Annotated in this window: 53 protein-coding genes and 2 pseudogenes (1 of these 55 running past the window's edge); 28 read left to right on the forward strand and 27 right to left on the reverse strand. The window is 71.5% G+C overall.

The window, feature by feature from the left end:
- Positions 1–33: 33 nt before the first annotated feature.
- Complete coding sequence (locus ABZ848_RS42895) at positions 34–774, reverse strand: hypothetical protein (RefSeq protein WP_360840900.1); 741 nt, start codon at positions 772–774, stop codon at positions 34–36.
- Positions 775–1,004: 230 nt separating this feature from the next.
- Here ABZ848_RS42895 and ABZ848_RS42900 point away from each other — a divergent pair, with 230 nt between their 5' ends.
- Entirely contained in the window at positions 1,005–1,424 is a 420-nt protein-coding gene (locus tag ABZ848_RS42900; RefSeq protein ID WP_360840902.1) for a LuxR C-terminal-related transcriptional regulator, read from the forward strand.
- A gap of 4 nt (positions 1,425–1,428) precedes the next feature.
- Entirely contained in the window at positions 1,429–2,181 is a 753-nt protein-coding gene (locus tag ABZ848_RS42905) for a hypothetical protein (protein ID WP_360840904.1), read from the forward strand.
- A 20-nt stretch (positions 2,182–2,201) separates the two neighbouring features.
- On the opposite strand, the gene ABZ848_RS42910 is transcribed toward ABZ848_RS42905, so the two are convergent.
- Complete coding sequence (locus ABZ848_RS42910; RefSeq protein WP_360840905.1) at positions 2,202–2,903, reverse strand: FadR/GntR family transcriptional regulator; 702 nt, start codon at positions 2,901–2,903, stop codon at positions 2,202–2,204.
- Positions 2,904–3,045: 142 nt separating this feature from the next.
- On the opposite strand from ABZ848_RS42910, the gene ABZ848_RS42915 reads away from it, so the two are divergent.
- The 5 genes from ABZ848_RS42915 to ABZ848_RS42935 all read left to right on the forward strand — a co-directional run bounded on the left by ABZ848_RS42915 (position 3,046) and on the right by ABZ848_RS42935 (position 7,989).
- Positions 3,046–3,564, forward strand: coding sequence for a gluconokinase (locus ABZ848_RS42915; protein WP_360840906.1), 519 nt, complete (start codon positions 3,046–3,048; stop codon positions 3,562–3,564).
- A 45-nt stretch (positions 3,565–3,609) separates the two neighbouring features.
- Positions 3,610–5,007: a gluconate:H+ symporter gene (locus ABZ848_RS42920; RefSeq protein WP_360840908.1), complete on the forward strand. Its 1,398-nt coding sequence runs from the start codon at positions 3,610–3,612 to the stop codon at positions 5,005–5,007.
- 10 nt (positions 5,008–5,017) lie between these two features.
- The gene (locus tag ABZ848_RS42925; RefSeq protein WP_360840910.1) at positions 5,018–5,776 is read left to right on the forward strand and encodes an SDR family oxidoreductase; all 759 of its coding nucleotides are present in this window, start codon (positions 5,018–5,020) and stop codon (positions 5,774–5,776) included.
- Positions 5,776–6,804: an L-idonate 5-dehydrogenase gene (locus tag ABZ848_RS42930; RefSeq protein WP_360840912.1), complete on the forward strand. Its 1,029-nt coding sequence runs from the start codon at positions 5,776–5,778 to the stop codon at positions 6,802–6,804. Before ABZ848_RS42925 ends, ABZ848_RS42930 begins: the two co-directional genes overlap by 1 nt.
- Before the next feature lie 111 nt (positions 6,805–6,915).
- Positions 6,916–7,989, forward strand: coding sequence for a hypothetical protein (locus ABZ848_RS42935; protein WP_360840914.1), 1,074 nt, complete (start codon positions 6,916–6,918; stop codon positions 7,987–7,989).
- On the opposite strand, the gene ABZ848_RS42940 is transcribed toward ABZ848_RS42935, so the two are convergent.
- The 4 genes and pseudogenes from ABZ848_RS42940 to ABZ848_RS42955 all read right to left on the reverse strand — a co-directional run bounded on the left by ABZ848_RS42940 (position 7,900) and on the right by ABZ848_RS42955 (position 11,888).
- Entirely contained in the window at positions 7,900–8,526 is a 627-nt protein-coding gene (locus ABZ848_RS42940; protein ID WP_360840916.1) for a cytochrome b/b6 domain-containing protein, read from the reverse strand. The two genes, ABZ848_RS42935 and ABZ848_RS42940, sit on opposite strands and share 90 nt — an antisense overlap.
- A complete protein-coding gene (locus tag ABZ848_RS42945) occupies positions 8,510–9,259 on the reverse strand; it encodes a molybdopterin-dependent oxidoreductase (RefSeq protein WP_360840918.1) in 750 nt (249 codons plus the stop codon). Before ABZ848_RS42945 ends, ABZ848_RS42940 begins: the two co-directional genes overlap by 17 nt.
- Positions 9,260–9,375: 116 nt before the next feature.
- A pseudogene (locus tag ABZ848_RS42950) lies at positions 9,376–10,914 on the reverse strand (APC family permease).
- 32 nt (positions 10,915–10,946) lie between these two features.
- Positions 10,947–11,888, reverse strand: coding sequence for a hypothetical protein (locus ABZ848_RS42955; protein ID WP_360840919.1), 942 nt, complete (start codon positions 11,886–11,888; stop codon positions 10,947–10,949).
- 399 nt (positions 11,889–12,287) lie between these two features.
- On the opposite strand from ABZ848_RS42955, the gene ABZ848_RS42960 reads away from it, so the two are divergent.
- The 7 genes and pseudogenes from ABZ848_RS42960 to ABZ848_RS42990 all read left to right on the forward strand — a co-directional run bounded on the left by ABZ848_RS42960 (position 12,288) and on the right by ABZ848_RS42990 (position 17,290).
- A complete protein-coding gene (locus ABZ848_RS42960) occupies positions 12,288–13,181 on the forward strand; it encodes a DMT family transporter (protein WP_360840921.1) in 894 nt (297 codons plus the stop codon).
- Between the two features lie 39 nt (positions 13,182–13,220).
- On the forward strand, positions 13,221–13,748 hold the full coding sequence (locus ABZ848_RS42965; RefSeq protein ID WP_360840923.1) for an NUDIX domain-containing protein: 528 nt from the start codon (positions 13,221–13,223) through the stop codon (positions 13,746–13,748).
- Between the two features lie 52 nt (positions 13,749–13,800).
- The gene (locus ABZ848_RS42970; RefSeq protein WP_242770195.1) at positions 13,801–14,193 is read left to right on the forward strand and encodes a DUF202 domain-containing protein; all 393 of its coding nucleotides are present in this window, start codon (positions 13,801–13,803) and stop codon (positions 14,191–14,193) included.
- Entirely contained in the window at positions 14,190–14,513 is a 324-nt protein-coding gene (locus ABZ848_RS42975; protein WP_360840925.1) for a DUF202 domain-containing protein, read from the forward strand. The genes ABZ848_RS42970 and ABZ848_RS42975 overlap by 4 nt, the downstream gene beginning before the upstream one ends.
- 79 nt (positions 14,514–14,592) lie before the next feature.
- A complete protein-coding gene (locus ABZ848_RS42980; RefSeq protein WP_360840927.1) occupies positions 14,593–14,889 on the forward strand; it encodes a hypothetical protein in 297 nt (98 codons plus the stop codon).
- A 159-nt stretch (positions 14,890–15,048) separates the two neighbouring features.
- Positions 15,049–16,069 (forward strand): annotated as a pseudogene (locus ABZ848_RS42985) (phosphotransferase family protein).
- A gap of 6 nt (positions 16,070–16,075) precedes the next feature.
- Entirely contained in the window at positions 16,076–17,290 is a 1,215-nt protein-coding gene (locus ABZ848_RS42990; protein WP_360840929.1) for an acyl-CoA dehydrogenase family protein, read from the forward strand.
- Positions 17,291–17,362: 72 nt separating this feature from the next.
- On the opposite strand, the gene ABZ848_RS42995 is transcribed toward ABZ848_RS42990, so the two are convergent.
- Complete coding sequence (locus tag ABZ848_RS42995) at positions 17,363–17,932, reverse strand: hypothetical protein (RefSeq protein ID WP_360840931.1); 570 nt, start codon at positions 17,930–17,932, stop codon at positions 17,363–17,365.
- A 185-nt stretch (positions 17,933–18,117) separates the two neighbouring features.
- Between ABZ848_RS42995 and ABZ848_RS43000 the strand changes: the two genes are divergently transcribed.
- Together ABZ848_RS43000 and ABZ848_RS43005 are read left to right on the forward strand one after the other, a co-directional pair.
- Complete coding sequence (locus ABZ848_RS43000) at positions 18,118–20,109, forward strand: histidine kinase (RefSeq protein ID WP_360840933.1); 1,992 nt, start codon at positions 18,118–18,120, stop codon at positions 20,107–20,109.
- A gap of 38 nt (positions 20,110–20,147) precedes the next feature.
- The gene (locus ABZ848_RS43005) at positions 20,148–20,828 is read left to right on the forward strand and encodes a response regulator transcription factor (RefSeq protein ID WP_360841031.1); all 681 of its coding nucleotides are present in this window, start codon (positions 20,148–20,150) and stop codon (positions 20,826–20,828) included.
- Here the strand turns inward: ABZ848_RS43005 and ABZ848_RS43010 are convergent.
- From ABZ848_RS43010 to ABZ848_RS43020, 3 genes are read right to left on the reverse strand one after another with little or no spacing between them, the layout of a single operon-like run.
- Positions 20,825–21,418 (reverse strand): TetR/AcrR family transcriptional regulator, encoded by a 594-nt coding sequence (locus ABZ848_RS43010; protein WP_242770171.1) that lies wholly within the window; start codon positions 21,416–21,418, stop codon positions 20,825–20,827. The two genes, ABZ848_RS43005 and ABZ848_RS43010, sit on opposite strands and share 4 nt — an antisense overlap.
- Positions 21,419–21,465: 47 nt before the next feature.
- A complete protein-coding gene (locus ABZ848_RS43015; RefSeq protein WP_360840935.1) occupies positions 21,466–23,133 on the reverse strand; it encodes an AMP-binding protein in 1,668 nt (555 codons plus the stop codon).
- The gene (locus tag ABZ848_RS43020; protein WP_360840936.1) at positions 23,130–23,903 is read right to left on the reverse strand and encodes an SDR family oxidoreductase; all 774 of its coding nucleotides are present in this window, start codon (positions 23,901–23,903) and stop codon (positions 23,130–23,132) included. Before ABZ848_RS43020 ends, ABZ848_RS43015 begins: the two co-directional genes overlap by 4 nt.
- A gap of 164 nt (positions 23,904–24,067) precedes the next feature.
- Here ABZ848_RS43020 and ABZ848_RS43025 point away from each other — a divergent pair, with 164 nt between their 5' ends.
- A complete protein-coding gene (locus tag ABZ848_RS43025) occupies positions 24,068–25,303 on the forward strand; it encodes a DUF1343 domain-containing protein (RefSeq protein WP_360840937.1) in 1,236 nt (411 codons plus the stop codon).
- An 81-nt stretch (positions 25,304–25,384) separates the two neighbouring features.
- On the forward strand, positions 25,385–26,716 hold the full coding sequence (locus ABZ848_RS43030) for a serine-threonine protein kinase (RefSeq protein ID WP_360840939.1): 1,332 nt from the start codon (positions 25,385–25,387) through the stop codon (positions 26,714–26,716).
- Positions 26,717–26,762: 46 nt separating this feature from the next.
- On the opposite strand, the gene ABZ848_RS43035 is transcribed toward ABZ848_RS43030, so the two are convergent.
- Positions 26,763–29,543 carry a penicillin acylase family protein gene (locus ABZ848_RS43035; protein WP_360840940.1) on the reverse strand — a complete coding sequence of 927 codons (2,781 nt, stop codon included), beginning with the start codon at positions 29,541–29,543 and terminating at the stop codon, positions 26,763–26,765.
- A 221-nt stretch (positions 29,544–29,764) separates the two neighbouring features.
- On the opposite strand from ABZ848_RS43035, the gene ABZ848_RS43040 reads away from it, so the two are divergent.
- Together ABZ848_RS43040 and ABZ848_RS43045 are read left to right on the forward strand one after the other, a co-directional pair.
- The gene (locus ABZ848_RS43040) at positions 29,765–30,367 is read left to right on the forward strand and encodes a hypothetical protein (RefSeq protein WP_360840942.1); all 603 of its coding nucleotides are present in this window, start codon (positions 29,765–29,767) and stop codon (positions 30,365–30,367) included.
- Positions 30,368–30,449: 82 nt separating this feature from the next.
- Positions 30,450–31,169 carry a 3-keto-5-aminohexanoate cleavage protein gene (locus tag ABZ848_RS43045; RefSeq protein ID WP_360840944.1) on the forward strand — a complete coding sequence of 240 codons (720 nt, stop codon included), beginning with the start codon at positions 30,450–30,452 and terminating at the stop codon, positions 31,167–31,169.
- On the opposite strand, the gene ABZ848_RS43050 is transcribed toward ABZ848_RS43045, so the two are convergent.
- Positions 31,133–31,903, reverse strand: coding sequence for a hypothetical protein (locus tag ABZ848_RS43050; RefSeq protein WP_360840946.1), 771 nt, complete (start codon positions 31,901–31,903; stop codon positions 31,133–31,135). The genes ABZ848_RS43045 and ABZ848_RS43050 overlap by 37 nt on opposite strands.
- 155 nt (positions 31,904–32,058) lie before the next feature.
- Here ABZ848_RS43050 and ABZ848_RS43055 point away from each other — a divergent pair, with 155 nt between their 5' ends.
- Positions 32,059–33,126, forward strand: a complete 1,068-nt coding sequence (locus ABZ848_RS43055) for an RNA ligase (ATP) (protein WP_360840947.1) — start codon at positions 32,059–32,061, stop codon at positions 33,124–33,126.
- A gap of 120 nt (positions 33,127–33,246) precedes the next feature.
- Here ABZ848_RS43055 and soxR read toward each other — a convergent pair whose 3' ends face one another.
- Positions 33,247–33,732: a redox-sensitive transcriptional activator SoxR gene (gene soxR / locus ABZ848_RS43060; protein ID WP_360840948.1), complete on the reverse strand. Its 486-nt coding sequence runs from the start codon at positions 33,730–33,732 to the stop codon at positions 33,247–33,249.
- A 91-nt stretch (positions 33,733–33,823) separates the two neighbouring features.
- Here soxR and ABZ848_RS43065 point away from each other — a divergent pair, with 91 nt between their 5' ends.
- Positions 33,824–34,285 carry a MaoC family dehydratase gene (locus ABZ848_RS43065; RefSeq protein ID WP_360840950.1) on the forward strand — a complete coding sequence of 154 codons (462 nt, stop codon included), beginning with the start codon at positions 33,824–33,826 and terminating at the stop codon, positions 34,283–34,285.
- 10 nt (positions 34,286–34,295) lie between these two features.
- On the opposite strand, the gene ABZ848_RS43070 is transcribed toward ABZ848_RS43065, so the two are convergent.
- From ABZ848_RS43070 to ABZ848_RS43080, 3 genes are all read right to left on the reverse strand, one after another.
- Entirely contained in the window at positions 34,296–34,922 is a 627-nt protein-coding gene (locus ABZ848_RS43070) for a TetR/AcrR family transcriptional regulator (RefSeq protein WP_360840952.1), read from the reverse strand.
- Positions 34,923–35,017: 95 nt separating this feature from the next.
- Positions 35,018–35,263, reverse strand: a complete 246-nt coding sequence (locus ABZ848_RS43075) for a YiaA/YiaB family inner membrane protein (protein WP_360840954.1) — start codon at positions 35,261–35,263, stop codon at positions 35,018–35,020.
- 61 nt (positions 35,264–35,324) lie between these two features.
- Positions 35,325–36,476, reverse strand: coding sequence for an acyl-CoA dehydrogenase family protein (locus ABZ848_RS43080; protein WP_360840956.1), 1,152 nt, complete (start codon positions 36,474–36,476; stop codon positions 35,325–35,327).
- Between the two features lie 72 nt (positions 36,477–36,548).
- Between ABZ848_RS43080 and ABZ848_RS43085 the strand changes: the two genes are divergently transcribed.
- From ABZ848_RS43085 to ABZ848_RS43095, 3 genes are all read left to right on the forward strand, one after another.
- A complete protein-coding gene (locus ABZ848_RS43085; protein WP_360840957.1) occupies positions 36,549–37,199 on the forward strand; it encodes a TetR/AcrR family transcriptional regulator in 651 nt (216 codons plus the stop codon).
- 46 nt (positions 37,200–37,245) lie between these two features.
- Positions 37,246–37,953, forward strand: a complete 708-nt coding sequence (locus tag ABZ848_RS43090; RefSeq protein ID WP_360840959.1) for a winged helix-turn-helix domain-containing protein — start codon at positions 37,246–37,248, stop codon at positions 37,951–37,953.
- 69 nt (positions 37,954–38,022) lie between these two features.
- Positions 38,023–38,952 (forward strand): DMT family transporter, encoded by a 930-nt coding sequence (locus tag ABZ848_RS43095; RefSeq protein WP_360841033.1) that lies wholly within the window; start codon positions 38,023–38,025, stop codon positions 38,950–38,952.
- Between the two features lie 11 nt (positions 38,953–38,963).
- On the opposite strand, the gene ABZ848_RS43100 is transcribed toward ABZ848_RS43095, so the two are convergent.
- The 10 genes from ABZ848_RS43100 to ABZ848_RS43145 form a co-directional block, all read right to left on the reverse strand.
- Positions 38,964–40,043, reverse strand: coding sequence for a Zn-dependent alcohol dehydrogenase (locus ABZ848_RS43100; RefSeq protein WP_360840961.1), 1,080 nt, complete (start codon positions 40,041–40,043; stop codon positions 38,964–38,966).
- A 10-nt stretch (positions 40,044–40,053) separates the two neighbouring features.
- Complete coding sequence (locus tag ABZ848_RS43105) at positions 40,054–41,442, reverse strand: aldehyde dehydrogenase family protein (protein WP_360840963.1); 1,389 nt, start codon at positions 41,440–41,442, stop codon at positions 40,054–40,056.
- 133 nt (positions 41,443–41,575) lie between these two features.
- Entirely contained in the window at positions 41,576–42,925 is a 1,350-nt protein-coding gene (locus ABZ848_RS43110; protein ID WP_360840964.1) for an ABC transporter ATP-binding protein, read from the reverse strand.
- A gap of 184 nt (positions 42,926–43,109) precedes the next feature.
- Positions 43,110–43,871: a class F sortase gene (locus tag ABZ848_RS43115; RefSeq protein ID WP_360840966.1), complete on the reverse strand. Its 762-nt coding sequence runs from the start codon at positions 43,869–43,871 to the stop codon at positions 43,110–43,112.
- Positions 43,858–44,490 (reverse strand): hypothetical protein, encoded by a 633-nt coding sequence (locus ABZ848_RS43120; protein ID WP_360840968.1) that lies wholly within the window; start codon positions 44,488–44,490, stop codon positions 43,858–43,860. Before ABZ848_RS43120 ends, ABZ848_RS43115 begins: the two co-directional genes overlap by 14 nt.
- Before the next feature lie 57 nt (positions 44,491–44,547).
- Complete coding sequence (locus ABZ848_RS43125; protein WP_360840969.1) at positions 44,548–45,771, reverse strand: MFS transporter; 1,224 nt, start codon at positions 45,769–45,771, stop codon at positions 44,548–44,550.
- Between the two features lie 23 nt (positions 45,772–45,794).
- Positions 45,795–47,240: a CitMHS family transporter gene (locus ABZ848_RS43130; RefSeq protein ID WP_360840971.1), complete on the reverse strand. Its 1,446-nt coding sequence runs from the start codon at positions 47,238–47,240 to the stop codon at positions 45,795–45,797.
- A gap of 87 nt (positions 47,241–47,327) precedes the next feature.
- The gene (locus ABZ848_RS43135; protein WP_360840973.1) at positions 47,328–49,559 is read right to left on the reverse strand and encodes a molybdopterin oxidoreductase family protein; all 2,232 of its coding nucleotides are present in this window, start codon (positions 49,557–49,559) and stop codon (positions 47,328–47,330) included.
- Between the two features lie 143 nt (positions 49,560–49,702).
- Positions 49,703–50,323, reverse strand: coding sequence for a TetR/AcrR family transcriptional regulator (locus ABZ848_RS43140; protein ID WP_360840974.1), 621 nt, complete (start codon positions 50,321–50,323; stop codon positions 49,703–49,705).
- Positions 50,320–50,967 carry a hypothetical protein gene (locus ABZ848_RS43145; protein WP_360840975.1) on the reverse strand — a complete coding sequence of 216 codons (648 nt, stop codon included), beginning with the start codon at positions 50,965–50,967 and terminating at the stop codon, positions 50,320–50,322. Before ABZ848_RS43145 ends, ABZ848_RS43140 begins: the two co-directional genes overlap by 4 nt.
- Positions 50,968–51,137: 170 nt before the next feature.
- On the opposite strand from ABZ848_RS43145, the gene hmgA reads away from it, so the two are divergent.
- From hmgA to ABZ848_RS43160, 3 genes are read left to right on the forward strand one after another with little or no spacing between them, the layout of a single operon-like run.
- Positions 51,138–52,463 carry a homogentisate 1,2-dioxygenase gene (gene hmgA, locus ABZ848_RS43150; protein WP_360840977.1) on the forward strand — a complete coding sequence of 442 codons (1,326 nt, stop codon included), beginning with the start codon at positions 51,138–51,140 and terminating at the stop codon, positions 52,461–52,463.
- Between the two features lie 26 nt (positions 52,464–52,489).
- Positions 52,490–53,239 (forward strand): GntR family transcriptional regulator, encoded by a 750-nt coding sequence (locus ABZ848_RS43155; protein WP_360840978.1) that lies wholly within the window; start codon positions 52,490–52,492, stop codon positions 53,237–53,239.
- Between the two features lie 26 nt (positions 53,240–53,265).
- Positions 53,266–54,429: a type ISP restriction/modification enzyme gene (locus tag ABZ848_RS43160; RefSeq protein WP_360840979.1), complete on the forward strand. Its 1,164-nt coding sequence runs from the start codon at positions 53,266–53,268 to the stop codon at positions 54,427–54,429.
- 26 nt (positions 54,430–54,455) lie between these two features.
- Here ABZ848_RS43160 and ABZ848_RS43165 read toward each other — a convergent pair whose 3' ends face one another.
- Positions 54,456–54,887 carry the 3' portion of a TetR/AcrR family transcriptional regulator gene (locus ABZ848_RS43165; protein ID WP_360840980.1) on the reverse strand. 288 nt of this gene lie beyond the right edge of the window, so the window shows 432 of its 720 coding nt (coding positions 289–720); the start codon falls outside the window, past its right edge; the stop codon is at positions 54,456–54,458.

A 54,887-nucleotide genomic window follows, 5' to 3' on the forward strand; every position in this document is an offset into this window, starting at 1 on the left:
ACGCAGCACCCGCTACCGAAGACACCCGCTGGCTCACCGACGACGAGCAGCGCATCTGGCGTTCCTACGTGCACGCCAGCACCCCCGTACGGCGGGCCGGGTGGCGCGCTGCCGGCGCAGCAGCCGGGTGAGCACACAGGTGGCCCGCACCAGGTGCGGCAGCAGCCGGCGCAGGGTGGCGCGGTCCCGGGCGGACAGCGCGGAGACGGTCGCGGCGCCGATCATCGCCTCGGCCTCGGCCTCGGTCTGGGCCTGCGCGGCGACGGCGGCCATCATCTCGGCCATCGCCTCCTGCTGGGTCAGCGGCCGGGTCGACTCCTCCTCGGCCTCCGCCTCGAACTCCTCCTCGCCCTCCTCCTCGTAGAGGTACTCCTCCTCGAACTCGCCCTCGCCCAGCGCACGGGCGGCGGCGCTCCCGAGGGCCCCGCCGAGCGGCCCGCCGATCGCGGTGCCGACCATCGGCGCGGCGACGCGGGCGACCCGGCGCAGGATCGGGGCGGCGCGGCGGACGAAGGCGCGGATACGGCGGAAGAAGGCCTCGTCCTCGAACTCGCCCTCGTACTCACCTTCCCATTCGCCCTCGTACTCCCCCTCGAACTCGCCCTCACCCTCGCCCAGGAGCCCCCCGAGCGCGCCGGCGATCCGGCCGAGGAACTCCTCGCCCTCCTCTTCGCCCTCTTCCTCGTAGAGGTACTCCTCCTCACCAGCGCCCTCGAACTCGCTCTCCAGGGCGGCTTCGTCCTCGTACTCCAGCTCGGCCTGGCGCATCTGCATCGCCGCCTCTCGTCACGCGGTCGGACAACTCACCTTTGTCACCCTTGAGTTGGACCACCAGTCGCACATCCTGCGGTCGGCCGTACCGGTCGCGTTCGGATGAGCGTCCCTCGGACGTGCTACACGCAAATGGGGCACAGCCGGGGCGCACACGCTGTTAAAGTGCGCTGCATGCCGAGGGGTGTGGAACCGGGTGAGGTTCCGGCCCGCTGAAGGCAAGGGGGCCGGCGATGAAGGACGGGGCAGGTACCGGACTACTGGCCAGGGAGGACACCGGTGCCGAAGTGGAGGCGCTGGCGCTGGAGTTGATCGCGAAGCTCGCGTCGGCCGGCGGGCATGTGCTGCTGGATCTGGAGATGGACGGGGTGCGCTGCCTGGTCCTGCGCGGCGACCGTGCGGGGCCGGTCTCCTTACTGAGCCCGCGCGAGCTGGAGATCGCCCGCATGGTCGCCTGCGGCCATCCCAACAAGACGATCGCCTCGGTGCTGGAGATCAGCACCTGGACGGTGGCGTCCCATCTGCGCCGTATCTTCGTGAAGCTCGACGTGACGTCCCGGGCGGCGATGGTCAGCCGGCTGACGTCGGGGGATCATCAACTGGGCCCTGATCCGGTCGAGCTGACGCCAGCTCAGCTGATGCCCGAGGGGTAGCGCGATGGTTTCCCGATGGGACCGTCGGCCCCAGGCGGACGCCGCGGACTGGCTGGAGATCTACGGTGAGAGCGACCCCGTGTCCGTCCCGCTGGTCAGTCTGTTCTCCACCGACCCCGCGGCCTCGCAGGAGTTCACCGCCTATCTCTATGTCTGGACGCTCGGGTACACGGGGGACGTGCCCGACAGGGCCGAGGTCCGGCTGCTGTTCCCGGCGGTCGACCGGTGGCGGGTGAAGGACGTCCAGGCGCTGGTGTACCACCTGCCCCCGGTGCAGGAGGAACGGGAATGGCGTACGGCTCTGGCCGAGGACGTGAACGCGCTCGCTCCCGCGGTGGGGCTGGTCGGTGAGATAGCGGCCAACGTGACCCCACTGCCCGGTCTCAGCGCGGCCTCGGCGGCGATCGCCCATCTCAAGCTGCGCAGCGCGCCGCAGGTCGGCAGGGACGCCTGGTTCGTGCGCAGGATCCACCAAACCGTGGACGGGGCGCCGTACTACGGAGTCGAGTGGACGCTCCCCGGCAAGCTCCTCCAGCAGGTCGGCACCCGGGTCACCGGGGCGTTGCTCGTGCAGTTCTTCACCGCCGCGCCCGTCCGTGGCGGCGGCCGGGCTGGTGGTGCGCTGCTGTGCCACGCCAGGCTGACGGCCGAGCGCGGGACCTTCGAGCTGCCGGCCGGTTCCTGGGACGACGGCGCCACGGTCGACGCCTTCGTCATGCTGCCGCTGAGCGTGACCGCGCAGGGCCCGGACAAGTAGCCGCCCGCGGCCTCCCGCCCTCAGGGCGCCAGGATGTCCAGCTCCTGCAGCGCCCCCACCGTGATCTCGCGGGTCAGTTCCTCCGCGCGGATCGCGTCGCCCTCGCGGACCGCCTCCGCCACCTGGACGTGAAGAGTGACGGCCGCCGGGTCGGGGTCCTCGAACATGACCTCGTGGTGGGTGCGGCCCGCCAGGACCTCCGCGACGACGTCGCCGAGGCGGGCGAACATCTCGTTGCCGGACGCGGTGAGGATCACCCGGTGGAAGGCCATGTCGTGGACGAGGTAGCCCTCCAGCTGGTGGCCGCGTGAGTTGGCCACCATGCCGAGCGCGCACTCGGTGAGCTCGGCGCACTGCTCGGCGGTGGCGTGCTTCGCCGCCAGGCCCGCCGCGACCGGCTCGATCGCCGAGCGCAGCACGGTCAGCGAGCGCAGCTGGTGGGGGCGGTCGGCGCCCTCCAGGCGCCAGCGGATGACCTGCGGGTCGTAGACGTTCCACGCCGCCTTCGGCTGCACCGTCACACCCACGCGCCGGCGGGACTCGACCAGGTGCATGGATTCGAGGACCCGGACCGCCTCCCGCATCACCGAGCGTGACACGTCGAAACGCTGGGCCAGTTCGTCCGTGCGCAGAACGCTGCCCGGCGGGTACTCGCCCGCGGTGATCGCGGGGCCGAGGGTGTCCAGTACATGGCCGTGCAGCCCCCGGCCCGGTGTGCTCATGCACTCAGAGTACGTGGCGCATCACAGCCGTAAAAAGTCAGACTTATTTGTCGCAGGGTCTTGAATTAGTCGTACCTAATCGGTTTCAGTTGCGTCGACGCCCGATGGCGTCCAGATGTCGAAGAGGACAGCGAGGCAAGCGATGAGCACCCCCCACGTCGTCGTGGTCATGGGCGTCGCCGGCACCGGCAAGACCACCATCGGTCCGCTGCTGGCCGCCCGGCTCGGCGTTCCCTACGCCGAGGGCGACGACTTCCACCCGCAGGCCAACATCTCCAAGATGTCGGCCGGCGTGCCGCTCGACGACGACGACCGGTGGCCGTGGCTGGACGCCATCGGCTCCTGGGCGCACGGCCGGGCGGGGCTCGGCGGGGTGGTCAGCAGCTCGGCGCTGAAGCGGTCGTACCGCGACCGGCTGCGCGCCGCCGCCCCGGGTGTCGTCTTCGTGCATCTGACGGGCGACCGCGCCCTGATCGAGGACCGGATGTCACATCGTCAGGGCCACTTCATGCCGACGGCGCTGCTCGACTCGCAGTTCGCCACGCTCCAGCCGCTCCAGCCGGACGAGGCGGGCGTCGCGGTGGACGTCACCGGCAGCCCCGAGGAGATCACCGAACGGGCCGTGCAGGCGCTGAGCGCCCTCCCCCACCCGGCCCGGTAGCACCCGCACCACCTCCCCCATCCCCGTACCTGCAAGGGAACAACCGTGACCAGACTCAGCGTCGAGATGCTGGCAGCGGACACCGTCGAGCCAATCACCTCGGCGGGCCACGCACAGCTGGGCATCGCCGTCCTGGCGGGCATCGCCGTCATCGTCGTGCTCATCACGCAGTTCAAGCTGCACGCCTTCCTGTCGCTGACCATCGGGTCACTGGCACTGGGCGCGATCGCCGGGGCGCCCCTCGACAAGGTGATCACCAGCTTCACCACCGGCCTCGGCACCACCGTCGCCGGCGTCGGCGTGCTGATCGCGCTCGGCGCGATCCTCGGCAAGATGCTCGCCGACTCCGGCGGCGCCGACCAGATCGTCGACACGATCCTCGCGAAGGCGGGCGGCCGGTCCATGCCGTGGGCGATGGTGCTGATCGCCTCCGTCATCGGTCTGCCGCTGTTCTTCGAGGTCGGCGTCGTACTGCTGATCCCGGTCGTGCTGATGGTGGCCAAGCGCGGCAACTACTCCCTGATGCGCATCGGCATCCCGGCCCTGGCCGGCCTCTCCGTGATGCACGGCCTGGTCCCGCCGCACCCCGGTCCGCTGGTCGCGATCGACGCGGTCAAGGCCAACCTCGGTGTGACCCTGGCCCTCGGCGTCCTGGTCGCCATCCCGACGGTGATCATCGCGGGCCCGCTGTTCTCGAAGTTCGCGGCCCGCTGGGTCGACGTCCCCGCCCCCGAGCGCATGATCCCGCAGCGCCCCTCCGAGGAGCTGGAGAATCGGCCCGGCTTCGGCGCCACCCTCGCCACGATCCTCCTCCCCGTCGTCCTGATGCTCTCCAAGGCGCTGGTCGACATCGTGATCGACGACCCGACCGACCTCACCCAGCGCGTCTTCGACGTCGTCGGCTCCCCGCTGATCGCCCTGCTCGCCGCCGTCCTGGTCGGCATCTTCACCCTGCTGCGGCCCGCCGGCTTCGGCCGCGAGCGCCTCACCCCGCTGGTCGAGAAGGGTCTCGCGCCCATCGCGGGGATCCTGCTGATCGTCGGCGCGGGCGGCGGCTTCAAGCAGACGCTGATCGACACCGGCGTCGGCCAGATGATCCTGGACATCTCCAAGGACTGGTCGATCCCGGCCCTGCTGCTTGCCTGGCTGATCGCGGTCGCGATCCGCCTCGCGACCGGCTCGGCGACGGTGGCGACGGTCTCGGCGGCCGGCCTGGTCGCCCCGCTCGCGGCCGACATGTCGACCACCCACACGGCCCTCCTCGTCCTGGCCATCGGCGCCGGCTCGCTCTTCTTCAGCCATGTGAACGACGCCGGTTTCTGGCTGGTCAAGGAGTACTTCGGCCTGAACGTCGGCCAGACCATCAAGACCTGGTCCGTCATGGAGACGATCATCTCGGTGGTCGCGGGCGGTCTGGTCCTCCTTCTCTCACTGGTCATTTAGGGGTACGAGGATGAGTCACCCTCTGTTCGACATCAGCGGCCGTACGGCCCTGGTCACCGGCTCCAGTCGCGGCATCGGCCTCGCCCTGGCCCGCGGCCTCGCGGAGGCGGGCTGCACGGTGGTCCTCAACGGACGGGACGCCGACCGCCTCACCAAGGCGGCGGCCGAGCTGCCGGGAGACATCCACACCGCCGTCTTCGACGTGACCGACGGCCCGTCCGTCGCGGCCGGCATCGCCGACGTCGAACAGCGGGTCGGCCCGCTCGACATCCTCGTCAACAACGCGGGCATGCAACTGCGCGCCCCGCTCCTGGAGTTCACCGACTCCGACTGGCACCGCATCCTGGACACCAACCTGACCAGCGCCTTCCTGGTCGGCCGGGAGGCGGCCCGCCGGATGACGGAACGCGGCCACGGAAAGATCGTCAACATCTGCTCGCTGCAGAGCGAGGTGGTCCGCCCCGGCATCGCGCCCTACGCGGCCACCAAGGGCGCGCTGAAGATGCTCACCAAGGGCATGTGCGCCGACTGGGGCCCGCACGGCGTCCAGGTCAACGGTCTCGGCCCCGGCTACATCGAGACCGAACTGACCGGGCCCCTCGTCGAGGACGAGGAGTTCAGCACCTGGGTCCGCCGCCGCACCCCGGCCGGACGCTGGGGCCGCACACAGGACCTGGTCGGCGGGGTGCTCTTCCTCGCCTCGCCCGCCGCGGACTTCGTCAGCGGGCAGATCCTGTACGTCGACGGCGGAATGACGAGCGTGCTGTGATGACCCTCGGCTGCGTGATCCATGGGCAAGGCGACCTGCGGGTCGAGGAGTTGACCGCCCCCGCACCGGGTCCCGGGCAGGCTCTCGTCGCCGTCCGGTACGGCGGAGTCTGCGGCTCCGACCTGCACTACTGGCGGCACGGCGGCGTCGGGGACTTCCGGCTCAGGGAGCCGATGGTGCTCGGCCACGAGGTGGTCGGGACGGTCGTCTCGTACGGCGCCGGTGCGTCGGGGCCGGTTCCCGGTACGGCCGTCGCGGTGCACCCCGCCACGCCCTGCGGGGTGTGTCCGGAGTGCGCCGACGGGCGGCGGAACGTCTGCCGGGACACCCGCTACCTCGGCAGCGCGGCCCGCTTCCCGCATGTCCAGGGCGGCTTCGCGGCCCAAGTGGTCGTACCCGCAGAGCAGTTGAGGGCGGTCCCGGTGGGTCTCGACCTGCGCCGCGCCGCTCTCGCCGAGCCCCTGTCCGTCGCCCTGCACGCGGTGCGGCGGGCCGGGGAGGTCGCCGGGAGGCACGTCCTCGTCACGGGCGCCGGGCCCATCGGCTGCCTGGTGGTCGCGGCGGCGCGGGCGGCCGGTGCGGCCCGGGTGACCGTGACCGACCTGCTGCCGGAGGCGCTGCGGTACGCGCGGGCCGCCGGCGCCGACACCGTCGTACGGGCCGATGATCCGGATGATGCCGGGTGGCCTTCCGAGGTGGACGTGGCCGTGGAGGCTTCCGGGGTCGCCGCCGGTCTGGACACGTGTCTGCGGCTGGTGCGGCGCGGGGGTGTGGTGGTGCAGCTCGGGATGCTGCCGCCCGGGCAGTCGCCGTTCGCCGGGAACCTGGTCGTGAGCCGGGAGATCGAACTGCGCGGGGCGTTCCGCTTCGACGCGGAGTTCGACGCGGCGCTGGACCTGCTCGCCGCCGAGCCGTCGTTCGACGCCCTGGTCAGCGCGGTGGTCCCGGTCCGGGAGGCGGAGTCGGCGTTCGCCCTTGCGGCCGATCGCGGCCGTTCCTGCAAGGTTCTGATCGATTTCCGAACCTGAATTTTCCCCAAGGATCAGCCCAAGGCGGGTTCCGTGCGGGCATCGTCGGCCCGATGATGAGGTGACCCCTGGACATGGGACCTCCAGGGGCCGACCGTGTCGGGGGGCGTCATGGCGGTTTCCCTCGGGATGCGCATCTCGGGGCTGCTCGTGGTGGGAGCGGTGGCGGTGGCCGTCGCGGCCTTCGGCGGTGACGGAAGTGACACACCGGACGGCGGGGGCGGCGGCAGCACCGTCGTGACCGCGGGCCCCTCGGACGAGGCCCAGGCCCATACGGCACCCGCGTCCCCCACTCCGCACCAGTCCCCCGCGGGCGAGGCGAGCGCCACCGTCCCGCCGGACACCCCGCCCCACAGCACCCACCGCACCACACCGACCCCGAGCGCCACTCCCACCAACAAGCCTCTCCTGACACCGAGTTGGCTCCCGCCGGGCCCGGCCTCCCCCAACAGCGACCCCACGCCCGACCCATCGAGCGTCTACGACCAGCTCCGCGACCCGGGCCAGTGCCGGGCCGCCCTCAGCTCCATCCCGCCCACCTCGGCGGACCCGGAGTGGCGGCTGCTGCGCGCCCTCGCCTCGGCCTGCCTCGCCGTGCAGGGGCAGGGCGGCAGCTGGGACACGGCGACCAGGGAGTACGCCGCCCTGACCGGGAAGGCGGACACCTGCAAGGGGCGCGCCGTCTACGCCGTACTGGGCGGACTGCTGGACTTCCACCGCCAACACCCGTCCGCCACCGTCCAGTTGAAGGCCTCCGCCGGCAGCACACCGGCGTGCTCCTACCGCATCGCCGGGGTGGACTCCGACGACGCCCAGCCGGGTGACGTGATCGACATCGACCTGCGCGGCACGTACTTCGACCACGCCGAACTGCTGCGGTTCGGGAGCGTGTCCATCGGCGGCAAGCAGGTGCCCGTGCCGCCGGTGCTCAAGTCCGAGTCGGGCGACGAACTCGTGCTGTCCGTCGTCGTACCGCCGCTGGAGGACTACTCGAAGAAGGCCGACGTGGTGGTCCGGTACGGCGCCGCCGAGGCGCGTCTGCCCGATGCCCTCACGGTCGGGGCACCCGCTGTGCAGCCGTCGCCCGATGCCTCTTCAGGGACGCCACAGGGGATGTTCTCGCTGCGCCCACTCCCGGCTCACCTTCCCGGTGCGCAGCCCGCCGCGGGCTTCCGGATCCGCTAGCGCCATCCCGATGTGCCCGGCGAGGACGATGCCGATGGTGAGGGCGAGCCAGTCGTGGACGAAGGTCGCGCTGGTGCGCCACATGATCGGGGTGAGGTGGGTGAACCACATGATCAGGCCCGTGCCGAGCATCACCAGCGAGGCGCCGGCGATCCAGGCGGCGTAGATCTTCTGCCCGGCGTTGAACTTCGCCGCCGGCCGCTGCGACCGCCGCTTGTCGCGGCGCAGGGCGGCACGCAGCCAGACCTTGTCGTGCGGGCCGAAGCGGTTGAGGTGGCCCAGGTCGGCGCGGAAGGCGCGGGAGACCAGGCCCGCGAGGACGGGCACCGGCAGGGCGAGCCCGGCGCACTCGTGGATGCGGACCACCAGCTCGCGGCGGCCGACGAGTTCGGCGAGCTCGGGGACGTACAGGAAGGCGGCCGTCACGACGCAGACGCCCATCAGCGCGGCCGTCGTGCGGTGGACCCACTTCTGCGCGGGACCGAAGCGGCGGACCTCGGTGGCGGGCGGGGTGTGTGCCTCAGCTCGTAGGGTCATCGTCCCGCCCGTTCGACCTGCCGACCCAGGCGTCGACGTCGTAGCCCAGATGCTCCCAGTAGCCCGGCTCGACGTCCTCGGTGACGTGGATGCCGGAGAGCCACTTGGCGGACTTGTAGAAGTACATGGGCGCCACGTAGAGGCGGACCGGGCCGCCGTGGGCGTGGCCGATGTCCTTGTTCTGCATGCGCAGCGCGACCAGGATGTCGGAGCGGCGGGCCTGGTCGAGGGTGAGGCTCTCGGTGTACGTGCCGTCGAAGCAGGTGAAGCGGACCGCCCCGGCCTTGGCGCGCACTCCCGCGGCGTCCAGCAGCCGGGACAGCCGCACCCCCTCGAACGGCGTGTCCGGGACCCGCCAGCCGGTGACGCACTGGACGTCCTTGACCAGTCTGGTCTGCGGCAGGGCGCGCAGGTCGTCGAGCGTGTAGGTCTTCGGACGGTCGACCAGGCCGTCGACGGTGAGGCGGTAGTTCGTGGCGTTCTTGTGCGGTACGGAGGAGGCCACCGAGTAGTAGCGGAAGCCGCCGCCGTTCGGGAGCAGGCCCGTCAGGCCGGTCGGGTCCTTGTCGGCCGCGGCGCCGAGGAAGCCCTCCAGGGCGCGCTGCAGGCTGGGCGCGGCGACCACGCCGAGGGCGCCCAGGCCGATGGTGCCGAGCAGGACCCGGCGGCCGACCGGAGTGCCTCGTTCCGGCGGCTGGGGCGCGCCCGGCTCCTCGGGTTGTTCGGAGTTCACGTATCCCATTCGAACACCCGCGACCCCGGCGGGACCAGGAATCGCGGATGCTCGTCAGGGTTCCGTAATCACTTCTTACGGCGTTCTCAGACAGCCCGGCGTACCAGACCCTGGTGTTACGACGCCTCCTGTGCCGCCTTGTCCAGCTGGAACGCCTCGTTGCCGAGGCCGATGCGGGCGTGCCGCTCGGGTGCGCGGGAGCGCAGGAGCAGGCCCTGGACGAGGCCGACGACCAGGGCGAGGAGGACGGTGCCGGGCAGCACCCAGCTCAGGGCCGAGTCGGGGCCGGCGCCGACCAGGACGTCGAAGTCCTTGACGGTGTAGCACGCGATCACCAGGAGGGCGACGGCGGCGAGCGCGGAGGTGCCGAGGCGCCAGGCCTGGGCGCCCAGGGCCCCGCGACGGCCGAAGAAGACGATCACCGACACGGAGGCGGCCGCCATCAGCAGGATCACGCCGAGCGCGCCGATGTTGCCGAACCAGGTGAACAGCTGCAGCACGGGCGCGGTGGGGTCGCCGGTGGGCTTGTCGTCGGCGATCGCGAAGACGATCACGATCACCGCGGCGACGGCCGTCTGCAGCAGGGAGCCGCTGCCGGGGGCACCGCTGGAGCCGCTGGTACGGCCGAAGGCGCTCGGCAGCAGGCCCTCGCGGCCCATGGCGAAGGTGTAGCGGGCGACGACGTTGTGGAAGCTGAGCAGGGCCGCGAACATGCCGGTCACGAAGAGGATGTGCAGGACGTCCGTGAAGGTGGAGCCGAGCCGGGCGTCGGTCAGCGTGAAGAGCATCCCGGCGCTCTCCTTCCGGGCCACGCCGACCACCTTGGAGGGGCCGGCGGCGACGGTCAGGGCCCAGCTGCTGACGGCGAAGAAGACGGCGACGCCCGCGACGGCGAGGAACATCACGCGCGGCACCAGGATGTGCGGCCGGCTGGTCTCCTCCGCGTACACCGGCGCCTACTCGAAGCCGAGGAAGGCCGCGATGCAGAAGCACAGCGCGGTGCCGACGCCCGCGCCGCTGAGCGCGTCCGGGTTGAAGGCGTGCAGCGACAGGCCCTCACTCGCCGGGTCGCCGATCGCCGCGAAGTCGAAGATCACCACCATGATCACCTCGATCACCAGCAGCACGCCGAGCACCCGCGCGTTGATGTCGATCTTCAGCCAGCCCAGCGTGCCGACGACCGCGAGGGCCACGAGGGCGGGTATCCACCAGGCCACCTGCGCGTCGGCGTACTTGGCGATCAGCCCGGAGACCTCGAAGCCGAAGATGCCGTAGATGCCGATCTGGAGAGCGTTGTACGCGACCAGCGCGACGAGCGCGGCGCCCGCGCCCGCGGTGCCGCCGAGGCCCCGGGAGATGTACGCGTAGAAGGCGCCGGCGTTGTGCACGTGCCGGCTCATCTCGGCGTAGCCGACGCCGAAGAGGACCAGCACCACGCCGAGGACGACGAAGAGGAGCGGCTGGCCGACGATCCCCATCACCGCGAATGTGGTGGGCATGACACCCGCGACCACCATGAGCGGGGCGGTCGCTGCGAGCACGGAGAGCAGCAGGCCCCCGGTGCCGAGGCGGTCGGCACGCAGCGCGCGTTCTTGCCCCTTGAACGTACTGATCCCGGCGGCGGATCTGCTCGCGCTGGGGTTGCCCGTGGTCATCGCAGGACCATCCTTCTGTCGACGTCGGTCTTTCACGCCGTGCCGAGCGCGGCGGCCCGCGCGACACGGAAGGCGGGGTACGGATCCCGGTCCGGGTACGACCAGGGGGCGGCGGTGGGGTGCTCGCCGATCCGGTGGAAGAGGGCCGCGGCCTCGGCGCCCCGGCCCTCGCAGACCTTCGCGTGGGCGAGGTAGTTGAGGTCGACCAGACGGCGCGGGTGCCCCTCGTGCTCCCACTCCAGCCACCAGTCGAAGGCGGCCTTCATCACCTGCCGGGCCCGGCGTCCGGTCCAGTGGCCGGAGGCGGCGGGGTCTGCGGGCTCGTGTCCGGCGGTGGCCAGCACGCGGTAGCGCTCGGCGTGCGCGATCACCGGGAGGACGGCGAGCGGGGAGTCGGCGGGGGCCTGTTCGGCGGCCCAGTTGGCGAAGTCGTAGACCTCGTGCAGCGGGTCGGGGCCGGCGCCGGGGTGCTGCTCGGCGAGGCGGGCGACCATCAGATGGTGGGCGTGGTGGTGGTCGGCGTACCGGACCCGGATCTCCCCGAAGAGCCGCTCGGTCTCGCCCCACGCGCGCTCCAGCAGGAGCAGGCCGAGCCAGGGCGTCGGGTCGTCGGGCCGCAGCGCCGCGGCGTCCCGGCAGGCCTCGCGGGCCCGGTCCGGCTTCTCCTTGCCCTGCAGTGCCCGCTCGACCAGGGCCAGCGCGAGCAGTAAGGAGGCGTCGCCGGAGTCGGGCTCGGCGACCAGCCAGTCCCGGGCCCAGGCGGCGCTGTGCCGCTCCCGCGCGAGGACGACGGCCCGGTGTCCCCGGCGGTCCCAGTCGTCGCCCGTGTGCACGAGCAGCGAGCGCGCGACCTGCCACCGGCCCTGCGCCAAGGCGGCCCGGGCGGCGATGAGTTCGGCGTCGTCCAGAGCCGTGTCGAGGGCCAGGGCCGCTCGCTTGCGGGCCCGGCCCAGGGGTGGCGGGGGAGGTGACACCGCGGGACTTCCTCACGCGACGCGCCTCGGCGTCATGGTTTCGGATTGCCGTCGTCTGATCACGCACAGCAAACCCGCAGCCAATGGTTCAAGTCAAGGGTCGTAGGGTTGTTACACGCGTCAACTCCCCTTACGGATGGGGTAGTTGTATTCCGGACAACCACCGTCACCCGGCCGTCGGACACCGGACGTGTGGCGTACGCCATGGCGCGCTCCGCCCGGGCCCCTCACCATGGCGGGACGGCCGCGCCACCGCCCCAGACCGTCCCCGATCGCCGGGCACCGTGACCGGTTCGACTGCCCGGATCCGGGCACTCCCAGGGGCAAGCCGGGCTCTGGGACGCTACAGTCACCCACTACGCACCCCGTGGCCCGGCCTATCCGATCGAGGTACGCAGCGTGTCCGTTCTGGTTCTCGTTCTCGCCGTGAGCGCTGCCTGCTGCCTGGGCTTCGGCTTCGTGCTCCAGCAGAACGCGGCCCAGCACGCACCCCTGGGCGACTTCCTCTCGCCCCGGCTGCTGCTCGACCTGATGCGGGTGCCGCGCTGGCTGGGCGGCATCGGTCTGATGGTGGTCGGCATGGTCCTCGGCGCCGTCGCGCTGAGCCAGGGCGAGGTCTCCCTCGTCGAGCCGCTGCTCGCCACGAACCTCCTCTTCGCGCTCGCCCTCTCCCGCCGGCAGACACGGCAGCCGCTCGGCCGCCAGGGCTGGACCGGCCTCCTGCTGCTCGCGGGCGGCGTCACGGCCTTCATCGTCGCGGGCGAGCCGCGCGGCGGCAGCGCGGTCACCGACCCGTTCCGGCACTGGCTGATCATCGGCGCGATGCTGGGCCTCGCCCTCCTGCTCACGACGTACGCGAAGCGCTCCCGGCTGAGCTCCGGCCCGGTCCTGCTCGCCCTGGCCGCCGGTGTCCTCTACGGCCTCCAGGACGCCCTCACCCGGGTCAGCGGCCAGCGCTTCTCCGAGGGCGGCCTGATGGAGCTGCTGACCGGCTGGCAGCCGTACGCCGTGCTGGCGCTCGGTGTCACCGGCCTGGTCCTGGTCCAGAGCGCCTTCGAGACGGCGCCCCTGCGCATGTCCCTGCCCGCCCTCACCGCGGCCCAGCCGCTCGCGGGCATCGTCTGCGGCGTCGGCTTCCTGGGCGACCGGCTGCGCACCGACACCGGCGCCCTTGCCTGGGAGGCGGTCGGGCTCGCGGCGATCGTCGGCGGCATCGTCCTGCTGGGCCTGCACCCGTGCATGCCGACGGGAGCGGCCAAGCCGGAGCGGGTCAGGGACCTCCAGCCGAACTGACGCCGGACGCCTCCTCCGCCGTACTGCTTGGATGGCGGTATGACGACTCCAGCTGACGAGATCCTCGACATCGTCGACGAGCACGACCGGGTCATCGGCCGGTCACCGCGCGGCGAGGCCTACGCGAAGGGCCTGCGCCACCGCTGCGCCTTCATCCAGGCCAGGGACGCCGAGGGCCGCCTGTTCGTCCACCGCCGCACCCCGACCAAGCTGGTCTTTCCCTCCCTCTACGACATGTTCGTCGGCGGAGTGGTCGGCGCGGGCGAGTCCTACGACGAGGCCGCCCTGCGCGAGGCCGAGGAGGAACTGGGCGTCACCGGACTGCCGGCCCCGCGCTTCCTCTTCAAGTTCCTGTACGAGAACGGAACCGGCCAGAGCTGGTGGTCGGCGGTGTACGAGGTCCGCTGCGAGCTCCCGGTCCGGCCGCAGGCCGAGGAGGTGGCCTGGTACGACTTCCTGCCCGAGGCGGAGGTCGAGCGGCGGCTGGGTGAGTGGGAGTGGGTGCCGGACGGGCTGGCCGCGTACGAGCGCCTGAAGGAGCACCGCCGGGCTGCGACGGCGGAATGAGGCCGGGGGATGCCGGGGGTGCCCGGAGATGCCGGGGGATAAAGTCCAGCCCGTGATCGAATTCGCACGGAACGTCCGCCTCTGGTTCGAGCCCCAGGAGATCCGCGAGGAGGGCGACACCCCCGACTACCGCTTCTCCCTGGCCAACGAGCGCACCTTCCTGGCCTGGCTGCGCACGGCGATGGCGCTGATCGGCGGCGGCTTCGCGGTGGACCAGTTCCTGCCGGACCTGCGCTGGGCGTGGCGCGTGGGCCTGGCCCTGGCCCTGCTCGGCGCCGGCGTCCTGTGCTCCCTGCGCGCGGTCAACCACTGGATGCGCTGCGAGCGGGCCATGCGCCGCGGCGAGGACCTGCCGGTGTCCCGCTTCCCGGCGCTCCTGAGCCTGGTCGTGGCCGTGGTGGCGGTGGCGATGGTGGTCGTGGTGCTGGTGGGGTGGGAGGGATGAGGACGGCAGCGGCCGAGGAACGGGACCCCGGCCTCCAGCCGGAACGGACCCGCCTGGCCTGGCGCCGGACGACCCTGGCGGCGACGGTGGTGGCGGTACTGGCCATGAAGACGGCCCTGCACGGAGGCGCGTCGGCGGTGGGCGTGGTGACCTGCGCCTTGGCCTGCGGCCTCTGGCTGACGTTCCTCTACCTGGCCCACCGCCGCATCCGCGGCCTGTCGACGGCCCCCGTCCCCCACGCCTTGACTCCGCTCCACGCAACGGCGGCAATTCTGTGCACGGTGGCGATGGCGGGGTGTGGAGCAGCGCTGGTGTTCTAGACGGCAGACAACAGAACACCTCGCAACCGGAATGCTCCGGATGCCCGGAAATGCCCCACCTCCGTGGCAGCCTGTCCCCATGACCACCCTCCACCAGGAACACACCACCCACGACCACACCCACGGCCCCGACTGCGGCCACACCCCCGTCCCCCACGGCGACCACGTCGACTACGCCCACGGCGGCCACCTGCACCGCGAGCACGGCGGTCACTGGGACGAGTGCGAGCCCGAAGGCCATGTCGCGCACGCGGGCCACGACCACCGCCACGGCGAGGACTGCGGTCACGAGAGCGTGCTGCACGGCGACCACGTCGACTACCTCCACGACGGCCACCGCCACGCCTCCCACGAGGGCCACTGGGACGACCACTGACCCGTCCGGAATCCACCCACCGACAGCTCCCCGCCGCACCCGGCGGGGAGCTGTCGGCCTATGGTGGCCCCGATCACTTTGGGTTCCCGCACTGGACGACATACCGACCAGTCGGCATGATGGGACGCGTCCCGTCCACGCGCCCGCGAAGGAGCACCGATGAGCCCCGACCACCCGCCAGGCCTCGATCTCGACCGGCTGCAGGGCCTGCTCGACCGCGAGCGCCCCGGCCTGGTGCAGGGCCCGCTGTCCGGCCGGCTGATCGAGGGCGGACGGTCGAACCTCACGTACGCGGTCTCGGACGGCACCTCGAAGTGGGTCGTACGACGCCCTCCGCTCGGCCATGTCCTGGCCACCGCGCACGACATGAAGCGCGAGCACCGGGTGATCAGCGCGCTGCACGCGACGGACGTGCCGGTGCCTCGCCCGGTACTGCTGTGCGAGAACCCCGAGAACGAGGCGGTGCCCGGATCGCCGTTCTACGTCATGGAGTTCGTCGCCGGCACCCCGTACCGCACGGCCGAACAGCTGGCCCCGCTCGGCCCGGAGCGCGGTGCTGTCCCTGGTGGACACGCTCGTCGAGCTGCACGCGGTGGACCCGGAGGAGGTCGGACTCGCCGACTTCGGCCGCCCCGAGGGCTTCCTGGACCGCCAACTGCGCCGCTGGGGCAAGCAGTTGGACGCCTCCCGCAACCGCGACCTGGCCGGCATCGACGAGCTGCACGCGACGCTGGGCCGGCGACTGCCCACGTCCCCCGCACCCACCGTGGTCCACGGCGACTACCGCCTCGACAACGTCCTGATCGGTGAGGACGACAAGATCAAGGCGATCCTCGACTGGGAGATGTCCACGCTCGGCGACCCGCTCACCGACCTGGGCCTGCTGGTCATGTACAGCATGCCGCTCGGCATGCCCGACTCCCCCGTCTCCACCACCGCCGAGGCCCCCGGCCATCCGGCCCCCGCCGAGCTGATCGAGCGCTATGCGGCCCGCTCGGGCCGTGACGTGTCATCGGTCTCCTGGTACACGGCGTTCGCCTGGTTCAAGCTCGCCGTGATCCTCGAGGGCATCCACTACCGCTACACGCTGGGCCAGACGGTCGGCCGGGGCTTCGACCGCATCGGGGACCTGGTCCCCGTCTTCATCGAGCACGGCCTGACGACCCTTCAGGAAGGCTGACGGACCATGGACTTCGCGTTCGACGCGCGCACCGAGGAACTGCGCGCCAAGCTGCTCGCCTTCATGGACGAGTACGTCTATCCGGCCGAGGCGGTGGCGGAGGAGCAGCGCGCCGCGCTGGCGTCGCCGTGGGAAACCCCGTCCGTGGTCGAGGAGTTGAAGGCCGAGGCACGCAGGCAGGGCCTGTGGAACCTCTTCCTCCCGGACAGCGAGTACGGCGCCGGACTCACCAACCTCCAGTACGCGCCGCTCGCCGAAATCACCGGCCGCTCCCCGCAGTTGGCGCCCACGGCCCTCAACTGCGCGGCGCCCGACACCGGGAACATGGAGGTGCTCACCCAGTTCGGCGACGAGCAGCAGAAGAAGCAGTGGCTGGAGCCGCTGCTCGCGGGCGAGATCCGCTCGGCGTTCGCGATGACCGAGCCCGAGGTGGCCTCCTCGGACGCCACCAACATCACCACGCACATCCGGCGGGAGAACGACGAGTACGTCATCACCGGCCGCAAGTGGTACATCTCCGGGGCGATGAACCCGGACTGCAAGATCTTCATCGTGATGGGCAAGACCGCCCCGGACGGCCCGGACATCCGCCGCCAGCAGTCCATGGTCCTCGTCCCCCGCGACACCCCGGGCGTCACGGTCAAGCGCGCGATGCAGGTCTTCGGCTACGAGGACCACTACCACGGCGGCCACGCCGAGGTGGTCTTCGACGACGCGCGTGTGCCGGTCACCAACCTGATCGGCGAGGAGGGCGGCGGCTTCGCCATCGCGCAGGCCCGGCTCGGCCCCGGCCGGATCCACCACTGCATGCGGCTGATCGGCATGGCCGAGCGGGCGATCGAGCTGATGTGCCGCCGGGCGGTCTCCCGCACCGCGTTCGGCAAGGCGCTGGCCCAGCAGGGCGTCGTCCAGAACTGGATCGCGGACGCCCGCGTGGCCGTCGAGCAGCTGCGGCTGCTGGTCCTCAAGACGGCCTGGATGATGGACACCGCCGGCAACCGCGGCGCGCACACCGAGATCCAGGCCATCAAGATCGCCACCCCGCGCACGGTCGTCGACATCATCGACCGGGCGATCCAGCTGCACGGCGCGGGCGGCGTCAGCCAGGACTTCCCGCTGGCCGAGCTCTACGCCGGCGCCCGCACCCTGATGCTGGCCGACGGCCCGGACGAGGTGCACCAGCGGTCGCTGGCGCGGCGGGAGTTGAAGAAGTACGCGTAGCCCAGGACACATCGAGGGCCGGTACGAGCGTCCCCCTCGCCCGTACCGGCCCTGATTCCCCCGTCCCGGTGGTCAGTAGGGGTAGGTCCGCACGGAAGTCGTCCAGCCCTGCCGGCAGGTGTGACCGGAGCCGCCGACGTCGCAGCCCTCGACGATGAACTTGTAGCTGCCGGTGGTGCGCCGCAGCACCCACATCCCGCCGCGGTTGCCCTTGCCGAGCTCCTTCTGGGTGCCGAACGGGTTGGCGGCACTGGTGTAGCGGACCAGGAAGGTGTCGTAGTGGTACGGGTCCGTCGGGCCCCACGTGAAGTAGGCGTAGCCGCCGTCCTGCCAGGCTGCCACCACCATCCGGTGCCCCTGGTCGGGCGACCAGGCCAGCTGCCCGTGCTCGAAGGTCTGCCGCTCGGCCCCGTTGGGGAGGGTGAAGTTGTCGTTCACGGGACAGCCCATGGCGCCGTCCGAGCCGCCCAGTTGCTGCCAGCGCCGGTAGATGAAGGCGTTGTCGATACGGTGGCCGCCCAGGCACAGCTTCTTCGCGGGCATCTGCGGGGCGTCGGCCGCGGCCGGAACCGCCGCCGTGCCGCCGAGTGCGAGCAGCGATCCCAGTACGACCCCCGCGGCACGCCGCTTCAGTGAAAGCATGGTTGTTCTCCCCCGTCGATCAGTTCGGGCCGGCGGATCGTCCCGCCGCGCCACTGCCATGAGCATCTCGCCCGCACCGGCCGGGAGTTGAGAGGAATCCACCGGGCACGCCCCGGAACCTCTCCCGGGTGGACCGGGAACCGTTCCCGTGACACCCGGGTGGGCGAACCGGGACGATGACGCACATGGAGGACCGGCACGGGCGGACACGGCGGCGCGCGGTGGCGGCATATGTGCTGCTGGGGCTGGCGTTGCTCCAAGTGGCCGTGGGTGTGGGGGCGTTGGCGGTGGCCGGGGTTCGGCCGGGGGACCTGATCCGCTACGACATGGTGATCGACCTGGCCGTCGGCTTCGCCTACCCGGTGTGCGGCACAGTGATCGCGCTGCACCGGCCCCGCAACCCCATAGGCTGGTTGCTGACCGCCTACGGTCTGGGACACGCCTTCACCGGGCTGTCGATCGGGCTGGCCGTCGCGGGACTTCAGGCCGGCTGGCCGCCGGGGATCCTGGGCACGCTCACCACTGTCGGACGGCACACGTGGATCGTCGGCACGACGGCGTTCGTGCTCGTGTTCCTCCTGTTCCCGGACGGACGGCTGCCCGACCGGCGCTGGCGCTGGGTGCTGGTCGGCCAGGTCCTCGCCCTGCCTCTCAGCCTGGCGGTCTGGGGGCGCGCCGACTGGGGTCTGTTCCGCGACACCGCGGCGCAGGCCTCCTACCTGCCGGTCCCGGCGGGCTGGCTGCCCGTGCTGCGAGACGTCCAGACCGCCGATTCCTGCCTCCTGCTGGTGGCGGTGTGCAGCGTGATGATCCTGCGCTACCGACGCGGCGGGGAGCAGGACCGGCGGCGGATGCTGTGGCTGATCGCCGGCATGATGCCGCTGGCACTGAGCCTCGTGCTGCAGATCTTCGGGTTCCCGCCGGTCTACACGTCGTACTGCACCCTTGCCATGCCCGTCGCCATCATGATCGCCGTCGTCCGCCACGAACTGCTCGACATCCGTGTCGTCGTCTCCCGCAGCCTGCTGTACGGCGCGCTCACCGTCGGCGTGGTCGCCGCCTACGTCGGCCTCGTCACGTTCCTCCAGTCGCTGCTCGACCCGCGCCCCGAACTCCTCGGCCCCGCCCTCATCACCGTCGTCCTCGCCCTGGCCTTCGAACCGGCCCGGCGGCTGCTCCAGCGCACGGTGGACCGGGCGTTGTACGGCGACCGGCACGACCCGGTGCGCGCGGTCTCGCGGATCGGCGAGCGGCTGGCCGGGACCGGTATCGGCGCGGTGCCGGAGGCGGTGGGCGAGGCGCTGCGGCTGCCGTACGTCCGCGTGGAGGCGAAGTCAGGCGCGGTGCAAGGGAGTTGGGGCGTCCTCGGCGACCTCCTGCACACCGTGCCGCTCGACTACGACGGCCGTACGGTCGGTGCACTCGTCGTCGGCCTGCGCCCCGGCGAGCAGCAGCCCGCGCCCGCCGATCTGGCCGTCCTGGAGCTGCTCGCCGTGCCTCTCGCCGCCGCGCTGCACGCCACGGATCTGTCCCGGCAGTTGCAGCTGTCGCGGGAGCGGATCGTGGCCGCGCGGGAGGAGGAGCGGCGGCGGATCCGGCGGGATCTGCACGACGGGCTGGGGCCGACGCTCGCCGGTGCGGCCTTCCAGACGGACGCGGCGCGCAATCTGCTGGCCTTCGACCAGGAGCGGGCGGCCGCGCTGCTGGCCGAGCTGCGGACGGAGATCGGCGGCGCGGTCGTCGAGGTGCGCCGGCTGGTGGACGGACTGCGGCCGCCGGACCTGGACCAGTTGGGGCTGCTCGGCGCGTTGCGGGAGCGGGCGGCCCTGCTGTCCTGGCGGGCCGACGGTGTACCGCTCCAGGTGCGTATCAGGGCGCCCGAACGGCTGCCGGCGCTGCCCGCGGCGGTGGAGGTGGCCGCGTACCGCATCGCGGTCGAGGCCCTCACCAACGCGGCCAGGCACGCCCGGGCATCGAAGGTGGACCTACGGATCGAGATAGGCGACGGCCTGCGTCTGGAGGTCTGCGACGACGGCCGGCCCACGGCCGAGGAGACCGAGTGGCAGCCGGGCGTCGGCATCACGTCGATGCAGGAACGCGCGGCGGAGCTCGGCGGCCGCTGCGTGGCGGGCCAGGGCCGGGTGACGGCGACGCTTCCGCTGGGAGGGACGGCATGACACGGACGAACGACGGCGGCGCCGGGCGGGAGGGTGCGATGGCAGAGGAGGGTGATGTGCTGCGGGTCGTGCTCGCCGATGATCACCCCGTTGTCCGTACCGGGCTCGCCGCGCTGCTGGAGTCCGTGCGGGAGGGGCGTCCGCGGGTGCGGGTGGTCGGGGCGGCTGCCAGTGGGCGGGAGGCCGTGCGGGCCGCCGTGACGCTGCGGCCGCACGTCGTGGTGATGGACATCCGCATGCCCGACCAGAACGGCATCGAGGCGACCCGGGAGATCGGCCGCGTCGCCCCGTCGGTCGCGGTGCTGATGCTCACCATGGTCGAGGAGGACGACTCGGTGTTCGCGGCCATGAGGGCCGGCGCCCGCGGCTATGTACTCAAGGGGGCCGGGCAGGAGGAGATCGTACGGGCCATCCGGGCCGTGGCCGCGGGCGAGGCGATCTTCGGCCCCGGCGTGGCCCGGCGGGTGCTCGGCCAGCTGGGGCGCCCCGCGCCGCCGCCCGACCCGTGCCCGACACTCACCCCGCGCGAGCGGGACGTACTGACGCTGATCGCCGAGGGGCACCCCAACTCCGCGGTCGCCGCCCGCCTGGGCCTGTCCCCGAAGACGGTCAGCAACCACATGTCGGCCGTCCTGGCCAAACTGGGCGTCGCCGACCGCGCCGAGGCGGCGGCCTGGGCCCGCGAGGCCGGCCTCGGCCCCGCGGCCCCCGAGTCCTAGGGCCGCAGCGCCCGCAGCAGGAGGTCCGCCAGATGGTCGGCGACCTCCTGCGCGCCCATGGGCCCGTCCGGCCGGTACCAGGTCGACAGGTGGTGGACGGAGCCGAAGTGGTAGTCCACCACCAGGTCGGCCGGGGTCGCCCTGGAGAAGACGCCCGCCTCCTGCCCCTCCTCCACCAGCGCCCGGAACTGCTCGTGGTAGCGCCGCCGCTCCGCCCGTACCTGTTTGTTCTTCTCCGGGCTCAGGTGGTGCATGGAGCGGAAGAAGATCATCGCGTCGTCGAGGTTCTCGATCGTCGTGACGACCACGTCCGCCGCGGCCGCCCGCAGCCGCTTCTCGATCGGCTCGTCGGCGTTCGCGAACGCGTCGAGCCGCTCCTGCTGGACCCGCAGCACGCGCGCGTACACCTCGTGCAGGAGGTCGTCCTTGGAGCCGAAGTAGTGGTACAGCGCCCCCTTGGTGACGCCGGCCGCCTCGACGATCTCCTGCACGGACGTGCGGTCGTAGCCCTGCTCCGCGAAGAGCCGGGTGGCGGCGGCCAGCAGCCGCTGCGGGACGGGCGTACCGTCACCGTCCGTCGTCCTGGGCACCCTGCCGCCACCTGCCTTCCGAGCGTTCTGCCGTGTTCCGGCGTGTTCTATTCGCTTGCTTGCCTGCGGGAACGCAGTTCCCGACGGAGGATCTTCCCACTCGCCGTCTTCGGCAAGTCGGGCAGGATCTCCACCTGCCGCGGGTATTTGTAGGCGGCCAGTCTCTCCTTGCAGTACACCGCGAGTTCATCGGGGTCCGTCTCGGCGCCCGGCCGCAGGCTGATGTACGCCTTCACGGTCTCCCCGCGGTACCCGTCCGGCACCCCGACGACGGCCGCCTCGCGCACCGCAGGGTGCGTGTACAGCACGTCCTCGACCTCGCGCGGCCACACCTTGAAGCCGGATGCGTTGATCATGTCCTTCTTGCGGTCGACGACGTACAGCCAGCCCTGCTCGTCCATGAACCCGATGTCGCCGGTGCGCAGCTCCCCGTCCGGGAAGGTCTCGGCGGTCGCCTCGGGGCGGCGCCAGTAGCCGGGCACGACCTGGGGGCCGCGCACGAGGATCTCGCCCTGCTCGCCGAACGGCACCTCCTGCCCCTGGTCGTCGACGATCCGTACGACCGTCTCGGGGCCGGGCACCCCCACCGCCAGCGTCCCGGACACCGGGTCCACGGGCGCTTCGAGCCCCGGCGGGACGGAGGCGCAGGGCGCGGAGCACTCGGTCAGCCCGTAACCGTTGCGGATGTACGGCCCGAAGCCCGCCCGGAACTTCTCCACCAGGGCCGGCGGCACGGGCGCGCCGCCGCTGGAGATGTTCACGAAGGAGGCGAAGTGGTCCGGGGCGGCGCCCGGGTGGGCGCCGAGCGCCATGAAGGCGGTCGAGGGACCGACGGTGTAGTGCGGCTTGTGCTCGGCGAACGCCTCCAGCACGACCCCCGCCTCGAAGCGGTACGTCAGCACCAGCGTGCCCGCGCTGTTGAGACAGGCCCCGAGCTGGCACACCATCCCGGTGATGTGGAACAGCGGCGCCAGCGCGTAGTAGACGGGCGCGTCCGGCAGCGCGAGCCCCGTCCGCTGCCGCTCGGCGTTGTACATGATGTTGCCGTGCGTGTTGGTGGCGCCCTTGGGCGTGCCGCTGGTGCCCGACGTGTAGCTGATCAGCGCGATGTCGGACGGAGTCGGCTCACGCTCCTCCGGCGCCTCGTACCCGGCGCGGGCCACGGTCGTCAGATCGGCCGCGTCCACGGCCTGCGGCAGCCGCTCGAAGCCGAGCACGCGCGCGTCCCCGCGGCTCTGGAAGTCCAGCTCGCACCCGGTCAGCACGATCCGCACCGGCGAGTCGGCGGCCGTGTCGCGCAGATACGACTCCCAGGCCCGGTCGGAGCAGATCAGCGCGGCGACCTCCCCGTCCCGCAGCACATGACCGACCTCCCCCGACTTGTACATGGGGTTGACCGGCACCACGATGGCGCCCGCCTTCCACGCGCCCAGCAGGGCGAGCACGAAGAGCGGCGAGTTCTGCAGCAGGATCGCCACCCGGTCCCCGCGCTCCAGCCCCCGCGAGGCCAGATGCCCGGCGACGGAGTCGCTCAGCTCGCCGACCTCGCGATAGCTGAGCCGCCCGTCGAAGTAGGCGAGAAAGACCCGCTCGGGGTCCTCCTCAACGGCCCGCCGCAGCGCGTGCACCAGCGAGTCGACCGGATGGATGTCGGCCCTCTGCGCCTCGTTGAGCAGCGCGACCCAGGGCTTGGCGGCATAACGGGATTCGGTCATCGCGCCTCCTCCCACTTCTGCTGCAGGTGGTTCATGTTGGTGAGCCAGTGATCAGGGTCGCCGGCCCTGGCCTGGTAGTACTGCGCGACCTCGGGATGCGGCAGGATCAGGAACCGGTCCTCCTCGATCCCCCGGAACAACGCGTCGGCCACGTCCGCCGGCTCGATCGCGGTGGGCCGCAGCACCAGATCCCCCGCACTCCCGGTGGCGGCCAGCATGTCGGTCCGCACCCCCTGCGGACAAATGGCGTGCACCTTGATCCCCCGATGCCGATACGTCAGGGACAGCCACTCGGCGAATGCATAGGCCCCATGCTTCGTGACGCTGTACGAGGGCGCCCCGATCATGGTCAGCAACCCCGCGGCGGAAACGGTGGACACGAACCGCCCGTTCCCCCGCTCCAGCCACCCCGGAAGCAGCTCATGAGCGGCCCTGACATGAGCCATGAGATTGACGTCCCAGGCGACGGCCCAGGACTTCTCGTCGAGCCCCTTCTCCACGTCCCCGTCGTCAAAGGCGACCCCGGCATTGGCGCAGTAGACGTCGACGACCCCACCGAGAGCGTCCCGGGCATCACCGACGACAGCGGAGGCGTCCCCGGCCACCGCGATCCCCCCGATCTCCTCGGCAACAGCCTTGGCCCGATCAGGATCGAGATCGTTCACGACGACCCGGGCCCCTTCGGCGGCAAACCGCCGCGCAAGGGCGGCCCCGATACCCCCTCCAGCCCCCGTGACAACCACACCAGCACCCTGAACGGCTTCCACCATCGGTCTCCTTCGACTGCGGCTCTGCTGCGACGCCAGACTAACCGGTCGGTATGTATCAGGAAAGGGCCGCCTGCAACGCCGTCAAGGGGCGCGGGGAACTGCGCGACAAGCCACAAACCACCCGCAGCTTCCACACAACCCGCGGGAGCAATACCTTGCCCCCCATGCGCCTATCCAGACGAGCCCTCCTCGCAGCGACAACGGCAGCAACAGCACTCACCGCACCCCCGGCCACGGCAGCCGACCGCCGAAAACCCCTCCACACCGGCTTCGAAAACCTCGCGGCAACGGCATACGTCAACCTCCGCGGCCAGCGCATCGGCATCGTCACCAACCCCACCGGCGTAACCCGCGACGTCCACCACATCGTCGACGTCATGCACAAAGACCCCCACGTGAACCTCACCGCGGTCTTCGGCCCAGAGCACGGCTTCCGCGGCACCGCCCAGGCCGGCGGCTCCGAAGGCCGCTACGACGACCCCGCCACCGGCCTCCCCGTCTACGACACGTACCTCAAGAGCGGCCAGCCCCTGGCGGACATCTTCACCACCTCCGGCGTCGACACCGTCGTGTTCGACATCCAGGACGTCGGCGCCCGTTTCTACACGTACATCTGGACGCTCTACGACTGCATGGAGGCGGCCCAGCTCTCAGGCAAACGCTTCGTCGTGCTGGACCGCCCGAACCCCGTGACCGGTCGCGCCGCCCAAGGCCCGGTCCTGCACAAGGAGTTCGCGACCTTCGTCGGCAGGCAGCCGATCTCCCAGGCGCACGGGATGACGGTCGCGGAGCTCGCCCGACTGTTCAACGGGGAGTTCCTCACCACCCCGGTCCCGCTGGAAACGGTCCTCATGACGGGCTGGAAGCGCTCGGAGTTCCACGACGCCTCCGCCCTCCCCTGGGTCCCGCCCAGCCCCAACATGCCGACTCCCGACACCGCGCTCGTGTACTCCGGCACCTGCATGTTCGAGGGCACGAACCTCTCCGAGGGCCGCGGCACCACCCGCCCCTTCGAACTCCTCGGCGCGGACGGCATCGACGGCCGCTGGGCGGCGGCCGCGAACGAACTCGCCCTGCCCGGCGTGCACTTCAGGGAGGCGTACTTCGCGCCGACGTTCTCCAAGTTCCAGGGCAAGACCGTCGGCGGCGTACAGATCCATGTGCACGACCGGACCGCGTACGACCCCGTCCGCACCGGAATCGCCCTCCTGGTGACCGCCAAGAAGGTGTGGAGCGGCTTCACTTGGCGCTCCGACAACTGGATCGACAAGCTCACCGGCTCCTCGCGGGTGCGGACGCAGATCGACGCGGGTGCGGGCGTCGACGAGGTCGTAGCCGGCTGGCAGGAGGAACTCGCGGGATTCCGGCGGATTCGAAAGGAATACCTCCTCTACAAGTGACTCGCACCGTATGGCCATCCTTGCCCGGCAGGAGGACGATGCGCGCACATCGCACCGCTACGGGGGACGAGGGGGCCAGTCATGGCGCAGCCGGCAATGAGCGTGACTCCTTACTGGGAGCTGACCTTCGACGCGGACGGGGACCCGGACGGGCAGGAGCGCGACCGGCTCCTCGCCGAGGTCCCCGCGAAGGGCGTCAAGGACCTGATCGTCTTCGCGCACGGCTGGAACAACGACCGTTCGGGCGCGACCGCCCTCTACCGGAAGTTCTTCGCCCCGATCCCGAAGCTCGCGCCGAAGGCGAAGATCGGATACGTGGGTGTCGTCTGGCCGTCGATGCGGTTCTGCGACGAGCCGATCCCCGACTTCCCCAAGTCCGTGGTGGCCATGGAGGCGGAGGCGGCCCCGGCCCCGGTGCTCGACAAGGACACCCGGCACGCACTGCTTGAGGCGTTCCCCGGGCGGGCCACCGTGGTCGACCAGATCGCACGGATGCTGGACCAGCGGCCGGACAACGAACTGGACGAGTTCGGGCGGCTGGTGCGGCTGCTGGTGGAGGTCGTACCGGGCGGACCGCAGCCGCTGTTCGCGGCGGACACCCTCGCGGAGGGCGTCCCGCAGAGCGAGCCGGTGCTGTTCTGCGGGGACGCGGCTGCACTGTGCGACGAGTTCGCGCAGGCACTGGCGTCCCTGCGGGCGGGCGGTGGCGCGGAGGGGTTCTCGTTGCCGAACCCCTGGGACGGGGCGAAGGAGTTGCTGCGGCAGGCGACGTACTACGCGATGAAGCGGCGCGCGGGGACCGTCGGCGAGCGTGGACTCGGCCGGGTGGTGGGGCAGTTGGCCGCGGCGGCCCCGGCGGTGCGGGTGCATCTGGTCGGGCACAGCTTCGGCGGGCGGCTGGTGTCGTTCGCTCTGCGCGGGCTGCCCGAGGGCGTGCACACGGTGAAGTCGGTGACGCTGCTCCAAGGGGCCTTCTCGCACTACGCGTTCGCGGCGCGGCTGCCTCAGGACGCCCGTACGGGAGGGGTGTTGCAGGGGCAGCAGAACCGGATCGACGGACCGCTCGTGTGCTGCTACTCCCACTTCGACCAGGCGCTGGGCACGCTGTACCCGCTGGCCTCGCGGATGGCGGGGGTGAACAACGCTGTCGCGGGCGGTGTCACCGGCTTCGACCTCGGGCGGACCCTCGGGCCCGAGTGGGGGGCGATGGGCCATGACGGGGTGCAGGCGGTGCCGGGCACCCGACAGCTTGATCTGGCGGGCGCGTTGGGCGGGCAGCTGCCCGCCTCGGGGTGCGTGAACATCGACGCGGCGGCCGTTGTCAACCGCGGCGGCCCGCCGACCGGGGCGCACAGCGACATCGTGCACGCGGAACTGGCGCGGGTCGTACTGACGGCGGGCCGCATCAGCTGACCCGCCGTCAGTGCTATGTCACATGCCACATGTCACCCATGACATGTCACCGGTGTGACGTGTACTCCACCACCTGCTGGAAGGTGGGCCGGTTCTGCCAGCTGATGTTGTAGTGCTTGATCCCGCCGAGCGTCCGCTGCACGATCGAGTCCGCGCACCACTGGTCCCCCGCCGAGCACAGCGAGTCCCCGGGGTAGACCGTCGACGCCGAGGTGCCGGCCGCCGTCTTCAGGGTGCTGATCAGGATGTCCCGGCAGGAGCTGAGGACCCCGCCGCCGCAGTACTTCTCGGCCAGCGGTCCCTGCACGGTCTCGCCGAGCACCGAGCGGATGTCCTTGTCGACGTAGCTCCACCAGCCGTACTGGAAGGAGCTGCCCGCGTGCGAGCCGGTGGGCCCGTGCGCGGCCGACGGGGACTCGTCGATCGGCAGGTTGTTGCCGAAGGCGGTGTACAGGTCGCTGCCGAGCCCGGGTTGGAACTCGGCCTTGACCAGCAGCGGCCACCAGGCGTCGAGGATGCGGATCGCGTCGGCGTTGGCGTACGTCTTCGAGCCGGCCGATGTCTCGGTGCGCTTGGCGCCCGCCGTCACCCACGCCTGGAGCTTGCTGACCGCGGCCGCGGCCGTGGAGTCGGTCACCGTACTGCTGTTGATCACCTTCAGCAGCTTCGGCAGCACGTCCTCGGCGCGCAGGTCTGCGAGTGCCGCGTCCGCCATCGCCTGCACCAGTTTGGTACGGGTCACCCCGCCGGCCGCGACCAGTTTCTTCACCCGGTCTTCCAGCAGGTTGCCGCGGTGCACGGACCCGTCGCCCCAGGGCGCGGTCGTGTAGTCGAGGGCCTGCTTGTTGTTCCAGGAGATGTAGTAGTCCTGGTCGATGGAGTTGGGGTGCGCCGAGGCGGCCGTGTAGTCGGCGGTGTTGGTGGTCGGATCCCAGTTCTTCCACTCGTACGCCGCCTGGCCCCAGACCGGGAACTCGGCGTCGACGCCGCTCGCGCGCACCGGGTTGTTGCCGCTGTTGTAGTAGGCGGTGTGCGAGGAGTCGGCGTAGAACCAGTTGAAGGTGTAGTTGATGTGCTGCACCGCGCTCTGGAAGGTCCCCGGGCTCTTCACGTAGTCGGGGTCGTTGAGCATCTGGAAGCCGATGATCGAGTCGGCCTCGTGCATGTAGGAGGAGCGCAGGGTGGTGTAGGCGACCTTCTTGCCGCCGACGGTCGCTCTGTATTCCACCGGCCCGTACTTGGTCTTCCAGACTCTCATCGTGTACGAGCCCGCGGCCGTACCGTCGGCCGTGGTCGGTGACCAGGAGTTCTTCTGCTCGACCTTGTCCATGGCGGTGCAGGTGCCGTGGTAGAGGTAGTGGTAGTCGTCCGTGCACAGCTCGACGGCGTACGTGTCGATGATGTCCTGGCCGGAGGTCGTCGCGGACCACGAGTAGTCCTGGCCGCGGCCGAGTTCGACGTACATGCTCAGGCCCGCGAAGGAGGCGCCGCGGGCGCTGATGCCCGGGCCCTGGATCTCCTGGAGCATGAGCAGCTGCGGGGCGAAGTAGCCGGTCTGCGGACCGAAGACGGCGATGGGATGGCCGCTCGCCGTGTACTTGCCGCTGACCACGAGGGCGTTGGACATGCCGCGCTTGGCGGAGCTGAGGGCGGTCGCGGTCGCCGTCGCGGAGGCGGCGGTCGCGCTCTGGCTCGCGCCGGTGCCGGTGGCGTCGTAGACCAGCGGCTCGGTCGTCACCGAACCGGCGTCGGGCAGCGCCTCGCCCTGCGGGTCGGAGGGCTTGGCGGCGTACGGGAAGCTCGTGCCGTCGTGGACGGTGAGGACGGCCTCGGGGTCGTTGCGCTCACGGAAGGACTCCCAGACCTTGGTGCCCTCCTCGACGCCGTACTTGGACTGGGCGGCGATGAGCGAGATCGCGTTGTTGACCTCGCCGCCACCGCCGGAGCCGAACAGCGAGCCGATCACGGAGGCCAGCGCCACCAGGTCGGTGATCTTGAAGTGGTCGATCGTGCCGGCGTTGGTGACGGAGTCCTTGTGGCCGGTGAGGACGTACTCGCCGGGAAAGTAGCGCCCGCTGTCGGAGGCGTCGATGTAGGAGTTGATGCCGTCGAGGTAGGCGTTGGCGTCGGCGAGGGCCTGCTGGCCGCGGGTGCCGTTGTTGGCGACGGCGTTGTCGATCTGCGCCTGGAGTTCGGCCTCGGTGTAGGGGGCGTTGCGGTAGAACTCCTGCTCAAGGCCCTGGTTGGAGGCGGCGCCGCCGGCGAAGGTGGTGAGCTGGCCGCGTCCCACATGGCGGAACACATCCATGAGCCACAGCCGGTCCTCAGCGGCGGCATACCCGGCCCCGAACTCTGTGCCGTATCTGGTGGTACCGGTGATGTGCGGGACGCCCGTCTTCTTGTCGCGGACGATCGTCACATCGGTGCGGTTCGCGGGCTTCTCAGTGGAGGCGACTTGATCGGAAGCGACCCCGAACGACGCGTCGTTGAAGAACGTGTTGATCGTCGCGTCGGTGAGTCCGGAGTACCCCTTGGCCAGGTTGGCGTAGGGGCCGAGCTGGTCCTCGGCGTGGTCGGGCTGGGTGCCGAAGGCCTGGTTGAGGAGGATCTGGGCCAGGGTCGCGTTGCCGTTCTCGCCGGGCGGCAGGATGTCGGAGCACTGGCCGCCGCAGTAGTCGTTCGAGGCCGCGGCCGCCGCCGGTGCCTGGGCAAGCGGGGACAAAAGAGCAGCAATCAGGGCGCATATCGATGCGCCCTTCAGGAACCCGGTGAGCCTGCCGGGAGTTCTCAGTCTGTCAAGGGTGGTACGCGAGGTACGTCGTGGCATGGCAGCTCCAACCGACGGGGTAGGCCGGGACGTTACCGGCGGTATCCCCGGGTTTGAAGATGAACATGCGTCAAGTTTTGGTACTCGGTGCGACGGCTTATGGGGGTCATCGGAAATCGGATGGAGCCGAATCGCTTGTCGATACGTCTATTCGGCGACGTCCGTACGACGACGCCGAAGTGACCGAAGTACAGGTGCAGGTGTGACGGAGGTGCAGGGCGATGGCCGGTTTCCGGAGTCTGGCGAGACAGGTCCGCGATCCGCGGTGCGATCTGGCACTGCGGCGGTACTCACTGCGCAAGTGCCTGGAGCGGTTCGCTCCTTACGGGCACAGGGCGACCTGGGACCACTTGAGTTCCCGGGCAGGTTTCGGTCCCGAGGACCGGGCTCCCGACCCGGCGCGGCTCGTGGCCGCACTGGAGGAGCTGGAGGAGGCGCGTTCGGTGTGGCTGGCCTACGAGGTCGACTTCGCCGCGCGGCGCCGGAAGGAAAAGCACGACGGACTGCGCAGGCCGGGCACTGTGGACGACTGGCACCGGCTGACCTGGGGCGGTTTCGGTGTCGCCTGGTGCGACGACCCGCGGGTGCACCCCCGTGAACCGCTGGCCGAGGTGCTGCGCCGGCTGATCTCCGCGTTGGAGCGCGAACCGGGCTCGGGGTGCCCGGTGTGCGGCGGGGAGCGGCTGAGCTGGAAGTACGACCTGGACCACGAACCCTCGGCGGGTCCGGTCTGCAGTCACTGCGGAATTCTCGTACCACGGCCCGTGCTCAAGCCCGAGGCCCTGGCGGACGCAAGGCGCGGAAGGCTGTTGGTGTCGGCCTAGCACGGCGGGGGTGCGCCGGGGATGCCGCACCCCCTCATTGATCGGCGGGGCCGTTGTCGGTGGTGGCTGGCAGGCTTGGGACATGGTGCAGGTGTGTCTCAACGGACCGCGGGGATCCGCCGACGGCGCGATGGTTCCGCTGACTCCCGAAGCGATGGCCGAGTCCGCGGCGCGTGCCGTCGCGGCCGGGGCCACGGACGTGCACGTCCATCCCAAGAGCCCCTGCGGGGACGACTCCCTGTCGCCCAAGGTGCTCGCGCCGACGCTGGCGGCGATCCGGGCGCGGGTGCCGGTGCCGGTCGGCGTGACGACGGGCGCCTGGGCGGAGCCCGATCCGGCGGACCGCCTTGCGCGGATACGGAGCTGGGCAGGCCTGTCCGCCCTCCCCGACCACGCCTCGGTCAACTGGCATGAGCCGGGCGCCGAGGAGATCGCCGCCACGCTGCTGGAGCTGGGCATCGGCGTCGAGGCCGGCATCTGGTCCGGCACGGACGGCGCGTCCCGCTTCACGGCCTCACCGCTCGGCCCGCGCGTGCTGCGGGTGCTGGCCGAGGTGACGGACACCTCGCCCGACACGGCGGAGCAGACCGCCCGAGCCCTCCTGACCGACCTCGGCCCGGCACACGGCCGCCCGATCCTCCTGCACGGCGAGGACGGCGGCGCCTGGCCGGTGCTGCGGCTGGCCGGGCGGCTGGGCCTGGCGACCCGCATCGGCCTGGAGGACACCCTGCTCCTGCCGGACGGGCAACGGGCCCTGTCCAACGCTCAGTTGGTGGCCGAGGGGTTGCTCCAGTACGGATGAGTCCAGCGCTCGCCCTCGGGAAGGGTCTGCACCTCGCAGCGCAGGGCGAGGTCGTCCTCGCCCGCCGCGCGAAGGCGCTCGGCACCCGGACCGGCCAGCCAGGCGCGCAGGTCCGCGATGCCCGTGTCCTCGCTGTCGTCGGACCACCAGGAGAACGGGGAGGCGTCGGACAGCAGGTCGTACAGCCAGACGTCGGCGAGATGGACGAGGTGCGCGTCGGCGGCCGGCCCGCCGGTCCACCCCTCCAGGAACGGGGTCACGCTCCGCGCGATCGTCACGCAGGTCTCGAAGATGTCCTCGATGGGGTACGGCGGCTCGGGCGTGGTCAGCGCGTCCTGCCACCAGGCGTACAGGAAGGCCTCGATCGCGGCGACCTGCGCGGCCGGCCAGGAGCGCCAGTCCGCCCGGGTCAGCCCGTGGGCCCCGTACGCGATCGACCCGAGGGAGCCGTCGGCCATCGCCCGTGCGCCCTGCGGCAGCAGGCGGCGCATCACGGCCGCGTGGTCGTCGGTGGGGGTCCCCCCGCTCGAGCGAAGCCGAGAGTGGGGGAGGTCGGGCACCTCGTAGAGGTAGTAGCGCACGACGTCCACCGGTATCCGCACGTACGGCGTGCGCAGATACGCGGTCTCCTCGGGCGCGTGGCAGTGGCCGCAGCCGGTCTCGTCGGGGCTGGCGAAGCCGTTGAAGACGGTGTCGATGTCCGCGAGGGCGGCGTCAAGGGCGATGGAGGACAAGGGAGTTGATCCTGTCGGGACTCCGTGCGCGGCCTGGCGGCCCGCCGAAGATCTCGACGCTACCAGCCGCTAATCCGCTCGCTCCACCCCTTTCCGGTCCGGACAGTTGGGAGGCGATGAAACCGAACTGAGCGACCCAGGAACCGAGGTGTCCCATGTCGACGCTGCGCGTCACCGCCGAAGTGCTGACCGTCCACGAGCATCCGAACGCCGACGCCCTCGAACTGGCCCAGGTGGGTCTGTACCGGGCCGTCGTCGCCAAGGGCGCGTTCCGCACCGGCGACACCGCCGTCTACATCCCCGAGCAGTCCGTGCTGCCGGCCGGGCTGATCGAGGAGCTGGGGCTGACCGGGCGGCTCGCGGGGAGCGAGGCGAACCGGGTGAAGGCGGTGCGGCTGCGCGGTGAGCTGTCGCAGGGGATCGTGTGCCGGCCGAAGGCGCTGGCCGACGTCGACCTCGCGCGGGCGGCGCTGGACGGGACGGACTTCGCGGAGCGGCTGGGCATCACCAAGTGGGTGCCGCCGATCCCGCCCACCATGTCCGGGGAGGTGGAGTCCGCGCCCGATCTGCTGCCCTGGGTGGACATCGAGAACATCCAGCGGTTTCCGGACATCTTCGAACCGGGCGAGGCTGTGGTCCTGACGGAGAAGCTGCACGGCTCGGCGTGCCTGCTGACGTATGTCGCGGACGAGGGCAGGGTGTACGTCTCCTCGAAGGGCTTCGGCGCCAAGTCCCTGGCCCTGAAGGAGGATCCGCGCAATCTGTACTGGCGCGCGGTGCACGGGCACCAGGTCACCGAGGTCGCGGCGCGACTGGCCGGGCGACTGGGGGCGCGGCGGGTCGGGATCTTCGGCGAGGTGTACGGGGCCGGGGTGCAGGACCTGACGTACGGCGCGGACGGGCGGCGGGAGAGCCTCGGGTACGCCGTGTTCGACGTCTCCGCGGAGATCGACGGCACGGTGCGCTGGCTGGATCCGGCCGAACTGCTCGACGGGCAGCTGCCGTTGGTGCCCCGGCTGCACGAGGGGTCGTACGACATCGAGCGGGTGCTGGAGGTCGCGAGCGGGCGCGAGACGGTGTCGGGGCGGGGTCTGCATCTGCGGGAGGGCGTGGTGATCCGGCCCGCCGTGGAGCGCTACAGCCCGGTGACCGGGGGCCGCGCGATCGCGAAGGCGGTCAGCCCGGCGTATCTGACCCGCAAGGGCGGCACGGAGTACGAGTGACGGCGGGCCCAAAGGGGCGCGGGGCCGTGTTGCACGTGCGGCTACCGCCGCGCGGGCGCGACCAGCCACGACGGCGACGCGGACGACCGACGACCCGTCCCCGCACTTCCAGCGGAGCGCTCAGCACTGCCGCCGCGCCCCGCGGCCCTCCCGTCGCTCCACCATCAGCCGGGAGCCCGTCATCCGGTCGCCGAAGACGTCGTCCGGGTTGGACAGCACGCAGGTGTCCAGGGACAGACAGCCGCAGCCGATGCAGTCCGTGAGGTGGTCGCGGAGGCGGTTCAACTGCTTGATGCGCTCGTCCAGTTCGGAGCGCCAGGCCTCCGAGAGGCGGGCCCAGTCCTCGCGGGTGGGGGTGCGCTCCTCGGGGAGTTCGGAGAGGGCGTCGCGGATCGTCGCGAGGGGGATGCCGACGCGCTGGGCGGCGCGGACGAAGGCCACCCGGCGCAGCGTGTCGCGCTGGTAGCGGCGCTGGTTGCCCGCGGTGCGGCGGCTGCTGATCAGCCCCTTGGACTCGTAGAAGTGCAGGGCGGAGACGGCGGCGCCGCTCCGCGCGGCGAGCTGGCCGACCGTGAGCTCGTGGATCTTCTCTGGAATCTGAGGCACCCCTCGAACCCTACCCATGGCTCCGTTGACACAGGCCCCGAGGCCTACCATGCTAAGCAGTCGCTTAGCATTTGGGACGAGGAGGCGGGACATGGCAGAGCCGAGGGTCTTCACGGGCGCGGACGAGCTGAAGGCTGCGGTGGGCGAGCAGCTGGGGCACACCGACTGGCTGGAGGTCGACCAGAAGCGGATCGACCTCTTCGCCGAAGCCACCGGCGACCACCAGTGGATCCACGTCGATCCGGAGAAGGCCGCCGCCGGGCCGTTCGGGACGACCATCGCGCACGGCTATCTGACCCTGTCGCTGCTGCCGCTGTTCGGCCCGCAGCTGATCAAGGTCGAGGGCGTGAAGATGGGTGTCAACTACGGCACCAACAAGGTGCGTTTCCCCTCCCCCGTGCCGGTCGGCTCGCGGCTGCGGGCCACCGCGGTGATCACCGGGGTCGACGACGTGGCGGGCGGCGTCCAGGTGACCGTCGCCTTCACCGTCGAGCGCGAGGGCGGCGACAAGCCGGTGTGCGTCGCCGAGTCCGTCTCGCGCTACTACCTCTGAGCGGTGGCGGTCACTTGGCCGCTCCCACCATCCGCAGCACGAGGTCGGCGTAGAGCGCGCCGACCTCGTCGGGCGTCCAGGGGCCCTCGATGTTGAACCACCGGGCCACGTCGATGCAGAGCGAGAGCACCGCGAGCGTCGTCCCCTTGACGTCCAGGACGTCGAACTCGCCGGCCGCGATGCCGTCCTCGATGATCCCGCGCACCTCGGCGTCGCACTGGCGGCGCAGCGCGAGGATCTCGGCGCGGGCGTCGGGCCCGAGCGAGTCCAGCTCGTACTGCACGACCCTGGCGGTGGTACGGCCGCCCGCGTGCCACCGCACGAAGGAGCTGACCGCGTCGGCGAGCCGCTCGGCCGGGGTGCCCTCGCGGCGGGCCGCGGTGCGCAGGATGTCCACCGCCTTCTCGTGGCCGATGCGGCTGATGCGGTGGAGGAGCTCTTCCTTCGTCTTGTAGTGGATGTAGAGCGCGGCCGGGCTCATGCCGGCGCGGCCCGCGATGTCACGGGTCGTCGTGGCGTGGTAGCCGCGCTCGGCGAAGGCCTCCACGGCGGCCATCAGCAATCGCCGGGCCGCGTCGGGCGTCACCTCGCCCCACGGCGCCACTTCGCCGCCGGCCGTCTCCTCCGCCGTACTCATCGCTCGTTCGCCCCTCTCACCGACAGGGACACAACCATACAGCCGAAGGTGAGCAACCGCTTAGCGTGGCCGCTCAGAGCTTTTCGGAGGGACCCTCAGAGCTTCTCGAAGGGGTGGAAGGCGCGCTCGGTGGCCTCCTGCCGGTCGCGGATCACCTTGGCGAGGGTGAAGGCGGAGGTGACGAGGTACAGGACGGCGATGGCGAGGAAGGCCCGTACCCACGCGTCGGCGTTCAGTTTGAAGATGCCGATGGCGGTCGCGGCCATGGCGACGGCGAAGGAGGCGACGGCCTGGCCGTAGAAGGCGGCCGTGTTCTGCTGCTTGCCCGGTGTGTCACTCATGGCAACAAGGGTCGGCGGACGTGGCCCGCGCCACATCCGCCGAGGTACTCAGTCGTCGTACTCAGAAGGCCGAAATCCCCGTCAGCGCACGCCCGATGAGCAGCTTCTGGATCTGGCTGGTGCCCTCGTAGAGGGTCATCACGCGGGCGTCGCGCAGCAGCTTGCCCGCCGGGTACTCGTCGATGTAGCCGTAGCCGCCGAAGACCTGGAGGGCGTTGTTGGCGGCCCGGACGGCGGCCTCGGAGGCGAAGAGCTTGGCCTTGGAGGACTCGACGGCGAAGGGCTGCCCCCGGTCGATCAGATCGGCGACCCGCCAGGTCAGCAGCCGGGCCGCGTCCACGTCGACGGCGATGTCACTGATCAACTCCTGGACCAGCTGGTGCCCGGCGATCGGCGTGCCGAACTGCTCGCGCTCACCGGCGTACCGGACGGCCGCGTCGAGCGCGGCCTGGGCTATGCCGACGCAGCCCGCCGCGACCGACATCCGCCCCTTCGCGAGGGCCGACATGGCGACGGAGAAGCCCTTGCCCTCCTCCCCCAGCATCGCCGAAGCGGGCACGCGTACGTCCTCCAGGACCAGCTCGGCGGTGGCCTGGCCGCGCAGGCCGAGCTTGCCGTGGATGGTGCGGCGGGTCAGGCCGGGCGTGTCGGTCGGCACGAGGAAGGCGGAGACGCCCTTGTGGCCGGGGGCGTCGGTGGAGCGGGCGAAGAGCAGCACGACATCGGCCCAAGTACCGTTCGTGATGAACATCTTGGTGCCGTTGACGACGTACTCGTCGCCGTCGCGCACCGCGCGCGTGGTGAGGTTTCCGGCGTCGGAGCCGGTGCCGGGCTCGGTGAGGCCGAAGCAGCCGACGTACTCGCCCGAGGTCAGCCCGGGCAGCCAGCGCCGCTTCTGCTCCTCGCTCCCCCACGCGGCGATCGTCTTGGCGACCAGCCCGAGCGAGACGGACACGATCCCGCGCACGGACGAGTCGCCGCGCCCGAGCTCCTCCGTGACCAGGCAGTACGCGAGGTGGTCGCCGCCCGAGCCGCCGTACTCCTCGTCGACGGTCAGGCCGAGGAAGCCGACCTCGCCGAGCTTCTTCACGATCGAGCGGTCGACCTCCTCCGCCCGGTCCCACGTGATGACATGCGGGGCGATCTCCCGGTCCACGAAGTCCCTGGCGAGCCGCCGGACGGCTTCCTGCTCGTCGCTGAGCTCCAGATTCATGAGACCAGTCACCCCACTCGAGATCCTGCACCTTTAAATTAGCACTGCTAGTTTCGCTCGCGCAGCCCTACTATGTGCGCCATGGCCCGACCGCGCAAGCCCCTGCTCAGCACCGACCGGATCGTCGAGACGGCACGTGCGCTGGTGGACGCGGAGGGCCTCGCGGCCGTCTCCACGCGTCGGCTCGCCGCCGAGCTCGGCGTCAGCGGCCCCTCCCTCTACAACCACTTCCGCACCAAGGACGAGATCCTGGAGGCCGTCGCCGACTCGGTGAGCGCGCAGGTCGACCTGTCGATGTTCGAGGACGGCCGCGAGTGGCGGACCGCGCTGCACGACTGGGCGGTCTCCTACCGGGCCGCCCTGCGCGACCACCCCAACATCGTCCCGGTCCTCGCCCAGGGGCCCGGACGGCGGCCGGCCGGGCTGCGGCTCGCGGACGCGGTCTACGGCGGGATGGTCGCCGCGGGCTGGCCTCCGGCCCAGGCGACCTCGATCGGCGCGCTGATGCGGTACTTCATCATGGGCTCCGCGCTCGGCTCGTTCGCGGGCGGCTTCGTGGACGATGCGACCGCCTACGACCCCGCCGACTACCCGCACCTCGGGCAGGCCCATCTCCTCGCCGAGCAGCAGGAGAAGATCGACGAACGGGCCTTCGAGACGGGGCTCACGGCGCTGCTCGACGGGCTGGCCGGGCAGTACGAGGTGCTGCGGCAGCCGACGTGACGACACTTCGGCCGGCGCCGAAGTGTCCGTACCCCATGCTGGCTCCATGACCACCAGGGAGAACCAGGCACCCGGGCTTGCCCGCCTCGCCGGGCTGATCGCGGACGAGACGCGCGCCGCGTGTCTGCTGGCGCTGCTGGACGGACGGGCGTGGACGGCGGGCGAACTGGCGCGGCACGCGGGCGTCGCCGCGTCGACGCTGAGCGAGCACCTCGGCAAGCTCGTCGCGGGCGGTCTGCTGACCGAGGAGCGCCAGGGGCGGCACCGGTACGTACGGCTCGCGGACGGGCGGGTGGCCCAGCTGGTGGAGGATCTGGTCGCGCAGGTGGAGCCGGGTGATGTCGTACGGCCGCGCGGGCTGCGGGAGTCGAGCGCGGGCGCCGCGATGGCCCGCGGGCGGACCTGTTACGACCATCTCGCCGGGCGGCTCGGGATCGCGGTGACCGATGCGATGACGGCTCGGGGGCTGTTGGTGCAGGACACCGGGTTCGCGCTGACGGAGGCGGGGGTCGGGTGGTTCGGGAGCGCGGGGATCCCGCTGGAGCGGAAGGGGCGGCGGCCGCTGGCCCGGGGGTGCCTCGACTGGACGGAGCGGCGGCCGCATCTGGCGGGGGTCGCTGGAGCGGCGCTCTGCGCGCATGCGCTGGACGCCGGGTGGTGTGTGCGGATCGGGTCGGGGCGGGCCGTGAAAGCGACGCCGACGGGTGTACGAGTCCTTCAGGACCTGCTCGGTGTCGAGGCCACGGCGCTGTGAGCGCCCTCAAGTGCCCCGTCTGAAATCCGCGAGCTTCCTTTCCGTCCCATCTCTAGCCTCGGGAGCATGATGAACGCCCGTCATACCCACCTGCTCGCCCCCGCTGCCGCCGCCGTGACCGTCGTGCTGTGGGCCTCCGCCTTCGTCTCGATCCGCAGTGCCGGGGACGCCTACTCGCCGGGCGCGCTGGCGCTCGGGCGGTTGTCGTCCGGGGCGCTGGCGCTGGGGGTGATCTGTCTCGTACGGCGGGAAGGGCTGCCGCCGCGGGCCGCCTGGCGTGGGATCGCGATATCCGGGGTGCTGTGGTTCGGCTTCTACATGGTCGCCCTGAACTGGGGCGAGCAGCAGGTCGACGCCGGAACCGCCGCCCTGGTCGTGAACATCGGGCCGATCCTGATCGCCCTGCTCGGCGCCCGGCTGCTCGGAGACCCGATGCCGCCCCGGCTGCTGGCGGGGATGGCCGTGTCGTTCGCCGGGGCGGCGGCCGTCGGGCTTTCGATGTCCGGGGGCGGCGGATCCTCGGTGCTGGGTGTCGTGCTGTGTCTGCTCGCCGCGGTCGGGTACGCCGGTGGGGTCGTCGCACAGAAGCCGGCGCTCGCGAAGGCGAGTGCGCTGCAGGTGACGACGTTCGGGTGTCTCGTGGGGGCCGTGGCGTGTCTGCCGTTCGCCGGGCAGCTGGTCGGCGAGGCCGCCGACGCGCCCGTGTCGGCGACCCTCAACATGGTCTATCTGGGCGTGTTCCCGACGGCGCTCGCCTTCACGACCTGGGCCTACGCCCTGGCTCGTACGACGGCCAGCCGCATGGGCGCGACCACGTACGCCGTCCCCGCCCTGGTCGTCCTGATGTCCTGGCTGACGCTCGGTGAGGTGCCAGGGCTGATGACGCTGGGCGGGGGCGTGCTGTGCCTGGCGGGGGTGGCCGTGTCGCGGTCGCGCCCCCGCGCTCAAGCGCCTGAGACGCTCACATCGCCGAGCGATCCGGAGCCCGTCAGAAAGTGATCCGGAGCCGGTCAGAAAGTGACCAGCGCCCGTCCGCCCTTCCCCGCCAGCATGTTCTCGAAGGCCGCCGGGATGCCGTCCAGGGCGATCCGTTCCGTCACCAGAGCGCCCAGGTCCAGGCGGCCCTCCCGGACGTGGTCGGCCAGGATCGGGAGGTCCTTGGACGGGTCCGAGTTGCCGTAGACGCAGCCCGCGAGGGTCCGGCCCCAGTGGAAGATCTCCAGGGCGTTGAAGGTGACCTGCTGGTCCTTGCCGCCGATGCCGACCACCGTCGTACGGCCGCCGCGGCGGGTGGAGTCCCAGGCCGTGCGGATGGTGGCCGCGCGGCCCACGCACTCCACGGCCACGTCGACGCCCTGCTTGCCGGTCAGACCGCGGATCTCGCGGGCCGTGTTCTCCGACGCCACCACGTAGTCCGTGGCGCCCGCGCCCCGCGCCAGTTCCTCCTTCTCCGGCGAGACGTCGACCGCGACGATGCGGGACGCGCCCGCGATCCGGGCCGCCTGGAGGGCCGCCAGGCCCACGCCCCCGACGCCGTACACCGCGACCGTCTCCCCCGGCTGCACCTGCGCCGAGTGGTGGACGGCGCCGTAGCCGGTGAGGACCGCGCAGCCCAGCAGGGCCGCGTCGGTGAGCGGGACGCCCTCGGGCAGGGGCAGGACGCAGGAGGCGGAGACGACCGTCTCCTCGGCGAACGCGGCCACGTTGAGGCCGGGGTGCAGGTCGACGCCGTCCGCGGTGCGGGCGTACACGTCGGCCGCCCCGTTCAGCGCGTTGGCGCACAGCCACACCTCGCCCAGTGAGCAGGCGTGGCAACTACCGCAGGACGGCGCCCAGTTGAGGACGACGGAGTCGCCGGGCGCGATGCCGGTGACGTCCTCGCCGACGGAGACGACCGTGCCCGCGCCCTCGTGGCCGAGGACCGCGGGGACCGGTACCCGCATGGTGCCGTTGGACAGGGACAGGTCGGAGTGGCACACCCCGGCCGCGGCGAGCCGGACCCGGACCTGGCCGGGGCCCGGGTCGGGAAGCTCGATGTCCGTGATCTCCAGGGGAGCGCCCACGGCGGGAAGGACGGCTGCGCGAACCACGTGAACTCTCCTAGAACTGCAGGGACTTGGTCTGGAGGTACTCGGCGAGGCCGTGCGTGCCGAGCTCGCGGCCGACGCCCGACTGCTTGTAACCGCCGAAGGGGGCAAGGGGGTTGAAGCGACCGCCGTTGATGTCGACCTGCCCGGTGTCCATGCGGCGCGCGAAGGCGACCGCCTCCGCCTCCTCGCCGGCCCAGACGGCGCCCGCGAGGCCGTAGACCGTGCCGTTCGCGATGCGCAGGGCGTCCTCCTCGTCCTCGTAACGGAGGATGGACAGGACCGGGCCGAAGATCTCCTCCTGGGCGATCGTCATCTCCGGAGTCACGTCCGCGAAGACGGTCGGCGAGACGAAGTAGCCCTGCTCGCGCGGGGATTCGGGCCCGCCGGCCACCAGCCTGGCCCCCTCCGCGACGCCCTTCTCGATGTAACTCCGCACCCGCGCCTGCTGCTTGGCGTTCACCACCGGGCCGATCCGCTCGCCGTATTTGGCGGCGGCCGTGGCGGCCAGCTCGACGGCCTCCTCGTACTGGTCGCCGTGGACCAGCATCCGGGTCCAGGCGCTGCACGTCTGGCCGGAGTTGGACATGACGTTGGCGACACCGACGTTGACCGCCTTGGCCAGGTCGGCGCTCGGGAGGATGACGTTGGCGGACTTGCCGCCCAGCTCCAGGGCGACCCGCTTCACGGCCGCGCCCGCCGCCGCGCCGATCCGCCGGCCGACCGCCGTGGAGCCGGTGAAGGAGACCAGGTCGACGCCCGGGTGCTCGGCGAGGGCCTGGCCGGCGACCGGGCCGAGGCCGGTGACGAGGTTGAAGACGCCGGCCGGGACGCCCGCCTCGTGGACCGCCTCGGCGAAGAGCTGGGCGACCAGCGGGGTGTCCTCGGCGGGCTTCAGCACCACCGTGCAGCCCGCCGCCAGCGCCGGGGCGACCTTGGCGACGATCTGGTGCAGGGGATAGTTCCAGGGCGTGATCGCGCCGACCACACCGACCGGCTCCAGGTAGACCGTGGAGTTGCCCGCCTTCTCCTCGAAGGCGTACGTCGCCGCCAGCTCGGCGTACGAGCCCGCGACCGCGATCGGCACGGCCGCGTGTACGTTCTCGGAGAACTTCAGCGGCGAGCCGAGTTCGGCGGTGACCGTCTCGGCGATCTCGTCCTTGCGGGCGACGAGGACGTCACGCAGGGCGCTGAGCCTGGCGGCCCGCTCGGCGGGCGGGGTGGCGGCCCAGGCCGGGAAGGCGGCACGGGCGGCTCGTACGGCGGCGTCGACGTCCTCGGCGGTGCCGGCCGGGACCTGGCCGATCACCTGCTCGTCGACCGGGTTCACGACGTCGATCCCGTCCTGACCTGCGGCGGGACGCCAGGCGCCGTCGATGTAGTGGCCGTCGTGTGCCTTCATGGTGCTCCTCCGGGGCGGGGTGCGTCGTGCGCGTCACAACCTACCGACAGACACACAAACTAGCGGCGATAGTTTTTCACCGCCAGGCACCCCCCTCGTTCCGGCCGCCAGGCACCCCCGTGCGGAACGCGTCTCACTCGTCCAGGTCGGGCAGCCGCGCCGGGGACGGGCAGATCCGTTCGCCGTGCTGGTCGAAGACGAACAGGTGGGCGATGTCGACGAGGAGGGGCACCTGGAGGCCGCGGCGCAGATCGATGTCGGGGGTGGTGCGGACGACCAGGTCGCCGGGGAGGCGGGGTTCCGTGGACGCGGGCGCGGGGTCGGGGTCGGACTCCTGCGGGTCGTCCAGGACCACCACGGGCCCGGCCCGCAGCGCCCCGGCCCGCTCCCGCAGCCGGTCCAGGACGGTGGGACCACCGTCGCGGCGCTTCCGCCGCGAGGGCCGGGCGGCCGGCCGCGGGGCTTCCAGATCCGGTACGACGGCCGGCCGGGAACCGGTGTTGAAGTGGACGAGGACCTCGTGCCCCTGGAACTCCACATGCTCGACCAGACCGGTGAGCGCGACCTCACCGGGCCGGGCGGAGGCGGGCTTGGCGATGCGGATGGCTTCCGAACGCAGGCCGACGATCACCTCGCGGCCCTGCTGCACGCGCAGCAACTGGTGGTCCAGGGACAGGGGTTCGGGCAGCCGCAGGTACTGCTTGCCGAGGCTGATGGTCATCGCGCCGTCCAGCGGGGCGCGGACCAGGCCGCGCAGCAGGTTGATGCGCGGGGTGCCGATGAAGGCGGCGACGAAGACGTTGCGGGGCAGGGCGTACACCATGCGCGGGGTGCCCAGCTGCTGGAGGACTCCGCCGCGCAGCACGGCGACCCGGTCGCCGAGCGACATGGCCTCGGCCTGGTCGTGGGTGACGTACACCGTGGTGACGCCCAACTCCCGGGTCAGGCTGGATATTTCGGCGCGCAGATGGTTGCGGAGCTTGGCGTCCAGGTTGGACAGCGGCTCGTCCATGAGGAAGGCGGAGGGGTGGCGGGCGATGGCCCGGCCCATGGCGACGCGCTGGCGTTCGCCGCCGGAGAGCTGGCTCGGGAAGCGGTCCAGGAGGTCCTCGATGCCGAGCATGCGGGCGGTGGCGTCGACGCGGGGGCGGGGGTCCTCGTTCGGGTTCTCCACGCGCAGCGGGAAGCCGATGTTGCCGCGGCTCGTCATGTTCGGGTAGAGCGCGAAGTTCTGGAAGACCATCGCCATGTTCCGCTCGGACGGCAGGAGTTCGTTCGCCTCCTCGCCGTCGAGCAGCAGTCTGCCCTCGGTGATCTCCTCCAGCCCGGCGATCATCCGCAGCACCGTCGACTTCCCGCAGCCGGACGGTCCGAGCAGCACGAGGAACTCGCCGGGCCGGATGTCCAGCGACAGCCGGTCCACCACGCGGACGCCTCGCGTGTAGGCCTTGCTCACGTCGTGCAGGGAGATGGCGCGTGTCATGTGGAGTGCCCCCGGGGGCCGAATCAGGCGCTGGTGCTCCGCGGTCGAGAACGCTCCTTGAGGGGCGTCCGGGTCACGGAAGTTAACGGAATGTGTGCGGCCGGGGGAAGAGTTCGGGCGGTCCGGTTCACCCTGTGAAAAAGCGGACGATCCCCTTCAGCGGGTGGCGTGCGGGCGCCTGCCTTCATTTGGTGCGGGTGAGGTACGCGAAGACGACGGTGTTGCCCGCGTATCCGGTACGGCGGTGGTAGGCACCGCCGCAGGTGATCAGCCGCAGCTCGGGGCGCGAACGGGCGCCGTACACCTCCCGGTTCGGGAAGTGCGCCTTCTCGTACGTCCGCACGGCGTCGACGGTGTAGACGGCGGTTCGTCCGTCCGCGCGCCGCACCTCGACGAGGTGACCGGGGCCGAGCTCGTGCAGCCCGGCGAAGACGGCGGGGCCGCTGTCGGTGTCCAGGTGCCCGACGAGCACGGTGGTGCCCTGCTCGCCGGGCGAGGGCCCGCGCTCGTACCAGCCGACCTGGTCGGCGTCGCCCTCCGGGGGTGCGGTGAGCCGGTGGTCGCGGTCGAGGCCGAGCGGGATGACGGGGGCGTCCACGCCGATGTAGGGGACGAGGACGCGAGTGGGGCGGGAGCGGGGCAGGGGGTGGGGCGGGGGCGGCTGCCGACGGGGGTGGGCGGGGCGCGGGTCGGCGGCGATGCCGTGGGAACCGCTCGTGGCGGGCGTGCTGCCGGACGGCGCGTCCGGACCGGCGCCGGCCCGACCGTCCTGGCCGGCCCCGGCGTCGGATCGTGCGGCCCGGCCCGCCTCGGTGCCGGCCGGGTCCCCGCCCTGGGTGCACCGGACGGCGCCCGTCACCAGCGCGGCGGTCAGGACGACCGTTCGCGTCAGGCGGTAGGCGCGCGTCCGGTACCAGGGCCTGCGCCTGTGTCTACGACGCGCCATGCGGGCGGCGGCGGAGGCGGAACCAGACCGCGCCGGTGACCGCGGCGAGACCGACCGCCGCGGCGCCGGCGACCGGGCTGATCGCGGCGTCCCGGGCCAGCCCGCCACCTCCGGCTGGCGGGCCGCCGTTGGGGCCGCCGGTCATGCCGCCGGGACCGCCCGGCGTGCTCGGGGTCGGCTTAGGAGACGCGCAGTCGACCTTGAAGACCTTGAACTTGCCCGCGCCGTGCTGCTTGTTCGTCTTCCAGGTCAGCTTGTACATCCCGTTGGGCAGGCCGAGCGGCATGGTGTGGGCCGAGCCGTCGGCGGCGACAGTGAGCTTGCCGTCGAGGTGGCCGGTGCCCGCGCCGGGCCCGTTGGACTGCGGGTCGATGCTCCAGGTGACCTCCTCGGGCGGGGGCGTTCCGTCGAAGTTGAAGGCCGCGAGGTAGAAGTCGCAGACCTTCGGCTCGTTCCGCTGGTCGGTGAACGGAGTGCCCACCTCGTGGATCTTGACGTCTCCGTTGTCACCGGGCGCCGCGAGCGCGGGCGAGACGAGGAGTGTGCTCCCCGCGACGGTCAGGGCCGCCACGGCGGCGACGCGCACACCGGCGCGGTGTGACAAGGGTGTGGTGGACATGCGGGCGCCTCCGAGTCAGACGATTTTCATACAAATCGCAGTTCGTCTGACTCTCTTTCACATACGGCGCACGGATTGCGGAAGCGCGGCCCTGCGCCCCGCCGGATTTCCTCCTTCTGGAGCAGGCGACCGCATGGCCACCCCCGCCGACAGCAACAGCAGTCCGCCCAGCATCACGAACGGCGCCGCCACCCCCGCGACCCCGGCGACCAGACCTGCCGCGGCCGGCGCAGCCACCTGGCCGAGCCGGTTGCCGGTGAGCCGCAGCGCGAGCGCGGTCGAACGGGCGCCGTCGGGCGCCGCCTGCACGACCGTCGTCATGGACAGCGGCTGACCGACGCCGAGACAGAACCCCAGGACCGCCAGCATCAGCCCGAGCACCCACACCGGCACCGACAGCGCGACGCCGGCGCACAGCACCGCGGCCAGCAGACACGTCACCGTCAGCAGCAGGGGCCGGCCGAGCAGTCGTAGCAAGGGAGTCAGGACGAGCCGGCAGGCGATCGTCGCACCCGCCCGAATGCTGAGCAGCACGCCGATCACCGTCGGCGCGATGCCCCGGTGCTCGCCGACCACCGGGAGGTAGGCGGTGAGGATGTCGGTGGCGGACAGGACCGAGAGGCTGATGAGCATGCCCGCGGGGACGCCCCGGGCGCGCAGGATGGAGCCGACCGGGACGCGATCGCCTTGTGCGGTACGGGACTTGACGGCCGTACGGTCCTCGATGCGCCACAGCGAGGTGAACGCGACCGCCGCCCCCGCACCAGCCACCACCAGCGCCTTGGCGCTCGTGCCCGCCATGTCCGGGCCGCCGATCAGCGCGCCCGCGGCGATCGGGCCGATCAGCTGGCCGAGCGAGGCACCGATGGTGAAGTGGCCGAAGTTGCGGTCCTGTTCGTGCGGGGCGGACTGGCGGGCGACCAGGGACTGGGAGCCGATCACGAAGCAGAGGTGGCCGAGGCCCATGACTCCGCTCCAGATCGCCATCGTCCAGAGGGAGTTGGCCGTGCCGCTGAGCGCGCAGCCGCCCGCTATGAGGATCACGCCGGCCGGCAGCAGGGGTGCGCAGCGGCCGTGGTCGGTGCGGCGGCCCAGCGGTACGGCGACGAAGAGCGGGAGCAGGGCGTAGACGCCCGCGATGACGCCGATCGCCCGTTCGTCGGCGCCCAGCGCGAGGGCCCGGTAGGAGACGGCCGGCCGGGCCATCGACACCGCCCCCTGCGCGAAGCCGAAGGCGATGACGAGGCGTAGCAGCCAGCCGCGGTTCCTACCGGGCCCCATGTTCAGGTCCTCCGTCGTTCGGGTCAGATGATGCCGAACAGGATTCCTGCCCCGAGCACCACGAGTGATGTGAGGGCGGCCCACTTGACCACGAACCTGGTGTGGTCGCCGAACTCCACCTTGGCCATGCCGACCAGGACGTAGACGGCCGGGACGAGCGGGCTGGACATGTGCAGGGGCTGGCCGACGAGGGAGGCACGGGCGATCTCCAGGGAGGAGACCCCGTGGGCCTGGCCGGCCTCGGCGAGCACCGGGAGGATGCCGAAGTAGAAGCCGTCGTTCGACATGAAGTACGTGAGCGGGATGCTCAGGACGCCGGTGACGAAGGCCATGTGCGGGCCCATGCCGTCCGGGATGTTGTCGACCAGCCACCTGGCCATGTGGTCGACCATGCCGGTGCCCTGCAGGACGCCGGTGAAGACGGCGGCGGCGAAGACCATGCCGGAGACGTTCAGGACGTTCTCGGCGTGGGCGGCCAGGCGGGCCTTCTGGTCGGGGATGTGCGGGAAGTTGACGGTGAGCGCGGTCGCGGCGCCGAGCAGGAACAGCACCGGGATCGGCAGCCACTCCATGATCATGGCGGTCAGCAGGACGACTGTGAGCAGCGCGTTGAACCAGTACAGCTTGGGGCGCAGGGTGGCCCGGTTCGGGTCGAGGCCCTGGAAGCCCTCGTCCTCGGAGTCCTCCGGGAGGTCGGCGTGGGTGCCGGCGCCGGCGCCCGAACCGCCGCTCGCCGTGCGGGCCTTGCCGTCGGAACCGCCCGCGCCGACGAGCACGGTCTCGGCCTCCTGGGGCTCCAGCACCTCGTCCAGCGTCAGCACGCCGAGCCGCTTGCGCTCGCGACGGCCGAGGACGTACGCGAGCGCGATGACGAAGACCAGGCCCATGGCGAGCGCCGGGATCATCGGCACGAAGATGTCGCTGGCGTCGAGCTTCAACGCGGTGGCGGCGCGGGCGGTCGGGCCGCCCCACGGGAGCGTGTTCATCACGCCGTTGGCCATCGCGGCCACACCGGTCATCACGACCAGGCTCATCTTCAGGCGCTTGTACAGCGGGTACATCGCCGAGACGGTGATCATGAAGGTGGTGGAGCCGTCGCCGTCGAGCGAGACGATCGCGGCGAGCACGGCCGTACCGACGACGATCCGCAGCGGGTCGGCCTTGCAGAACTTCAGGATGGCCCGGACGACCGGGTCGAAGAGGCCGACGTCGATCATCACACCGAAGTAGACGATCGCGAACATGAGCATCGCCGCGGTGGGGGCGAGGCTGGTGACGCCGTCGATGACGTAGTCGCCGAGGTGGGCGCCCTTGCCGACGAAGACGCAGAACAGCGCCGGGATCAGCACGAGCGCCGCGATCGGCGACATCTTCTTCAGCATGATCAGGACCAGGAAGGTCGCGATCATGGCGAAGCCGAGGATGGTCAGCATGAGTGGATACCTAACGTTCGCCCTTGAACATTCCACCGGGGCAGGCGGTGCGAGGAACGTTAGGTCCGTTCAAACGGCGTTAACAAGACGTTGACGCGTGAGCAATAAGCGCAAAACTGCAGGTCACAGCTGCGCCATGATCTCGATGGGCACTCCGTTGAGGACCGCGTTGCCCGACAGCGGGTCGAGCAGGCTGCCGTCGAGGAGCTGGTTGACATTGACGCCGGGGTCGGTCGCGGCGTGGCTGAGGCGGGTGCCGGGGCGGTCGTGGCCCCAGCCGTGCGGCAGGCTGACCACGCCCCGGCGCACGCCGTCCGTGACCTCCGCGGGAGCCGTCACCTCTCCCCCGGCCCCCTTCACGCGTACGGCGTCCCCGTCCCGCACCCCGAGCCGCTCGGCGTCCTCGGGGTGGATGTGCAGCGTGCAGCGGTTGGTGCCGCCGGTGAGGGCGGGGACGTTGTGCATCCAGCTGTTGTTGGAGCGCAGATGGCGGCGGCCGACGAGGACGAGCCCGGCGGGAAGTTCGGTGAGGGAGCGCCGGAGCCTCGGGAGGTCCTCGGCGATCGGCTGCGGCAGCAGCTCCACCTTGCCGCTGCGGGTCTTCAGCGGCTGCGGCAGGCGTGACCGCAGCGGCCCGAGATCGATGCCGTGCGGGTGCGCGAGCAGCTCCTCAAGCGACAGCCCGTCCGGTCGTACGCCGAAGCCGTCGCCGTAGGGGCCGAGGCGCAGCATCATGTCGATCCGGCGCTCGGGGCCGTTCTCACCGGTCAGCAGGCCGGCGAGTTCCTTGGGGTCGCGGCCGTGCACCGGGGACCACGGCTCCTTGACCGCCTTGCCCAGGGTCTGGCCGACGACCAGGTCGTCGACGGCCGACGGGTCGGCGCCGTGCATGCCGGTCGCGGCGAGGATCAGCCGGGCGAAGATCTCCGCCTCGGCCATGCGGCCCGGCTCCAGCGGGACGGCGGGGCGGGTGTAGCGGACCTGATTGCGGACGGCGAGGGTGTTGAAGGCGAAGTCGTGGTGGGCGCTCTGGGAGGGCGGGGGCGGCGGCAGGACGACGTCGGCGTGACGTGTGGTCTCGTTCAGGTACGGGTCGATGCTGACCATGAAGTCCAGGCCGTCCAGAGCCTTGTCCAGCCGGTCGCCGTCGGGTGCCGACAGCACGGGGTTGGCGGCGGCGGTGATGAGCGCCCGGATGGGCTCGCCCTCCGCGGTCGCGGTGTCGATCTCCTCGGCGAGCGCGGACAGCGGCAACTCGCCCTTCGCCTCGGGGTGCCCGCTCACCCGCGAGTGCCAGCGGCCCAGGGCGAAGCCGTGGCTGGGTCCGGCGGGGCGGGGTGTGCGGTCGGTGGCGGCCTGCGGGAAGAGGGCGCCACCGGGGCGGTCGAGGTTGCCGGTGAGGATGTTGAGGACGTCGACCAGCCAGCTGCCGAGGGTGCCGTACGGGACGGTGCAGCTGCCGATGCGCCCGTACACGGCGGCGGTTGGCGCGCCGGCGAGCTCGCGGGCCAGGGTGCGGATGAGCGGGGCCTCGACGTCACAGGCGGCGGTGACGGCCTCGGGTGTGAAGTCCCGTACGGCGTCCCGGAGTTCCTCGACACCCATGACGTGCGGCGCCAACTCCCCCAGATCCACCAGGCCTTCCTCGAAGAGGGTGTACGCCATCGCCGCGAGGAGCAGCGCGTCGGTGCCGGGGCGGATCGCGATGTGGCGGTCGGCGAGCTTGGCGGTGCGGGTGCGGCGCGGGTCGATGACGGTGAGGGTGCCGCCGCGGGCCTTGAGGGCCTTGAGCTTGCCGGGGAAGTCGGGGGCGGTGCACAGACTCCCGTTGGACTCAAGGGGGTTGGCGCCGATCAGGAGCAGGTGGTCGGTGTGGTCCAGGTCCGGCACGGGGATGGCATTGGCGTCCCCGAACAGCAGCCCGCTGGAGACGTGCTTGGGCATCTGGTCGACGGTGGACGCGGTGAAGACGCTGCGGGTGCCGAGGCCGGCGAGCAGCACGGGCGGGTAGAGGCCGCCGGCCACGGTGTGCACGTTCGGGTTGCCGAGGACGACGCCGACGGAGTGCGGACCGTACCGCTCGACGACGCCGCGCACGCCGGCCGCCACGGCGTCGAAGGCCTCGCCCCAGGTGGCCTCGCGCAGCTCGCCGTCCTTGCGCACCAGCGGGGTCCGCAGCCGGTCGGGATCACCGTCGACGGCACCGAAGGAGGCGCCCTTCGGGCAGATGAACCCCTTGCTGAACACGTCGTCACGGTCGCCGCGGGCGCCGGTGACCCGGGTGCCCTCGACGGTGAGGGTCAGCCCGCAGGTGGCCTCGCACAGGGGGCAGATTCGCAGGGCGGTGCGGGACACGGGTCCTCCCGGAGGGCGGCGACGATGACGCTCGTACACGGGCGAGCATACCGACCGGTATGCACGGGCGGGAGTCCTCTCGGGGGTGAGGTCGGATACCCGCGAGCCGTCGGCCCGACACGCGCCGGGCCGGCCCGCAGCGGTCAGTCCAGCACCCGCGCCAGATACGCCCGCAGCATCTCCCGCGCCTCCTCGATGATCTTCTCGTCGCCCTCCGGGGCCACCCGGAAGGCCAGGTGGACCAGGGTGTCCGCGGTTTCCACGGCGATCAGGAAGGTGCGGCGCAGGTCCTCGTCCGGCTCGCGGTCGAGATAGCCGGAGAGCAGGTCGGTGAGGCGGTCGGCGACGCGGTGGTTGGGTTCGGCGTGGCGGGCGCCGACCGGGATCTGGTTGCCGAAGTCGACGAGGGAGAAGCCGGGGGCGGTGCGCTTCATGGCCAGGTACTCGTCGAGGACGGCGTCCATCGCGGTGCGCCAGCCGCCCTCACCGGTGGCCTTCTGGAGGCGCTCGGTGACGTTGTCCGTGAAGCGCTCCAGGTTGCGCTGGGCCAGGGCGTCGGCCATCTGCCGCTTGTTGCCGAAGAAGCGGTAGACCGAGCCGATGGGGACGCCGGCGCGCAGGGCGACGGCGCGGGTGGACAGGGCGTCGTAGCCGACCTCGTCGAGGAGGTCGGCGCAGGCGTCGAGGATCCTGGTGAGCCGTTCGGCGCTGCGCCGCTGCACGGGCGCTCGGCGTAGCGATGTCGCGTGGGGCACGGGTTTCATGATGCCTTTCCGACGCCTTCCGGTGAACCTCGCCCCCCTGTACGGAGGTTGATGCCCGATGCACTCATCCCGGCCGTGTCCGGGGCGTCACTCGCAGTGGCGGTGCCGGGAGCGGAGGCGTCCGGGGGGCCGCTCGCCGTGCCGTCCGGCTCCGAGGCGGTGATGTCGGCCGTGTTCTGCACGGGCTCGCCGTTCACGGCCCACACCGTGCCGTCGTCGGCGTACAGCCGGGCCGTGACGTGGTGGGTCCCGCGCGGGACGAGCCGGGCCGGGAGGCGGTACGCGGTGCCGCGCAGCCGGGTGACCAGGCGGTCGTCGACGAAGAGGTAGGCGAAGCCACGGCCGGCCACCGCCTGCGACTTCGTCCCGGCGGGCGAGAAGCGGAAGTTGCGCACGGTCAGCCGTACGTCCCAGGTGTCGTCGGTGTCGGGCCGCACCTCGATGCCGACCTCGGGCGCGCCCTTCTTGTCCACCTCGCGCAGATGCCGCCCCTCCTTGTCGGTGCCGTCGAGGATCTTGCCCACGGGGGAGGTCGACGCGCCGGCCTTCCCCTCGTGCGCACCACTGGACCCGCAGCCCGCGGATCCGCCCAGGAGCAGCACACAGGCCGCGAGCACGGCAAGAACTCCCCGCGTCCACGACATGCCCGGGAGCGTAGAACAACGGTCCGACAGTCGGATCCCCCTGGAGTCCTGTTCTCGTTCCTCCCTGGTGAGGAGATTCCCCGCTGGTGAGGAGGTCCGGTGGACCTCTTGCGCCCGCGAAACCGCAATCCTACGGTGTTACATAGGAATGGAGTCGCAAGGGAGCGATCATGAGCTGGGAAGCGCGCAAGACCGCCGAGGGGCTGACCTACCTCTCCGGCTTCGGCAACGAGCACAGCTCCGAGGCGGTGCCCGGCGCCCTGCCCGAGGGCCGCAACTCGCCGCAGCGCGCACCCCTCGGGCTGTACGCCGAGCAGCTGAGCGGTTCGGCCTTCACCGAGCCGCGCGCCCACAACCGCCGCTCCTGGCTCTACCGCATCCGCCCCTCGGCCGCCCACCCGCCCTTCACGCACACCCACAACGGCTGGATCCGCACGGCCCCCTTCACCGAGTCCGTCCCCGACCCCAACCGCCTGCGCTGGAACCCGCTCCCCGACCCCGCCGACGGCACCGACTTCCTGGCCGGCCTGTGGACCCTCGGCGGCAACGGCGACGCGACCCAGCGCACCGGCATGGCCGTGCACCTCTACCACGCCAACGCCTCGATGGACCGCGTCTTCAGCGACGCCGACGGCGAGCTGCTGATCGTCCCGGAGCAGGGCGGCCTGCTGCTGCACACGGAGTTCGGGCTGCTGCACGCGGAGCCGGGACATGTGGCGCTCATCCCCCGTGGGGTGCGCTTCCGTGTGGAGCTGCTCGATACTTCCGCCCGCGGTTATGTGTGCGAGAACTACGGCGCCCCCTTCCGCCTCCCCGACCTCGGCCCGATCGGCGCCAACGGCCTCGCGAACGCCCGTGACTTCCGGGCACCCGTCGCCGCGTACGAGGACGTCGAGGGCCCGGTGGAGGTGGTGAACAAGTTCTGCGGCAACCTCTGGCAGGCGACGTACGACCACTCCCCGCTCGATGTCGTCGCCTGGCACGGCAACCATGTGCCGTACGTCTACGACCTGCGCCGTTTCAACGTCATCGGGACCATCTCGTACGACCATCCCGATCCGTCGATCTTCACGGTGCTGACGTCTCCGTCGGACACCCCGGGCCTGGCCGGCGTCGACTTCGTGGTGTTCGCGCCGCGCTGGCTGGTCGGCGAGGACACCTTCCGGCCGCCGTACTTCCACCGGAACGTGATGAGCGAGTACATGGGCCTGATCGAGGGCGCGTACGACGCGAAGACGGCCGGGAAGGGGGGTTTCGTGCCCGGCGGCGGCTCGCTGCACAACATGATGTCGGCGCACGGTCCGGACCGGGAGACGTTCGACCGGGCGAGCGCCGCCGAGCTGAAGCCGCAGAAGGTCGACGACGGGCTTGCGTTCATGTTCGAGACCCGCTGGCCGGTCACGCTCACCGCGCACGCGGCCCAGGCGGAGCACCTGCAACCGCACTACGACGACGTGTGGAAGGGCCTGGAGCGCCACTTCCGCCCGTTGCACTGATCGCGAACGACCGGTACGGATAGGCCGTGACCTCCTTCGCCCCGGACTCGATCGTCCTGAACCGCAAGCTGCCGCTCTGGTACCAGGTCTCGCAGTCCCTGCGCGCCTCGATACTCGGCCGCTCGCCCCAGGACCCCCTCCGGCTGCCCACCGAGGAGCAGCTGGCGGGGCACTACGGGGTGAGTGTGCTGACCATGCGGCAGGCGCTGAAGGAGCTGGAGGACGAGGGCCTGATCACCCGGCACCGGCGCCGGGGCACCTTCATCGAGCCCGACGCCCGGCGGGGCACCCCGGTCCGCCTGCTGGGCTCGGTGGACGCGATCGTGGCCCAGCAGTCCGGCATGACGACCGAGCTGCTGGAGCACGGCCACGCGCCCGTGCCGGCCGAACTCGCCGAGTACTTCCCGGAGATCGACGAGGTGGCCACGTACCACCGCCTGCGCAGCGACGAGAAGACGGGCGAGCCGACGAACCACGCGCGCAACTACGTCCGTCCCGAGATCGCCGACCGCATCGACCCGTCGGACCTGGTGCGCTGGCCGATGACCAGGGTGCTGCGGGACGTCGTACGGGCGGACATCAGCCGTATCACGGACACGGTGGAGGCCCGGCTCGCCGATCCGGAGACGGCGCGGCTGCTCCAAGTCCCGCTGCTCAGCCCGATCCTGCACTACACGGGTGTGACCTACGACGGGGCGGGAAGGGTGCTGGACGCGGCGGTGATCCACTACCGGGGTGACCGCTTCTCGTTCACGGTGACCCTGGACGCCACATGAGCTCACTGTCCGTGCCAGGTCGTACGATGCCGAGCGTGACGCAACACGACGACGCTCCGCCGCTGGCGGACCTCATGCCGTGGTCCGTCGCACCGCCGCGGCTCGGCCGGGGGTGGCCGACGGGCCCCGACGCGGCATCCCTGAAGGCCCGCTGGGACGCGCTGCTCAAGGCCGACGGCCCCGACCGGGAGGCCCTGTTCGAGCCGACCCGCTCGCGCACCCTGCACTCCGCGGTCGGGCAGCTGCCGGGCCAGTCGAGCGGCACGGAGAAGCTCGTCCGCGCCTCGGGCCCCGCCCCGGAGCCGGTACGGATCCTGCACGCCCCCTTCGACGAGCAGTGGCTGATCCCGGACCACCGGCTGATCGACTCGGCCCGGCCGGAGTTGTGGCGGGTGGCGGACGAACACCAGGTCTTCGTCGTCGAGGCCGCTGCGGAGCCTCCGGGGCCGCACGTCCTCGCGACACCCCACCTTCCCCTCCTCCGCCCCGGCCGCGTCCGGCCGCTGTACCGCCGTCCCGGCGGCGGCGAACCCAACCTGGCGCCAGGCCTGTTGGAGCACCTGAGCAGCCGCCTGGGCCACTCGGTCGAGCCGCTGGACGTGCTGGCCTGGATCCTGGCGGCGGCACGGGCGGACCTGACGGTCCCGCTCACCCAGGACGCCGAACTCTGGTCGCGCGGTGTGGAGTTGGGCCGCCGCATGCTCTGGCTGATGCGCCGCAACGGCGAGCGCCCCAAGCTGCCCGGGGGCCGCCGCCCGTACGTCCGCGCGCCCCTCCCCTCCCGCCCGCTCACCGTCGGCTACGACCGCGACGAGGAGACCCTGCTGCTGGACGAGGGACGTATCTCGCCGGTGCCGCCGGAGGCCTGGGACTTCGAGGCGGCCGGGGTGCGGGTCCTGGAGCAGTGGTTCACGACGCGGACCGCGGAGGCCGAGCCGGGCACGCTCGCGGCGATCCGTCCGACGACCTGGCCGCAGCCGTGGACCTCGGAGCTCCTCGAACTGATCACGGTCCTCGCCCTGCTCGCGGAAGTGCGGCCCCTGCAGGCGGAGTTGACGATCACGGAGCCGGTCTCGGCGGGCGACCTGGCGAAGGCGGGTGTGCTTCCCGTGCCGGAGACGGCTCGGAAGCCGGCCTCGGTGCTGGACCACCACGAGGAAGGCCCCGAGGGCCAGTTCGCGCTGATCTGAGCCCTGGCGGTCCAGGCCCTGACGGTCTAGCCCCTGGCGGGATCGAAGGCGTCCAGCACCCGCGCCAGCGCCAGGTCGAACACCGCGTCCAGATCGATCGGCCCCGGGTCCTCCATGAACGCGGCCGCCATCCTGGGATACGCCCCACCGGCGATCTGACTGCCCAGATAGGCGATCCGCACCGCGTTCTCCTGCTCTTCCGACCACGGCAGGTTGCGGGTCCGCTCGGCCGTGGCCAGCTCGTTGGACACGTACATCGTCACGACACCGTTGAGCAGCCCGATCAGCTGCATCTTCATGCCGTACTTCATGTCCTGGAGCGGATCCAGACAGGCCAGGCAGCGCTCCAGGTACCGCAGCGCGTTCGGGCTGAAGCCGTACAACGGTGACATCAGCCGCGGCAGCCAGGGGTGCCGGTGCATCAGCGTCCGCGTCTGGTGCGCCACCCGCAGCATGTC

Origin of the sequence: Streptomyces sp. NPDC047081 (genome assembly GCF_040643775.1) — a bacterium.
Classification (GTDB): domain Bacteria; phylum Actinomycetota; class Actinomycetes; order Streptomycetales; family Streptomycetaceae; genus Streptomyces.

Coding starts and splice junctions, on each gene's coding strand:
- ABZ848_RS42940 (WP_360840916.1), bottom strand. CDS start 8,526: ATGACCCTACGAGCTGAGGCACACACCCCGCCCGCCACCGAGGTCCGC.
- ABZ848_RS43080 (WP_360840956.1), bottom strand. CDS start 36,476: ATGAATCTGGAGCTCAGCGACGAGCAGGAAGCCGTCCGGCGGCTCGCC.
- ABZ848_RS42925 (WP_360840910.1), top strand. CDS start 5,018: ATGAGTCACCCTCTGTTCGACATCAGCGGCCGTACGGCCCTGGTCACC.
- ABZ848_RS43090 (WP_360840959.1), top strand. CDS start 37,246: ATGACCACCAGGGAGAACCAGGCACCCGGGCTTGCCCGCCTCGCCGGG.
- ABZ848_RS43145 (WP_360840975.1), bottom strand. CDS start 50,967: ATGTCGTGGACGCGGGGAGTTCTTGCCGTGCTCGCGGCCTGTGTGCTG.
- ABZ848_RS42980 (WP_360840927.1), top strand. CDS start 14,593: ATGACCACCCTCCACCAGGAACACACCACCCACGACCACACCCACGGC.
- ABZ848_RS42905 (WP_360840904.1), top strand. CDS start 1,429: ATGGTTTCCCGATGGGACCGTCGGCCCCAGGCGGACGCCGCGGACTGG.
- ABZ848_RS43140 (WP_360840974.1), bottom strand. CDS start 50,323: ATGAAACCCGTGCCCCACGCGACATCGCTACGCCGAGCGCCCGTGCAG.
- ABZ848_RS43125 (WP_360840969.1), bottom strand. CDS start 45,771: ATGGGGCCCGGTAGGAACCGCGGCTGGCTGCTACGCCTCGTCATCGCC.
- ABZ848_RS43065 (WP_360840950.1), top strand. CDS start 33,824: ATGGCAGAGCCGAGGGTCTTCACGGGCGCGGACGAGCTGAAGGCTGCG.
- ABZ848_RS43160 (WP_360840979.1), top strand. CDS start 53,266: ATGCCGAGCGTGACGCAACACGACGACGCTCCGCCGCTGGCGGACCTC.
- ABZ848_RS43030 (WP_360840939.1), top strand. CDS start 25,385: ATGGCGCAGCCGGCAATGAGCGTGACTCCTTACTGGGAGCTGACCTTC.
- hmgA (WP_360840977.1), top strand. CDS start 51,138: ATGAGCTGGGAAGCGCGCAAGACCGCCGAGGGGCTGACCTACCTCTCC.
- ABZ848_RS42965 (WP_360840923.1), top strand. CDS start 13,221: ATGACGACTCCAGCTGACGAGATCCTCGACATCGTCGACGAGCACGAC.
- ABZ848_RS43070 (WP_360840952.1), bottom strand. CDS start 34,922: ATGAGTACGGCGGAGGAGACGGCCGGCGGCGAAGTGGCGCCGTGGGGC.
- ABZ848_RS43035 (WP_360840940.1), bottom strand. CDS start 29,543: ATGCCACGACGTACCTCGCGTACCACCCTTGACAGACTGAGAACTCCC.
- ABZ848_RS43120 (WP_360840968.1), bottom strand. CDS start 44,490: ATGTCCACCACACCCTTGTCACACCGCGCCGGTGTGCGCGTCGCCGCC.
- ABZ848_RS42910 (WP_360840905.1), bottom strand. CDS start 2,903: ATGAGCACACCGGGCCGGGGGCTGCACGGCCATGTACTGGACACCCTC.
- ABZ848_RS42915 (WP_360840906.1), top strand. CDS start 3,046: ATGAGCACCCCCCACGTCGTCGTGGTCATGGGCGTCGCCGGCACCGGC.
- ABZ848_RS42900 (WP_360840902.1), top strand. CDS start 1,005: ATGAAGGACGGGGCAGGTACCGGACTACTGGCCAGGGAGGACACCGGT.
- ABZ848_RS43075 (WP_360840954.1), bottom strand. CDS start 35,263: ATGAGTGACACACCGGGCAAGCAGCAGAACACGGCCGCCTTCTACGGC.
- ABZ848_RS42930 (WP_360840912.1), top strand. CDS start 5,776: ATGACCCTCGGCTGCGTGATCCATGGGCAAGGCGACCTGCGGGTCGAG.
- ABZ848_RS43000 (WP_360840933.1), top strand. CDS start 18,118: ATGGAGGACCGGCACGGGCGGACACGGCGGCGCGCGGTGGCGGCATAT.
- ABZ848_RS43110 (WP_360840964.1), bottom strand. CDS start 42,925: ATGACACGCGCCATCTCCCTGCACGACGTGAGCAAGGCCTACACGCGA.
- ABZ848_RS42995 (WP_360840931.1), bottom strand. CDS start 17,932: ATGCTTTCACTGAAGCGGCGTGCCGCGGGGGTCGTACTGGGATCGCTG.
- ABZ848_RS43115 (WP_360840966.1), bottom strand. CDS start 43,871: ATGGCGCGTCGTAGACACAGGCGCAGGCCCTGGTACCGGACGCGCGCC.
- ABZ848_RS43040 (WP_360840942.1), top strand. CDS start 29,765: ATGGCCGGTTTCCGGAGTCTGGCGAGACAGGTCCGCGATCCGCGGTGC.
- ABZ848_RS43085 (WP_360840957.1), top strand. CDS start 36,549: ATGTGCGCCATGGCCCGACCGCGCAAGCCCCTGCTCAGCACCGACCGG.
- ABZ848_RS43005 (WP_360841031.1), top strand. CDS start 20,148: ATGGCAGAGGAGGGTGATGTGCTGCGGGTCGTGCTCGCCGATGATCAC.
- ABZ848_RS42975 (WP_360840925.1), top strand. CDS start 14,190: ATGAGGACGGCAGCGGCCGAGGAACGGGACCCCGGCCTCCAGCCGGAA.
- ABZ848_RS42895 (WP_360840900.1), bottom strand. CDS start 774: ATGCAGATGCGCCAGGCCGAGCTGGAGTACGAGGACGAAGCCGCCCTG.
- ABZ848_RS43015 (WP_360840935.1), bottom strand. CDS start 23,133: ATGACCGAATCCCGTTATGCCGCCAAGCCCTGGGTCGCGCTGCTCAAC.
- ABZ848_RS42990 (WP_360840929.1), top strand. CDS start 16,076: ATGGACTTCGCGTTCGACGCGCGCACCGAGGAACTGCGCGCCAAGCTG.
- ABZ848_RS43105 (WP_360840963.1), bottom strand. CDS start 41,442: ATGAAGGCACACGACGGCCACTACATCGACGGCGCCTGGCGTCCCGCC.
- ABZ848_RS43020 (WP_360840936.1), bottom strand. CDS start 23,903: ATGGTGGAAGCCGTTCAGGGTGCTGGTGTGGTTGTCACGGGGGCTGGA.
- ABZ848_RS43045 (WP_360840944.1), top strand. CDS start 30,450: ATGGTGCAGGTGTGTCTCAACGGACCGCGGGGATCCGCCGACGGCGCG.
- ABZ848_RS43025 (WP_360840937.1), top strand. CDS start 24,068: ATGCGCCTATCCAGACGAGCCCTCCTCGCAGCGACAACGGCAGCAACA.
- ABZ848_RS42935 (WP_360840914.1), top strand. CDS start 6,916: ATGGCGGTTTCCCTCGGGATGCGCATCTCGGGGCTGCTCGTGGTGGGA.
- ABZ848_RS43095 (WP_360841033.1), top strand. CDS start 38,023: ATGAACGCCCGTCATACCCACCTGCTCGCCCCCGCTGCCGCCGCCGTG.
- ABZ848_RS43055 (WP_360840947.1), top strand. CDS start 32,059: ATGTCGACGCTGCGCGTCACCGCCGAAGTGCTGACCGTCCACGAGCAT.